The 57,671-nt window shown below is 54.8% G+C and carries 53 protein-coding genes and 3 pseudogenes (1 of these 56 running past the window's edge); 24 read left to right on the top strand and 32 right to left on the bottom strand.

Annotation, left to right across the window (positions count from 1 at the left end):
- The 8 genes from AC2FJV_RS11720 to AC2FJV_RS11685 all read right to left on the bottom strand — a co-directional run.
- A protein-coding gene (locus AC2FJV_RS11720; RefSeq protein ID WP_142636138.1) for a basic amino acid ABC transporter substrate-binding protein crosses the window boundary here: on the bottom strand, positions 1 to 146 show its beginning. The gene continues 604 nt to the left of window position 1, outside the view; the window shows 146 of its 750 coding nt (coding positions 1–146); its start codon is at positions 144 to 146; its stop codon lies beyond the left edge, outside the window.
- Between the two features lie 22 nt (positions 147 to 168).
- Positions 169 to 1,215: a LacI family DNA-binding transcriptional regulator gene (locus AC2FJV_RS11715; protein ID WP_271948740.1), complete on the bottom strand. Its 1,047-nt coding sequence runs from the start codon at positions 1,213 to 1,215 to the stop codon at positions 169 to 171.
- Positions 1,215 to 1,967, bottom strand: a complete 753-nt coding sequence (locus AC2FJV_RS11710) for a sugar phosphate isomerase/epimerase family protein (RefSeq protein ID WP_271948738.1) — start codon at positions 1,965 to 1,967, stop codon at positions 1,215 to 1,217. The genes AC2FJV_RS11715 and AC2FJV_RS11710 overlap by 1 nt, the downstream gene beginning before the upstream one ends.
- A gap of 84 nt (positions 1,968 to 2,051) precedes the next feature.
- A complete protein-coding gene (locus AC2FJV_RS11705) occupies positions 2,052 to 3,134 on the bottom strand; it encodes an ABC transporter ATP-binding protein (protein WP_496693719.1) in 1,083 nt (360 codons plus the stop codon).
- Positions 3,135 to 3,137: 3 nt separating this feature from the next.
- The gene (locus AC2FJV_RS11700) at positions 3,138 to 4,793 is read right to left on the bottom strand and encodes an alpha-amylase family glycosyl hydrolase (protein WP_496713798.1); all 1,656 of its coding nucleotides are present in this window, start codon (positions 4,791 to 4,793) and stop codon (positions 3,138 to 3,140) included.
- A gap of 9 nt (positions 4,794 to 4,802) precedes the next feature.
- Positions 4,803 to 5,951: a carbohydrate ABC transporter permease gene (locus tag AC2FJV_RS11695; RefSeq protein ID WP_282021728.1), complete on the bottom strand. Its 1,149-nt coding sequence runs from the start codon at positions 5,949 to 5,951 to the stop codon at positions 4,803 to 4,805.
- 3 nt (positions 5,952 to 5,954) lie between these two features.
- The gene (locus AC2FJV_RS11690) at positions 5,955 to 6,962 is read right to left on the bottom strand and encodes a carbohydrate ABC transporter permease (protein ID WP_282021727.1); all 1,008 of its coding nucleotides are present in this window, start codon (positions 6,960 to 6,962) and stop codon (positions 5,955 to 5,957) included.
- 66 nt (positions 6,963 to 7,028) lie between these two features.
- Positions 7,029 to 8,297 carry an ABC transporter substrate-binding protein gene (locus tag AC2FJV_RS11685; protein ID WP_282021726.1) on the bottom strand — a complete coding sequence of 423 codons (1,269 nt, stop codon included), beginning with the start codon at positions 8,295 to 8,297 and terminating at the stop codon, positions 7,029 to 7,031.
- A gap of 223 nt (positions 8,298 to 8,520) precedes the next feature.
- Between AC2FJV_RS11685 and AC2FJV_RS11680 the strand changes: the two genes are divergently transcribed.
- The 7 genes and pseudogenes from AC2FJV_RS11680 (at position 8,521) to AC2FJV_RS11650 (ending at position 14,404) form a co-directional block, all read left to right on the top strand.
- Positions 8,521 to 9,552 carry a LacI family DNA-binding transcriptional regulator gene (locus AC2FJV_RS11680; protein ID WP_282021725.1) on the top strand — a complete coding sequence of 344 codons (1,032 nt, stop codon included), beginning with the start codon at positions 8,521 to 8,523 and terminating at the stop codon, positions 9,550 to 9,552.
- Positions 9,553 to 9,554: 2 nt separating this feature from the next.
- Positions 9,555 to 10,859, top strand: a pseudogene (locus AC2FJV_RS11675) (GH1 family beta-glucosidase); the annotation flags it as partial.
- 39 nt (positions 10,860 to 10,898) lie between these two features.
- Positions 10,899 to 11,879, top strand: a complete 981-nt coding sequence (locus AC2FJV_RS11670; RefSeq protein ID WP_496689483.1) for a glucokinase — start codon at positions 10,899 to 10,901, stop codon at positions 11,877 to 11,879.
- A 36-nt stretch (positions 11,880 to 11,915) separates the two neighbouring features.
- Positions 11,916 to 12,842, top strand: a complete 927-nt coding sequence (locus AC2FJV_RS11665) for a carbohydrate kinase family protein (protein WP_496713797.1) — start codon at positions 11,916 to 11,918, stop codon at positions 12,840 to 12,842.
- 16 nt (positions 12,843 to 12,858) lie between these two features.
- Positions 12,859 to 13,524: a D-lyxose/D-mannose family sugar isomerase gene (locus tag AC2FJV_RS11660; protein ID WP_496713796.1), complete on the top strand. Its 666-nt coding sequence runs from the start codon at positions 12,859 to 12,861 to the stop codon at positions 13,522 to 13,524.
- Positions 13,525 to 13,651: 127 nt separating this feature from the next.
- A complete protein-coding gene (locus AC2FJV_RS11655) occupies positions 13,652 to 13,921 on the top strand; it encodes a hypothetical protein (RefSeq protein ID WP_496713795.1) in 270 nt (89 codons plus the stop codon).
- A 9-nt stretch (positions 13,922 to 13,930) separates the two neighbouring features.
- A complete protein-coding gene (locus AC2FJV_RS11650) occupies positions 13,931 to 14,404 on the top strand; it encodes a hypothetical protein (protein ID WP_496713794.1) in 474 nt (157 codons plus the stop codon).
- 3 nt (positions 14,405 to 14,407) lie between these two features.
- On the opposite strand, the gene AC2FJV_RS11645 is transcribed toward AC2FJV_RS11650, so the two are convergent.
- The 5 genes from AC2FJV_RS11645 to AC2FJV_RS11625 form a co-directional block, all read right to left on the bottom strand.
- On the bottom strand, positions 14,408 to 15,580 hold the full coding sequence (locus AC2FJV_RS11645; RefSeq protein ID WP_496713793.1) for an acetate/propionate family kinase: 1,173 nt from the start codon (positions 15,578 to 15,580) through the stop codon (positions 14,408 to 14,410).
- The gene (locus AC2FJV_RS11640) at positions 15,573 to 16,967 is read right to left on the bottom strand and encodes a bifunctional enoyl-CoA hydratase/phosphate acetyltransferase (protein WP_496713792.1); all 1,395 of its coding nucleotides are present in this window, start codon (positions 16,965 to 16,967) and stop codon (positions 15,573 to 15,575) included. Before AC2FJV_RS11640 ends, AC2FJV_RS11645 begins: the two co-directional genes overlap by 8 nt.
- Before the next feature lie 522 nt (positions 16,968 to 17,489).
- Positions 17,490 to 18,566, bottom strand: a complete 1,077-nt coding sequence (locus tag AC2FJV_RS11635) for a helix-turn-helix domain-containing protein (RefSeq protein ID WP_142636109.1) — start codon at positions 18,564 to 18,566, stop codon at positions 17,490 to 17,492.
- A gap of 54 nt (positions 18,567 to 18,620) precedes the next feature.
- Complete coding sequence (locus tag AC2FJV_RS11630) at positions 18,621 to 19,361, bottom strand: hypothetical protein (RefSeq protein WP_282027170.1); 741 nt, start codon at positions 19,359 to 19,361, stop codon at positions 18,621 to 18,623.
- Positions 19,358 to 19,906, bottom strand: coding sequence for an RNA polymerase sigma factor (locus AC2FJV_RS11625; protein ID WP_282021723.1), 549 nt, complete (start codon positions 19,904 to 19,906; stop codon positions 19,358 to 19,360). The genes AC2FJV_RS11630 and AC2FJV_RS11625 overlap by 4 nt, the downstream gene beginning before the upstream one ends.
- A gap of 285 nt (positions 19,907 to 20,191) precedes the next feature.
- Here AC2FJV_RS11625 and AC2FJV_RS11620 point away from each other — a divergent pair, with 285 nt between their 5' ends.
- Positions 20,192 to 20,335, top strand: coding sequence for a hypothetical protein (locus tag AC2FJV_RS11620; RefSeq protein WP_282027169.1), 144 nt, complete (start codon positions 20,192 to 20,194; stop codon positions 20,333 to 20,335).
- A 151-nt stretch (positions 20,336 to 20,486) separates the two neighbouring features.
- Here the strand turns inward: AC2FJV_RS11620 and AC2FJV_RS11615 are convergent, their stop codons facing one another.
- From AC2FJV_RS11615 to AC2FJV_RS11580, 8 genes are all read right to left on the bottom strand, one after another.
- Positions 20,487 to 21,998, bottom strand: a complete 1,512-nt coding sequence (locus AC2FJV_RS11615; RefSeq protein ID WP_496713791.1) for a M81 family metallopeptidase — start codon at positions 21,996 to 21,998, stop codon at positions 20,487 to 20,489.
- Positions 21,998 to 23,644, bottom strand: a complete 1,647-nt coding sequence (locus tag AC2FJV_RS11610; protein ID WP_281995040.1) for an amidohydrolase — start codon at positions 23,642 to 23,644, stop codon at positions 21,998 to 22,000. Before AC2FJV_RS11610 ends, AC2FJV_RS11615 begins: the two co-directional genes overlap by 1 nt.
- An 11-nt stretch (positions 23,645 to 23,655) precedes the next feature.
- Positions 23,656 to 24,579: an oligopeptide/dipeptide ABC transporter ATP-binding protein gene (locus tag AC2FJV_RS11605; RefSeq protein ID WP_496713790.1), complete on the bottom strand. Its 924-nt coding sequence runs from the start codon at positions 24,577 to 24,579 to the stop codon at positions 23,656 to 23,658.
- A complete protein-coding gene (locus AC2FJV_RS11600) occupies positions 24,576 to 25,556 on the bottom strand; it encodes an ABC transporter ATP-binding protein (RefSeq protein WP_496713789.1) in 981 nt (326 codons plus the stop codon). Before AC2FJV_RS11600 ends, AC2FJV_RS11605 begins: the two co-directional genes overlap by 4 nt.
- Positions 25,553 to 26,410, bottom strand: coding sequence for an ABC transporter permease (locus AC2FJV_RS11595; protein ID WP_496713788.1), 858 nt, complete (start codon positions 26,408 to 26,410; stop codon positions 25,553 to 25,555). Before AC2FJV_RS11595 ends, AC2FJV_RS11600 begins: the two co-directional genes overlap by 4 nt.
- Positions 26,411 to 26,422: 12 nt before the next feature.
- Complete coding sequence (locus AC2FJV_RS11590; protein WP_271948705.1) at positions 26,423 to 27,361, bottom strand: ABC transporter permease; 939 nt, start codon at positions 27,359 to 27,361, stop codon at positions 26,423 to 26,425.
- A gap of 88 nt (positions 27,362 to 27,449) precedes the next feature.
- A complete protein-coding gene (locus AC2FJV_RS11585; RefSeq protein ID WP_496713787.1) occupies positions 27,450 to 29,015 on the bottom strand; it encodes an ABC transporter substrate-binding protein in 1,566 nt (521 codons plus the stop codon).
- A gap of 21 nt (positions 29,016 to 29,036) precedes the next feature.
- Positions 29,037 to 31,013, bottom strand: a complete 1,977-nt coding sequence (locus tag AC2FJV_RS11580) for a CocE/NonD family hydrolase (RefSeq protein WP_496713786.1) — start codon at positions 31,011 to 31,013, stop codon at positions 29,037 to 29,039.
- 128 nt (positions 31,014 to 31,141) lie between these two features.
- Here AC2FJV_RS11580 and AC2FJV_RS11575 point away from each other — a divergent pair, with 128 nt between their 5' ends.
- Entirely contained in the window at positions 31,142 to 31,903 is a 762-nt protein-coding gene (locus AC2FJV_RS11575) for a helix-turn-helix transcriptional regulator (RefSeq protein WP_496689447.1), read from the top strand.
- A gap of 151 nt (positions 31,904 to 32,054) precedes the next feature.
- A complete protein-coding gene (locus AC2FJV_RS11570; RefSeq protein WP_496713785.1) occupies positions 32,055 to 32,204 on the top strand; it encodes a hypothetical protein in 150 nt (49 codons plus the stop codon).
- Between the two features lie 69 nt (positions 32,205 to 32,273).
- Here AC2FJV_RS11570 and AC2FJV_RS11565 read toward each other — a convergent pair whose 3' ends face one another.
- Together AC2FJV_RS11565 and AC2FJV_RS11560 are read right to left on the bottom strand one after the other, a co-directional pair.
- Positions 32,274 to 34,100, bottom strand: coding sequence for a BCCT family transporter (locus AC2FJV_RS11565; RefSeq protein WP_496689449.1), 1,827 nt, complete (start codon positions 34,098 to 34,100; stop codon positions 32,274 to 32,276).
- Positions 34,101 to 34,585: 485 nt separating this feature from the next.
- Entirely contained in the window at positions 34,586 to 34,741 is a 156-nt protein-coding gene (locus AC2FJV_RS11560) for a hypothetical protein (RefSeq protein ID WP_281995035.1), read from the bottom strand.
- Positions 34,742 to 34,828: 87 nt separating this feature from the next.
- On the opposite strand from AC2FJV_RS11560, the gene AC2FJV_RS11555 reads away from it, so the two are divergent.
- The 4 genes and pseudogenes from AC2FJV_RS11555 to AC2FJV_RS11540 form a co-directional block, all read left to right on the top strand.
- Positions 34,829 to 35,587 (top strand): IclR family transcriptional regulator, encoded by a 759-nt coding sequence (locus AC2FJV_RS11555; RefSeq protein WP_496689451.1) that lies wholly within the window; start codon positions 34,829 to 34,831, stop codon positions 35,585 to 35,587.
- An 81-nt stretch (positions 35,588 to 35,668) separates the two neighbouring features.
- On the top strand, positions 35,669 to 37,069 hold the full coding sequence (locus tag AC2FJV_RS11550) for a selenium-binding protein SBP56-related protein (RefSeq protein ID WP_281995033.1): 1,401 nt from the start codon (positions 35,669 to 35,671) through the stop codon (positions 37,067 to 37,069).
- A 3-nt stretch (positions 37,070 to 37,072) separates the two neighbouring features.
- Positions 37,073 to 37,741: a hypothetical protein gene (locus AC2FJV_RS11545; protein WP_496713784.1), complete on the top strand. Its 669-nt coding sequence runs from the start codon at positions 37,073 to 37,075 to the stop codon at positions 37,739 to 37,741.
- 405 nt (positions 37,742 to 38,146) lie between these two features.
- A pseudogene (locus AC2FJV_RS11540) lies at positions 38,147 to 38,362 on the top strand (DDE-type integrase/transposase/recombinase); the annotation flags it as partial.
- A gap of 41 nt (positions 38,363 to 38,403) precedes the next feature.
- On the opposite strand, the gene AC2FJV_RS11535 reads toward AC2FJV_RS11540, so the two are convergent.
- Positions 38,404 to 39,291, bottom strand: coding sequence for a LysR family transcriptional regulator (locus AC2FJV_RS11535; RefSeq protein WP_496713783.1), 888 nt, complete (start codon positions 39,289 to 39,291; stop codon positions 38,404 to 38,406).
- Between the two features lie 217 nt (positions 39,292 to 39,508).
- Between AC2FJV_RS11535 and AC2FJV_RS11530 the strand changes: the two genes are divergently transcribed.
- The 3 genes from AC2FJV_RS11530 to AC2FJV_RS11520 all read left to right on the top strand — a co-directional run bounded on the left by AC2FJV_RS11530 (position 39,509) and on the right by AC2FJV_RS11520 (position 41,448).
- The gene (locus AC2FJV_RS11530) at positions 39,509 to 40,192 is read left to right on the top strand and encodes an IS6 family transposase (RefSeq protein ID WP_281995032.1); all 684 of its coding nucleotides are present in this window, start codon (positions 39,509 to 39,511) and stop codon (positions 40,190 to 40,192) included.
- Between the two features lie 218 nt (positions 40,193 to 40,410).
- A complete protein-coding gene (locus tag AC2FJV_RS11525; RefSeq protein ID WP_496689456.1) occupies positions 40,411 to 41,208 on the top strand; it encodes a GNAT family N-acetyltransferase in 798 nt (265 codons plus the stop codon).
- Positions 41,209 to 41,298: 90 nt separating this feature from the next.
- A complete protein-coding gene (locus AC2FJV_RS11520) occupies positions 41,299 to 41,448 on the top strand; it encodes a DUF1214 domain-containing protein (RefSeq protein WP_496713782.1) in 150 nt (49 codons plus the stop codon).
- 154 nt (positions 41,449 to 41,602) lie between these two features.
- Here AC2FJV_RS11520 and AC2FJV_RS11515 read toward each other — a convergent pair whose 3' ends face one another.
- A complete protein-coding gene (locus AC2FJV_RS11515) occupies positions 41,603 to 44,251 on the bottom strand; it encodes an AsmA family protein (RefSeq protein WP_496713781.1) in 2,649 nt (882 codons plus the stop codon).
- Positions 44,252 to 44,673: 422 nt separating this feature from the next.
- Here AC2FJV_RS11515 and AC2FJV_RS11510 point away from each other — a divergent pair, with 422 nt between their 5' ends.
- The 4 genes from AC2FJV_RS11510 to AC2FJV_RS11495 all read left to right on the top strand — a co-directional run bounded on the left by AC2FJV_RS11510 (position 44,674) and on the right by AC2FJV_RS11495 (position 48,261).
- Complete coding sequence (locus tag AC2FJV_RS11510; RefSeq protein ID WP_496713780.1) at positions 44,674 to 44,940, top strand: potassium channel family protein; 267 nt, start codon at positions 44,674 to 44,676, stop codon at positions 44,938 to 44,940.
- 180 nt (positions 44,941 to 45,120) lie between these two features.
- Entirely contained in the window at positions 45,121 to 46,200 is a 1,080-nt protein-coding gene (locus AC2FJV_RS11505) for an AI-2E family transporter (RefSeq protein WP_496713779.1), read from the top strand.
- Complete coding sequence (locus AC2FJV_RS11500; protein ID WP_282121608.1) at positions 46,197 to 47,261, top strand: HlyD family secretion protein; 1,065 nt, start codon at positions 46,197 to 46,199, stop codon at positions 47,259 to 47,261. Before AC2FJV_RS11505 ends, AC2FJV_RS11500 begins: the two co-directional genes overlap by 4 nt.
- Positions 47,251 to 48,261, top strand: coding sequence for a DUF2955 domain-containing protein (locus tag AC2FJV_RS11495; protein ID WP_496713778.1), 1,011 nt, complete (start codon positions 47,251 to 47,253; stop codon positions 48,259 to 48,261). Before AC2FJV_RS11500 ends, AC2FJV_RS11495 begins: the two co-directional genes overlap by 11 nt.
- A gap of 74 nt (positions 48,262 to 48,335) precedes the next feature.
- Here AC2FJV_RS11495 and AC2FJV_RS11490 read toward each other — a convergent pair.
- A pseudogene (locus AC2FJV_RS11490) lies at positions 48,336 to 49,093 on the bottom strand (IS5 family transposase).
- Between the two features lie 466 nt (positions 49,094 to 49,559).
- Entirely contained in the window at positions 49,560 to 50,141 is a 582-nt protein-coding gene (locus AC2FJV_RS11485) for a TetR/AcrR family transcriptional regulator (protein ID WP_496713777.1), read from the bottom strand.
- Positions 50,142 to 50,252: 111 nt separating this feature from the next.
- On the opposite strand from AC2FJV_RS11485, the gene AC2FJV_RS11480 reads away from it, so the two are divergent.
- Positions 50,253 to 50,843 (top strand): YceI family protein, encoded by a 591-nt coding sequence (locus AC2FJV_RS11480; RefSeq protein WP_496713776.1) that lies wholly within the window; start codon positions 50,253 to 50,255, stop codon positions 50,841 to 50,843.
- 53 nt (positions 50,844 to 50,896) lie between these two features.
- Positions 50,897 to 51,448 carry a luciferase domain-containing protein gene (locus AC2FJV_RS11475; RefSeq protein ID WP_496713775.1) on the top strand — a complete coding sequence of 184 codons (552 nt, stop codon included), beginning with the start codon at positions 50,897 to 50,899 and terminating at the stop codon, positions 51,446 to 51,448.
- Positions 51,449 to 51,754: 306 nt separating this feature from the next.
- On the opposite strand, the gene AC2FJV_RS11470 is transcribed toward AC2FJV_RS11475, so the two are convergent.
- From AC2FJV_RS11470 to AC2FJV_RS11455, 4 genes are all read right to left on the bottom strand, one after another.
- A complete protein-coding gene (locus AC2FJV_RS11470; RefSeq protein ID WP_496713774.1) occupies positions 51,755 to 52,702 on the bottom strand; it encodes an ornithine cyclodeaminase family protein in 948 nt (315 codons plus the stop codon).
- A 316-nt stretch (positions 52,703 to 53,018) separates the two neighbouring features.
- A complete protein-coding gene (locus AC2FJV_RS11465) occupies positions 53,019 to 54,290 on the bottom strand; it encodes a sensor histidine kinase (RefSeq protein WP_496713773.1) in 1,272 nt (423 codons plus the stop codon).
- 56 nt (positions 54,291 to 54,346) lie between these two features.
- Entirely contained in the window at positions 54,347 to 55,006 is a 660-nt protein-coding gene (locus AC2FJV_RS11460) for a response regulator transcription factor (protein ID WP_142636050.1), read from the bottom strand.
- Between the two features lie 38 nt (positions 55,007 to 55,044).
- On the bottom strand, positions 55,045 to 55,572 hold the full coding sequence (locus AC2FJV_RS11455; protein ID WP_142636048.1) for a PepSY domain-containing protein: 528 nt from the start codon (positions 55,570 to 55,572) through the stop codon (positions 55,045 to 55,047).
- Positions 55,573 to 55,777: 205 nt separating this feature from the next.
- Here AC2FJV_RS11455 and AC2FJV_RS11450 point away from each other — a divergent pair, with 205 nt between their 5' ends.
- The gene (locus AC2FJV_RS11450; RefSeq protein WP_496713772.1) at positions 55,778 to 56,776 is read left to right on the top strand and encodes a hypothetical protein; all 999 of its coding nucleotides are present in this window, start codon (positions 55,778 to 55,780) and stop codon (positions 56,774 to 56,776) included.
- 158 nt (positions 56,777 to 56,934) lie between these two features.
- Here the strand turns inward: AC2FJV_RS11450 and AC2FJV_RS11445 are convergent, their stop codons facing one another.
- Positions 56,935 to 57,120: a hypothetical protein gene (locus tag AC2FJV_RS11445; RefSeq protein WP_142636042.1), complete on the bottom strand. Its 186-nt coding sequence runs from the start codon at positions 57,118 to 57,120 to the stop codon at positions 56,935 to 56,937.
- Positions 57,121 to 57,671 lie beyond the last annotated feature (551 nt).

Genomic DNA, 57,671 nt, shown 5'->3' with positions numbered 1-57,671 from the left:
TGACCCGTGGACTCATCGACCGTCTCCATGGGCGGATAGGTGGCATCTGTTCCGATCTTAAGTACGCGCCCTTCAAGATCCGCTGCAAACACAGCAGGCGCGGCAAGCGCGGTCAGGGCGGCGGCGGCAAATAGGTTTCTTAACATCTCCGGTTACTCCTTTGTTGGTTCAGGTGTTTAGCGCCGCTTCCGGCGCGACTGTGTCAGGTTGCCGCTCGATCAAAATGGCCCTGATCTTTTTTTGTGTTTCGGACGGGTCAACCCCGTCCAAAGCCTTGAGCATATACTCGCCCAGCAATCGACTGGTTTCCTCAATAGGGACGTAATAGGTGCTGGGCGGAGGGACAAAATAACGGCTAAGTTGCAGATCATCGGTCGAGATCACGGTCAGTTCGCGACCGACCTCAACACCCGCCGCATGGGCAGCAGAAAGCACACCCAGGGTCATGGCTTCGTTCGCGCAGATGATCGCGGTTGGCCTGTCGGATAGCCGCATCAAGGCTTCAAAGGCATTATACCCCGTTCGTGCGGTCGTAGGCCCGCTGAAGATCAGGGCCGGGTCAACGGTCAGACCGGACGCTCTGAACGCCTGGGCATAGCCCGTTCGGCGTTGCGTCGCATAAACCAGGTCATCCGGAGGGTTCACCAGGGCAATCCGGCGATGCCCCAAGGCTAGCAATCGTTGTGTTGCATCGTGACCTGCTGCCTGACTGTCGATATCGACATAGGCATGTGATCTGCCGCTGTCGCTCATACCCATGGTGACAAAGGGGAAACCATTCTGTTGCAGATAGGCAATGCGCGGATCGGCGTGGCGCGTACCCGAGAATATCACCCCGTCCGCCAATCCGTTCTGAACGATTTCCTTCAGCGTCGCCATCGTTCCCTGCAGGCCCGCCACGCTGTGAACGCCAAGTTCATAACGCGACCCTTTCAAAGCCCGCGAAATACCCGCGACAATGCGTGTGAATTCGACACCTTCCCATTCTTCATCTGAATCAGGTGACACGCTGACCAGAACGCCGATGCGATAGGACTTTTTTGTCCGCAGCTTCAGCCCGTCCAGATTGACCCGGTATCCAAGCTGTTCGGCGGCGGACTGAATCTGCTGCCGCGTTTCTTTCTTGACGGTTTCCGCACCACGCAGCGCGTTCGAGACGGTTCCGACAGAAAACCCCGTCTGCTTTGCAATCGACTTGATCGTCGCGCGCGCCACTATGTCACCTCAACGCTGCGCATTCGCATCAACAGGTCATGTCCCGTCTGCAATGTTTGCGCGTGATCGGCAGTTTCGTCATGTTCCACAAAAAGGTCAGCGCAGGGACTGTCAGCCAGAACACGCAGGACCAGAGGCCAGTCCACAACCCCCTGCCCCAGATTTCGCCAGCGCTCGTCGCCTTGTCCGGCCAATGGATCAACGTCTTTAGCATGGACGGAAACGATCCGGTCGGAATAACGGCTCAGCAGTGCAGCGGGGTCAGAAAGCGCCGAATACAGCCAACCGATATCCGGCTGCCATCCAATGGCCTCATGCGACAGGACCATATCCAATGGCGAGCCCTGCCCAAGATCGACAAGGTCAAAATCGTGGTTATGATAGGCAAGGCGCACACCGTCGGCAGACAGGGCATCAGCCCATTTCGCCAACCGGCCCGACACTGCCTTCCACCCCTCGGCGGTGCCGGGCCGAGCCTTGGGCGACAGCCAAGGCATGACCGCCACAGGGCATTCCAAAGCTTCAAGCATTCTAAGAATGTCATCAAGCCGTGTTTCAAATTCTTCCCAGTCAAAATGGGCCGATCGAACGGTGAAACCAGCCTGTCTAACCACATTGGTAACCTGCTTGGGGGTAAGATCGTGGAACCCGACCGTTTCAATATCGGTGAACCCGCAGGCACGCACCAAGTCAAGCTGGGCCGCCAAATCCCCAACCTGCCGGACTGTGTATAACTGCGCTGAAACTCGCATTTTCACGGTTCTACCACAAAATGAAACGTTTCAATCAAGTTGAAACAGCATCAGGGGTCTTGTCAAGAACCGTGTTGGAAAGGGTTATTTCCGCATGGAAACCCCCTGATGGAACAAATGAACCTTGTCAGGATTCGCTGAGACCATCACAGTCTTGCCCCGCATATTCTTCTGAACGCCCGGAAGCTTGGCAATAAGGGCATCCGTCCCATTCTCTACCGCGAAGTATAACAGCGTCACCTCGCCCAAAGCCTCGGTAAAGTCTACGACCCCTTCAAGGATTGGGTCGCTGTCCACGGACACAAAATCTTCCGGGCGGACGCCGATATTCACCTGCTTGCCTTCGTCTCCAGCCTCGGTTGGTACCGCTGATATCGCCGTGCCGCCACCGTCCAGCTTGACGACTGTCTGTGCGCCGGTGGCGGTAATGACCCCCGACATCAGGTTCATTGCTGGTGAACCGATGAATTGCGCGACAAACTCATTGTCGGGCGTCTCATATAGTTCCAACGGCGTCCCAACCTGAGCGATCCCTTTGTTGGCCAGCACGACGATCCGACTGGCCAATGTCATCGCTTCGACCTGATCATGGGTGACATAGATCATCGTGCTGTCCGGCATCGCCTCTTTCAGGCGGGCGATTTCGATCCGGGTGGCGACACGCAGCGCCGCGTCCAGGTTCGAAAGCGGTTCGTCGAACAGGTAAACCTTGGGGTCACGAACAATGGCGCGCCCGATTGCGACACGCTGACGCTGACCACCGGATAGCGCTTTGGGCAACCGGTCCAGATAAGGTTCAAGCTGTAGGATGCGGGCCGCCCGATCGACCGCGGCGCCAACTTCAGCCGCCGGCATTTTGGCTATCTTCAGCGCAAAGGCCATGTTTTCGCGAACGGTCATATGCGGGTACAGCGCATAGCTTTGGAACACCATCGCGATACCTCGCTGTGCTGGCGGCACATCGTTCATCACCTGCCCTTCAATCTCGAGCGTTCCGCCCGAGATCTTTTCCAACCCGGCGACCATGCGCAGCAAGGTGGATTTGCCACAGCCCGAAGGCCCGACGAAAACGATCAACTCGCCCCGCTCAATCTCAAGATTGATGTTCTTCAGAACATCCACATTGCCATAGGTTTTGGCGACATCTGTGAGGTTTAGTTCTGACATGGTTTATTCCTTCTCCCTCAACAGCAGGCAGAATTGTGCAGCACCCAGAGACACTGTCCCCGTTCCCGCGACGCCACCCAGCTCTTCTCCGATCACGCGCCAGTTCCCGCCTGGCAAGATTACTTCGGAACGTTCGGTACCGAGGTTAAATGCGCAGAACACCTCTTCCGCTTGATTTTCACGTGTGAAGGTCAGAACGGTCCCGATCTGCGTCATGTTCTTTTGCGCCCCCAACATCAAAGCCGGATGGGCATGGCGGAATGCAATCGCACGACGATAATGGTGAAGCATAGATTCGGGCTCGGCCTCTGATCGATCCACGGCACGCTCGGCCTGAGGGTCACTGACAGGCAACCAAGGCTTGCCGGTGCTAAAGCCCGATTGTTCATCCTGCGCAGCCCAAACCATCGGCGTCCGGCATCCGTCGCGGCCCTTGAACTCAGGCCAGAATTCGACGCCATACGGGTCTTGCAGATCGTCAAAGGCCACGTCCGCCTCGGGCAGGCCCAACTCTTCGCCTTGATACAAGCAGGCCGAGCCGCGCATGCACATCATCAAAACTGCATGCTGTCTGGCGGCTGCATCGTCCAGACGCCAGCGCGACGCGTGACGTTCCACGTCATGGTTCGAAAATGCCCAGCAAGGCCAGGCATCACCTGCTTTGTCCTCGAGCTGATCAAATACCTGCTGTGCATAGCTGGCAGTCAAAGCGCGCTTTTCAAGGAACTCAAACGCATAGCACATGTGCATGCGCTTATTACCGCTGGTGTATTCGCCCATTATCTCAAGCCCGCGCTGTGCGTCGCCCACCTCGCCCAGACAGGCGCGACCTTCATATTGATCGGTCAGGGCCCGCAGGCGTTCCAGAAAGGCAATGTTCTCGGGCTGGCTTTTGGAGAACAGGTGGTCCTGATGGTTATACGGGTTTACTATCGGCGCGATTGAGGCATTGCGCTGATCGACGGGCAGGGCAGGATTATCTCGCAACTGTTCGTCGTGGAAATAGAAGTTGATTGTATCCAGACGAAACCCATCGACACCCAGATCAAGCCAGAACCTGGCAACATCCAGCAAGGCGTCTTGCACATCCGGACAGTGAAAGTTCAGATCCGGCTGCGAGGTGAGGAAGTTGTGCAAATAATACTGCAAACGTCGCGAGTCCCACTGCCAGGCCGAGCCCCCGAAAATCGACAACCAGTTGTTCGGCGGCGTACCGTCCGGTTTTGGATCGGCCCAGACATACCAATCGGATTTGGCGTTTTCACGGCTGGCGCGGCTTTCGCTGAACCAAGGGTGCTGGTCTGACGTGTGCGACAGAACCAGATCAATCATCACCTTCAACCCCTGGGCATGGGCGTGATCCAGCAGGTCCCGAAAATCCTCCATCGTGCCGAACATCGGATCAACATCGCGATAGTCGCTGACGTCATATCCGAAATCCTTCATCGGAGATTTGAAGAAGGGCGAAATCCAGATCGCATCAACGCCCAGAGAGGCAATGTACCCCAATCGCTGGGTGATGCCTTTCAGGTCTCCGATCCCGTCACCATTGCTGTCCTGAAAGCTGCGCGGATAGATCTGATAGATGACGCCACCACGCCACCAGTCAGCGGCCACCTTGGTTGCATTGGAAAGTTCTGCTGTGTTCTGCACGTTCATCAGACGCCTCTATTTGACCGACCCGGCCAGCAGACCACGGACCAGGTATTTTTGCATCGCGAAGAAAACAGCCAACGGCACAGCGATCGAGACGAACGCCGCCGTGGCAAGGATTTCCCAGTTTCCACCCCGCGTTCCAAGCAGCTCGACAATCCGGTTTGTCATCACTGTGGTCTGGCCGGACGCATCGATCAGGAACACTTTGGCAACCAGCAGATCATTCCAAGTCCAGAGAAATTGGAAGATGGCAAAAGACGCCAATGCCGGAAAGCTGAGCGGCAGGATCAGTTTGGTAAAGATCTGGAACTCGGTCGCGCCATCAACGCGTGCGTTTTCGATCAGATCGCGCGGCAGCCCAGCCATGTAGTTGCGCAACAGGTAGATGGCCAATGGCATCCCGAACCCGGTATGGGCCATCCAGACTCCCAGATAACCTTTGCCTATCCCGATACTCAGGTGAAATTTCAGCAAGGGGATCAGTGCCAGTTGCAGCGGCACCACCAACAGGCCAACAACCGCAGCGATCAACAGCGCCCGACCGGGGAAATCCATCCAAGCCAAGGCATAGGCGGCAAAGGCGGCCACTAGGATCGGAATGATCGTCGCTGGTATCGTGACGGTCAGCGTGTTGAAAAACGCCCGTCCCATACTGTCCGTGCTGTCTTCTGCCAACAGAACCTTGTGGTAATTGGCCAAGGTGAACTCGGGAGGCAGTTCCGCCGTCACAAAGACGCGCGTGCCGCGACTGCCGGTGAACTCTTCGGTGTTTTCCATCCGGTATTTGCCGTCGGCATCCACCGTGATCGTGCCACCCTTGCGCAATTCCGCGGTATCGCCCGGTACAAAATCATCGATCGCACGAGAACTGATGCCCCATTTCGAGATCGCCGCCTGCGCGCCGGTTTCAAACAGGTTGCCTTCGATCATGTAAACGCCATTCTCCAGCACCTGAGTTTCAGGTGCTGCAGCGCGCAGGGTCAGGTTCTGCTCGGATGGGAACAACGACCGCCACCAGCCGCTTGTGGCAATCTGGTCAGCCGTGCGGAAGGATGAGATCAACAGCCCCAGCGTCGGCACCACCCAGAGCACGACCAGAAAAAGAACCGAGGCATGGACAGCCCAGCGAAGGGCGGGTTTGGTTCCTGCTATATCGCTCATGGCCTACTCCATCTCTTTGCGCGCATTGCGCACATTCCAGACAAGGATCGGTGCCACCAGCAGCATGATCACCATGGCCGAGGCCGAGCCCACGCCCCAGTCATTGGCGCGAAACAGCTTGTCATACATGTAATTGGCCAGAACCTGCGTTTCCCACTGGCCGTTGGTCATGGCAAACACGATGTCAAAGACCTTGAGCACGGTGATGGTGATCGTGGTCCAGACCACCAGGATGGTGGTTTTGATTTGCGGCACTTTGATACGGAAGAAAATCTGGAACGGATTGGCCCCATCCAGAATGGCAGCTTCGATGGTTTCCTCGGGAATACCGCGCAGGGCGGCCGACAGGATAACCATGGCAAAACCGGTCTGAATCCAGACCAGCACCACCATTAGAAAAAAGCTGTTCCAGAAAGGGATGGTCAACCATGTCTGCGGCTCTACTCCTCCGAAAAAGATGTAGAGCGCGTTCAGCATCCCGATCTGGTCCTGCTCAACCGGACGGGTGTCATAGACTAGCTTCCAGATCACCGAGGCCCCCACGAACGAGATGGCCATCGGCATGAAAATCAGAGACTTGGCGATGTTGCCCCAGCGGATGCGGTCGGTCAGCTGAGCCACCAATAGGCCAAACGCTGTCGACATTGCAGGCACCACGATCAGCCATAACATGTTGTTGCGCATGGCTTCCCAGAATTTGGGCTCTTGCGCCATCTGGACATAGTTATCCAAGCCCGCCCACTCGTACCCGCCGCCAGGAATGCGCTGCGTCAACGACAGGCGCAGCGTTTCCACCACCGGGTAAGCCAGATACAGGCTTAATGCAGCCAATGCGGGAAACAGGAACAGCCATGGGCGGATCATGCTCGCTCGGTTGATGTTGCGGCCTGCATTGGGACCGCGCGCCGGGAACAGAATTTTGTCCAGAAACTGATTAGACAGGTAGAAATAGCCCACACAGGCTGACACGCCGATTGCGATGGTCAGCAGGCCCTGAAATGCCGGATGCATGACGCTTCTCCCTTGTGACGGTTAGCTTGGGCAACCCGATGGTGCGGGTTGCCCAACCCCGGACGCTTAGTCCAGCGCATCCCAGGATGACTGAATTTCATCCGCCACTTCTTGGGCAGAGGCACCGCCTGCATAATCAACCATTCCGGTCCAGAATGTTCCGGCGCCTACGCCGCCCGGCATCAGGTCAGAACCGTCAAACCGGAACGTCGTTGCACCAAGAAGAATGTCGTTCATCTTTTTCAGCGTGGGATCCGAGAAGACCGAAGTATCTACCCCCTTATGCGGGGTCAGAAATCCGGTCAGCGCCATCCAGGTCTCATGCGCTTCAGGTGTTTGCAGATACTCGATCAGCGCATGTGCACCGGGACTGTCATTGGTGATTGCCCATAAAGTGCCCGCACCCAGAACCGGGCTGCCAAGGTCTTTGCTTTCATAGGCAGGGAAGTAGAAGAAATCCGCATCTTCCCCGACGATGGTGCCCTCTGGAAAGAATGCCGGAATGAATGAGGCCTGACGGTGCATGTAACACTGCGGAGGTGAGCTGAACATGCCTTTCGGGCTGTCGCGGAAATCCGTCGTTGCAACAGCACCGGCGCCCCCTGCGACATAGTCTTCATTGCGGGCAAAGGCCCCGAATTCCTCAATGGCCGCGACGACTTTTGGATCGTTGAACTTCAATTCATTGGCAACCCAAGCGTCGTAATCCGCGGGGGATTGTGTACGCAGCATCATATCCTCGACCCAGTCGGTCGCAGGCCAGCCAGTGGCCCCACCCGAACCCAGGCCAATACACCATGGCGTGCCGCCATCTGCCACAATCTGATCGGACAGAGCCTTCAGCTCTTCCATCGTGGTCGGCACCTCATATCCCGCATCCTCAAAATTCTCGGGCACAAACCACACAAGGGATTTCACATCGACCTTGTAGAAGAACCCATAAAGATGATCCTGACCGTCCGGCCCCGGATAGGTGCCGAGATCGACCCAGGATTGCCCGGCGGCATAGTTGTCGCGAATCCAGTCCCCTGACCCTTCTCCCAGTGGCGTCAGAAATCCGGATTTGGCCATATCCGCCGCCAACCCAGGTTGCGGGAAAACGGCAATATTCGGGGCCGATCCGGCCTCAGCATCAATACGGATTTGCGATTCAAAACTGTCCGAACCGACATAAGCGTATTCATGCCCGGTCGCCGCCGCAAACCCATCCAGAACCTTTTCGACATTCTCTTGGTCCGGCCCCAGCCACGGGCCGAATACGGTAACCTTGTCGGCCTGTGCGACGCCCCCGACCAGGGTAAATGCGGCAACGCCAGCATAAAGCGAGTGTTTCATGAATTTCTCCTCCCAACGATATCTCGCGCCTTAGGTTTCAAATTTCCAAAGCGCTTTGGCTGGAGTGAGTTTATGCGCTAACAGCCTCCACCTGTCAACGATTGCTTTGCGAAGGCCCATAAATATAAATATCAAACGAGATGTTCGTAAAATCTGTTGACCACCGGAGAAAATGCCCGCAAAAACAGGAATACGCAGTAATTTGTAGGCGCTTTGAACAAATATGAACCTAAAGCAGCTCTCTGAAATCCTTGGTTTGTCCCAAACAACCGTCAGCCGTGCGCTGAACGGATACCCTGAGGTCAGCGAAGCCACGCGCACAAGGGTTCAGACCGCCGCAACAAAACACGGGTACCGCCCGAACAGCCGGGCCAAGGGTCTGGCGACAGGTCGATCACACGTGATCGGGCACGTGATTCCCAGCTCATCCCAGCATGAAATGGTGAACCCAATCTTTGGCGATTTTGTCGCCGGGGCTGCTCGTAGATATGCTGAACACGGCTATGACATGATGTTCACTAGCGCCGACGACACATCTATTGAACGCGCCTATCGCGACCTGTTTCAGCGTGGTGCCGTGGACGGTGTCGTTCTGCAGGGCCCCAAGGTGAACGAGCAGCGGATTGAAGTCCTCAATCGCATGGGCGCGCCCTTCATTGTGCACGGACGATCCACTGGAATAGACGCACCCTATGACTGGGTTGATGTGAACAACAAAAGCTCGTTCAAGCGCGCCACCCAGTTTCTGATCGACCTGGGGCATCGACGGATCGCCCTTATCAACGGACTTGAAGATATGGATTTCGCCCAACGCCGCCGGGCCGGTTACCTGCAGGCCCTGAATCAAGCCGGTCTGTCACCGGACCCTGAATTGATGCGCAGCGCCGAGATGACAGAGGTATATGGCCACCACGAAGCGCGCGATATGGCTCAACTTAAGAACCCTCCGACCGCCATCCTGGTTTCGTCAATGATTTCGGCCATCGGAGTTCGGCGGGCATTGAACGAAGCAGGGCTGCAGATGGGCCGCGATGTTTCGGTGATCGCCCATGATGACGACCTGTCCTATCTGAAAAACGGGCAGGATGTACCGATCTTCACCGCCACGCGATCCTCGGTTCGGTTGGCCGGTGAAATAGCTGCCGAAATGCTGATCGAACGAATAAATGCGCCCGAAGACCCGGCCAAAACTAGATTGCTGGAGGCTGAGCTGGTAGTTGGCGGCTCGACCGGTCCCGCCCCCAACAGGTTCTGAATATGAAATACAACCGCACTGATTTCCCCAAAGATTTCCTCTTTGGCGTCGCAACCTCGGCCTATCAGATCGAAGGCCACGCACAGGGAGGGGCCGGGCAAACCCATTGGGATACCTTTGCCAGGACCCCCGGCAATGTTGTGCGAAATGAAAACGGGGATCTGGCCTGTGACCACCTGAACCGGTTCCCGCAGGATCTGGATCTGGTGCGCGATGGCGGCTTTGATTGCTACCGGTTTTCAACCAGCTGGGCGCGGGTTCTGCCCGAAGGCCGTGGTCAGGTGAATGAGGCCGGGCTGGATTACTATGATCGGCTGGCCGATGCGCTGCTGGAACGCGGTATCCGCCCCTGCGCCACGCTTTACCATTGGGAACTACCTTCGTTTCTGGCCGATCTGGGCGGCTGGCGCAATCGAGATATCGCCGGGTGGTTCGCCGATTTCACCGAGGTCATCATGGGCCGCATCGGCGATCGGATGTACAGCGTCGCCCCCATAAATGAGCCGTGGTGCGTCAGCTGGCTGAGCCATTTCGAAGGCCATCACGCCCCGGGTCTTCGCGACATCCGTGCAACCGCCCGCGCGATGCACCACGTCCTTCTGGCCCATGGCAGCGCCATCGACGCGATGCGGGGCCTTGGCATGTCCAACCTGGGCGCGGTTTTCAACCTGGAATGGGCCGAACCCGCAGATGACAGCCCCGAAGCGCGCCGCGCGGCTGATCTGTATGACGGCATCTACAACCGGTTCTTTCTGGGCGGCGTTTTCAACAAGGCCTATCCAGACAACGTTCTGGAGGGGTTAGAGCCCTACCTGCCCGCTGGCTGGCAGGATGATTTCGACATCATCGGTACGCCGGTCGATTGGTGTGGTCTGAACTACTATACCCGCAAGTTGATTGCGCCTTCGGAGACCACCTGGCCCAGTCTGCAGGAAATCGCCGGACCGCTGCCCAAAACTCAGATGGGGTGGGAGATCGAACCCGCCGCCCTGACCCGGTTTCTGACCCGCACCAAGCAGGATTACACCGGGGACCTGCCGATTCTGGTGACGGAAAATGGCATGGCCAGCCCCGAACGGCAGCAGGATAGCGACCGGATCGACTATCTGAACCAACATCTTTCGGCGGTACAGGACGCCTTGGCACAGGGCGTGCCGATCAAGGGCTACTTCATCTGGTCCCTGCTGGACAATTACGAATGGGCGCTGGGATATGAGAAGAGGTTTGGCCTTGTGGATGTGGACTTTCAGACGATGGAGCGCACACCCAAGGCGTCCTATACCGCAGTACAAAACGCCCTGACGGGAAGCACAGTGTCCTTACCGCTGGCGCAACCGGCTGGGGCCATGCACGACCATTGGAACCTCGTGGCCGATATCGGCGGCACCAATACGCGGCTTGGCGTTATCACCAATGGTGAACTGACGGACCTGCGCAAATACCCCACCGGCAAACTGCCCGAATTGCTTGAGGCTTTTCATAGCCTGCGCGACGAGATCGGAACCGACCCACGGGCCGTGGTTGCCGCCGGGGCAGGACCTGTCCGCAACGGTACAATCAGGCTGACCAACGCCCAACTTGATCTGTCAGAGGATGATATCGCCCGGGCAACGGGCGCCCGACATACCTTTGTGATCAACGACTTCACTGCCGCTGCGTGGTCTGTTGCCGAAATTTCCCATGACAATGTTGAAGTCTTGCAAGGGGCCAAGCATCCGCCGACCGGCACTCGTCTGGTCGTCGGGCCTGGAACCGGGCTAGGTGTCGGATCGCTGCTATATTCGAATGGCCGCTATCACACGGTGTCCGGCGAAGGCGGCCATATCGGCCTCTCGCCCCGAAGTCAGGACGAGGTCGAAATATTCAACGCCGCGCGGCAGGTGGCCCCCGAGTGTTTTTTTGACGACACCCTGACACTTGAGGCGGAAATGTTCCTCAGCGGTACGGGTTTGCCGATCCTTTATCAGGCCATCGAACTGGCAGGGGGTCGGGCAAAGGCCGAGCCCCGAACCGCGCGCGATATCCTTCAGGATGCACGCGACGGAACCGATGCCCATGCCGTCAAGGCCGCGCATATGTTCACCACACATCTAGGCGCGGTCATGGGCGATCTGGCGGTCGTCATGATGCCTGCCGGTGGCGTGTTCCTTGTGGGCGGCGTGGCCGAAAAGAACCGCTGGCTGTTCAAGGACGCCTTCCGAGACGCCTTTAATGCCGGAGGCCGGTTCAGCGAGTTGCGTCGATCCATGAACCTGTATGTCTCGGAACAGGATGAATTTGGCATTGTTGGCGCTAACAATTTCTGTAAAAATGCGCTAAGGCGGTAGTCTGACCGCACGTTTCAGAAACAGAAAGGTCCCGGCATGATCCTATGCTGTGGTGAAGCCCTGATCGATATGATCGAGACGCCCACGATCTCCGGCGAACTGGGGTTTGTGCCCCATTCTGGCGGTGCGATTTTCAACACGGCTATTGCCCTGGGTCGATTGGATACGCCGGTGGGTCTGCTGACCGGGCTTTCCTCTGACATGTTCGGGCAACAGCTTATGGCCGCCCTCAAGGCCAGCCATGTTGACTCCGACCGGGTAATCCACTCGGACCGCCCGACTACATTGGCATTTGTACAGCTCAAGGATGGGCAGGCAGCCTACAGTTTCGTCGATGAAAACTCGGCCGGACGGATGTTAACGCCAGAGGATATGCCAACCCATCTGCCCTCGGTCTCGGCGCTGTATCTGGGCGGGATCAGTCTGGCATGCGAGCCTTGCGCAGATGCCTATGCGGCGGTGCTTGACCGCTTTGGATCAGAGCGCGCCGTCATGTTGGACCCAAACATTCGCCCGGATTTCATCCGGGATCAGACCCGGTATCGCACCCGGCTGAACCGCATGATTGCGCAAGCGGATATCGTCAAGGTCTCGGACGAAGATCTGAACTGGATCATTCCGGGCCCAGAAAGCCTTGCTGAGAAAGTTCCGCTGTTGCTGCAGGCGGGACCTTCGGTGGTGATCGTCACCCGGGGCAGCGAAGGCGCGATCGGGTATCTTGCAGACGGGTCCGACGTTTCTGTTCCCGTAAAAAAGGTCGAGGTCGTCGACACCGTTGGCGCCGGTGACACTTTCAACGCAGGCGTCTTGTCCGCCCTAGATCAATCAGGCTACTTAACAAAATCCGAATTGCGCACATTGCCAGCAAACGCCCTGCGCGTAGCCCTTTCGAAAGGGGCGGAAGTCGCCGCTGTAACTGTCGCGCGCGCCGGGGCAAACCCGCCCTGGGCCCATGAACTCTGACCCAACGAAGAAGCCGATGAAACGTTCCGAAATCAACGAAATCAAATCCGAGGCCGAGGCCTTTATCCGTTCCTTTGGCGCGGTGCTGCCGCCCTTTGCGGATTGGTCGCCCGAGAAAATGCGCAGCGAACAGGCCGCCGGTATCCGTGAACGCGGGCTTGGGTGGGACATAACCGACTATGGCCAGGGTCGGTTTGACGAACTTGGCCTGTTCCTGTTCACCCTACGCAATGGCGATGTCAGCGATCTGAACAAGGGGCAAGGCATGCTCTATGCCGAGAAACTGCTGGTGTCGCGGGACAAGCAGCTTTCGCCGATGCACCGGCACATCGTCAAAGCCGAGGATATCATCAACCGGGGCGGTGGCGATCTGGTGATGGAAATCTACGCCTCAGACCCTCAGGGCGGCATTGACCGCGATACCCCTGTGACCGTGCCTAGCGACAACTGCCCTGTGACGCTTCAACCTGGCGAACTGCTGCGGATAAAGCCCGGTCAAAGCGTGACCTTGATGCCGGGTATCTGGCACGCGTTCTGGGCGGAAAAAGGCGATTGTTTGATTGGCGAAGTGTCTACCGTCAATGACGACCGAACCGACAACGTCTTCGAACAGCCGATCCCTCGCTTTGCGACAATCGAGGAAGACGCCATCCCGGATTTCCTGCTGGTTGCGGATTATTGACATTGGCGCATAGGCGCGCTGGCACCGGCTTTGAACCCGATAAGCCCCTTTTACTAAATCGGAAAATCAGTCTACGATGGGCAATACCGGTACGCTGATTGTGATCCGTCGGGAAGGAGCCTGAGCAATGGTGACAAAAGCCGAGCTTGAAGCAGAGATCGCAGACCTGCGACGGCAACTTGCCGCGCAGCCAAAGGCAAAAAACGGTTCGTCTGATAAGGGAACTGACACCCCGCCGGAGGAAACCATCGCCGATCGGCTTACAGATAACCTCGAATCCTGGTCCACTCAGTTTGACGATATACTTGAGGAATTCGAAGATCTGCCGCACAGAAAATCAATTCTGTTTGCCGCTGGTATTTTTGCCCTAGGCTACATGCTTGGCCGGTCACGCTAGGAGGCGCCCATGAGCCGCATATCCCGTAATGTCTCAGTCATTTTGCGTGCTGAACGCTTGATCGCACGCACACAGCTTGCGATCACCGTGAAACGGGCCGGGTTTTACATAGCCGCCGGAGTGGCGGTGGGCCTGGCGATCATCATGCTGAATCTCGCCGGATTTTTCTGGCTTTCCGCGATCCTGTCGAAACCCGTTGCTGCGATACTTGTGGCGGGGACCAATCTGGTACTTGCTTTGATTCTGGTTCTGCTCGCCAATTCGATAAACCAACACGGCGATGCCTCGGCCGCAGTCGAACTTCGGGATATGGCGCTGCAAGACATTGAATCCGAAATCAGGGATTCCCTGGCCGAGGTCCAAAACACCGTAGCCGGAATTCGCCGCGACCCGGTTGGCGTACTGGCGCCCGAAGCCATCACGGCCTTGCTGAGCATGCTGCTGAAATACGCCCGGCGCCGGAAAGAAACGCCGAACGAATAAGACCTACTCCAGAAAATTCACCGCAGCCTGCGCGATCACCATCTCCTCATTTGTGGGGATCGTCAGAATCCGGACACGGCTGAAATCCGTGGACAGGACTGTTCCACCATCGGCATTCCTGGCGTGATCCATTTCGATCCCGATCCATCGCATTCCATCACAAACCATCTGCCGGATCTGGGCCGCGTTCTCACCAACGCCACCGGTGAAGACAAGCGCATCAATCCCTTCAAGTGCGGCGGACAGGGCGCCAAGCTCTCGCCGAATACGGAAGACGTAATAGTCGATTGCCTTTCGGGCTTCGGGCGTATCAGCGGCCAACAACGTGCGCATATCCGATGATATCCCCGACAGGCCCAGCAGGCCGGATTTTCTGTACAACATTTCGGCAATCTCTTCTGCGGTCATTCCGTCCTGCTGCAGCATATACAGCACGACACCTGGATCCAGCTGACCGCAGCGCGTGCCCATCGGCAACCCGTCAAGCGCCGAGAACCCCATGGTCGAAGCCACAGCGCGCCCACCTGAAACCGCGCACATGGATGCCCCGTTTCCAAGATGGGCGATAACCACACGGCCATCATACAGACCCGGTGCCGTTTCTTTCAGCTTGTTCGAAATGTAGTCATAGCTCAGCCCATGGAACCCATAGCGGCGAACGCCTTTGTCATAGTAGCTTTTCGGCAAGGCAAAGGTGTCGTTTACCCACGGATGGGTGCGATGAAACGCCGTGTCAAAACAGGCAACCTGAGTTGTTCCGGGGAAGGCAGCGCTGGCTGCGCGAATACCCGCAAGACTGTAGGGCTGATGCAAAGGAGCAAAGGGAATAAACCCTTCTAAAGTGTTGATGACGGTGTCATCCACGCGCACAGGCTCGGAATAGACCGTGCCCCCATGCACTACGCGATGACCTATCGCGCACACATGAATGTCAGGAAGATATTCCCGCGCCATTTCAAGAAATGCGTGGATTGCTTCATCATGGCTTTTGGTGCTCGACAGGGGACGATCTACTGATCTGCCGCCTGCCGACTGGGCCAATAGGCGTGGTGCATCACCTAAACGTTCTATTTGTCCGCGCCACCGCATGCTGGGACGGTTGTCATCAACCAGTTCGTACAGCGCGAATTTCAGTGATGAGGACCCGGCGTTCAGTGCCAGAACATGGTCAGCCATGGAGTTTGCCTTTACTTGCATATGCATGAAGCGCCGCCACCGCGCAGGACGCCAAACGCGAGTCGTCATCATCCGAACGCGAGGTCAGGATAATCGGTGCAGCAGCCCCGACCACGATCCCTGCCGCCTCGGCATGAGAGATGAATGTCAGCTGTTTCGCCACCATATTGCCTGCTTCTATGTTTGGGGCGACAAGAATGTCCGCAGCACCAGCCACCTCGGACGTAATCCCTTTGGTGCGTGCCGCATTCAGATCGACCGCGTTGTCCATAGCCAAGGGGCCGTCAACCAACCCTCCTGTGATCTGACCCCGTTCGGCCATCTTCGACAGCAAGGCGGCATCAACTGACGACGCCATGCGCGGGTTGATCGTCTCAATGGCTGAAAGCACGCCTACCTTTGGGGTCTCAATCCCGATGGAATGTGCCAGATGGATCGCATTCTGAACAATATCAGCCTTGGTTTCGAGGTCAGGGGCAATATTCACGGCCGCGTCAGTGACCATGATCGGACGCGACATCCCTGGAACATCCATAACGAATATATGTGACAGCCTTCGCCCGGTTCTCAACCCGTTTTCGCGGCGCAGAACCGCGCGCAACAGGTCATCGGTGTGCAAATGCCCCTTCATCAGTGTTTGCGCCCTGCCCTCAACCACCAGGTCAACCGCGCGATGGGCGGCGGCTTGGTGGCCATAGGCCTCGATAATTTCAAATCCGGACAGATCGGCACCCAGTGCCTCGGCTGCGGCAGCGATTTTGCCGGGATCACCCACAAGGATCGGCGTGATAATGCTGTTGCTATACCCCAGCAAAGCACCCCCCAATGAGTTTGGCTCTTCAGGTGCAACAACAGCAGTTGGCATCGGGTCAAGGGGTCTGGCTTTCGCCAGTAACGCTTCGAAATGGCGGTGGCGTTGAACGATAAGTCCCGGCACCTCGATCGAATCGAATTCCATATGCTTTGCGGGCGGCGTGACTCGGACATCTCCGCTCAGGACCAGGGTGCTGTCGCCAACACGCCGAACCTCGGCGGTGCAGATAACATCACCATCGTCGGATTTTTCTGTAACCCGAACAACTGCGGTCAACTCATCTCCGGCCAGAACGATCGCGTGAAACCGTAGATTGGCCGCTCGGGTCTGGGTTCCCGCACCCGGCAAAATATTCCCCAAGACGGCAGCCACCAGACCGGCGGTCCAAAGCGCAGGGGCCACCGCCTCGGGGTGGCCGTCGCCGTCACCATCATAGGCCGCCAGATGCAGAGGATTGTGATCCCCCGATGCCGAGGCGAAGGCGTAAAGATCGTCAACCGTGCACAATCGTGTCAGCTGGGCTTCGTCTCCGACCTCGAGCTGTGAAAAGGTTCGGTTTTCCTGGATCTTCATTTGGTCAGGCCTTTTTTCAGACGGTGCATCGGCATGCCTCGGAATTGGCGGCGGGTCGCGGAGCGGGGCATTCTCGGTCACTATTCGACCTGTGCCAAATCCTCCAGATCGGATGGCGGATCCATACCTTCGCCAATAACACGTTCACCTACCTCTAGCCGATCCTCTGCTGACGGCAATAGGCCGGACAATGTTTCAGCAGCCCAATTTAAAATGATGGTTTGTTCGACAACAGCACTGCCCGGACCCTTCGAAGGAGTACTGCTCCTGAGGTGGCTTGCCATCCACACCGTCAACCAAGAATAGTTTTCACAAATTGCGAGTTAAACTTTTGATTTAAGAACCACTTTTGACATATATACGACCCGGCCAAACACTTTGCCGCCCTCAGACCTGTTCCCACTAGCCAGTAATGCGGGGGCAAAAATGGGACGGGCATTCACATCTGCACAGGCAAAAACCTGCGGAAGCTGGTATTCAATGCGGCAGACCGGGCATTTTGGTCTGATGGCCCTGTTTGGACTACAGCGCCGCTGTCCAAACTCTGTAACGTCCCTGCCCTGTCACCTCGCGGATCAAGCCCCTCCGACTGAAACGGTCAATGTTGCGCTGAACCGCAGCGCGTGAGGCTTTAGTCAGCTCTTCCGCCAATGGGGCCGAAACCATTGGCCAGGCCGTAAACACGTCGATCAGTCTTGGTGGTGTGCGCCCGCTCAACTCTGCAGTGGTCTCTCTGGCGCGCTGCTCCCAGGCGCTGACCCGGTCCAGGTGCAGCAAGGCGGACAATACCGCCTGCCCTGTTCCCCTGATCCAGGCAGCAAGCTTTTCTGATGGTTCACCAACACCTCTCAACGCACCCGGACCCGACAGAACCAAGGGCATGAACACAGCCCCGCCCCGCCCCATCTTGGCCGCATGACGGGCGGCAATGATTGCAGCCTCGGTATCCTGTCCGATGCCTTGAGACAGGGCCCGCCAGGCATGAAAACCGATGGCGGCCTGCGTCACCGGGTGCAGCCCCTCGGAATTGCGCATGACTTCGGCAAGATCGGCGATGGCTTCGGGGACTTCGTCAATCCCCTGCGCAATACGATCTAAAAAGGCTGTCAGGCCGGTCTCCCACCCGCCATCCGATGGCGCGGCGCCGGATGTTAGCCGCCGTACGGCCCAACCCGCGCGGTACAGGGCCTGCACATCATCCCCGGTTGCACCAATCCGAAGCCCGGTCCAAAGCGCCAGCCGATCAACGCTGATCCGGTCTCCGGTCCACCATCCCAAATCGGATACATCCATCAGCGCCAGCCGGTGTGTCCACCCATCCGGGCCGGCGCGCAAACGTTCGTCCAAGGCGCCGAAACTAACTGCCAGGTCGGCCAGTTCCAACGACAGATCTGCCTGCGCCGCACGCCAGTCCCTGGGATCAAACAAAAGACTGCGGTCGACCCTTGGACCGGGCGGCAGGAAATCCTCGACAGCCTCTTCGTCAGGTGGCAGGAACCACAGATCATCCTCATCAGCGTCGTCATCATCATAGATGCTGCGCGGGCCGAGGGGGTCCTCGTCCTCATCCGGATCGGGAATGACGGGTGTGGTGGTCATGTCCTCTATATTTCTGGTATTTCCGCAGGTTCACAAGGCGTTTTTGACGCGACCTCAGCTTGCAAAGGTCGCGGTTAGAATATCCAGCTTACTTTCCAGGTCAGTCTGATCGCTGTCACCAATCAACATATAGCCATAACCGTCTTTGGACCAGGTCGCCGTCGCCAACCCGCTGAGCACTGCCTCTTTCAAATCCTTGCTTGGCGCGCCTTCACCCTGACGAATGACACAGAAGGCAAAAGGCTGGCCCTGTTCATTCGCAAAGACCACTTGAACCAACGGTTTGCCCCTGAAGGACAACACCTGCGCACGCTTCAATTCCATCCCCGGCAACGCCTCAAGAGTGTCACGTCTCAAGGACAGACCCAGCTGTGCCTCGGCCTGATCAAACTGAGTTGTCAACGCCTGTTCCGAGCTGTCCATCCCCGCGATCGTGTCCGCCGCATATAGTGATTGATAGATCGCCGCCTGCTCAGCCCACCCCATGGGCTGAGGCCTGGTTACCCAATATGTGGCCGACACAGAAATCACCGCGACAGATGCAGCTACTGCCAACAGGCGCAGAGGACCGCCACTGGTTTTTATCTCGGCATTTGGGTCAGGCAAAACCACCTGGGGCATCTCGGCCGGGACATGTTCAAACACCGCTTGTACCACCGGTGCGAATGGATCAAGCTCCATCAGGCGCGCCTCAAGCTCGGGTTCGGCCGCAACCGCAGCTTCTATCGCCTGAGCCTCGGCTTCATTCGCTTTGCCTTCCAGGTACGCTTTGAGAACTTCATCGGAAAACTTCATTTGCGACTCCGTCGAACGGCATCTGCCGCCTCATGCTGCATCACGACTTTCAGTTTTTGTCGCGCATTGGACAGCCTGCTCATGATCGTTCCTATTGGCACCTCCAGCAATGCTGCGGCCTCGCGGTAGCTATAGCCTTCGACATAGACCAGCATCACCGTTTCTCGCTGTGCTTCTGGCAACTGCATCACTTGGGTAAACACTTCGGCGGCGAATATATTCGTTTCCGAGTCCGGTCCGGATGCAATCAGCTCTGACTCTGGGGTCAACGACAGTGCCTGCGCTTTTCGGACCGAGCGGGCACGCAGCTCATTCAACCAGATTGAACGGCAGATCGTCATCAACCAACTGTCCAACCGCTCAAATGACGTGACCTGGTGGTGGCGTTCAAGCGCACGCAGGCAAGTAGCCTGCAACAGATCATCGGCCACTTCGGAAGCACCCGACAGGGCAAGCCCAAACCGCCAGACGCGCCTCGAATGCGTCTGGATCGCGCCGCGCACGGCCTGCTCGGAACTCAATTCACCGACCATAGTTTGCTTCACGACCTCTATCATTTTCACGAACCAGGTTCGCTGGGTCAGGCCTGACATACCCTGCGCGGGAAAGAAATGGAACTTATGTTGAAAAGGAAAGTACCATGCGGTCTTTGAAATTGCCCGTGATCTGATCGGAAATCCGCAGGCTCTGATCGAAACATCCTCACTAGGAACGGAGTCTACATCCAGACAGCCGGATCAAGGAGATGGGTTTAGGTCGCGAAGATACACGTACATAAAAAGTTCGACATGCAGGCTTCGGTCGATTTGATGCTTGCGATCAAGGACACGATGAAACCCCTCGTCGATCAGGGCATGTTCATGGATGAAGTCCTGGCGCAAAATCCGTTATCCGTCTTTGAGAAGTTCGCCTGGTTTCACATTCCAACCGAGCGGATGACGATGATTATCTATTGTCTGCTGGCAGAGAGCTGAAATTCTCTTGGCCGAAATCACCTCCTAGAATTTGGCCGTCGAGAATAAGGGCACAATGCGAGGCAGTTAACTGCCTCGCTCAAAACCCCACACAGCCCGCAAAAGGCGCGCTTCACAGATGATAATGGACCCGCAAGATCAGCGGAATTCGCTAGCCTGTGCCAGTTGAGGCAACGGTAGCGCAGCGAGTGTTAACCAGCCTTCTGGAGATACAAGTGTAGGGGATTTCTTCCAGGTTGCAGAGAAAGGCACCTGGCGAAGAAACGGAACAGATATTTCCTGCAATAGGTTCGAAGTCCGCTCGGAAATGTACGGTGCTTTTTACACAGATAACCGCGTAGTTCTTTGGGTCTAGTCCGATATGAGTAAAATGTGCGCGATCAAGACATTGGTTCCGTATACTTGTGACAACAAGGTCAATACTTGCCTCGTGCCCAACCAAACGTAGGGCAGCTGTCTCGCCCAGCGTAGCTATCCCACCGCCATACATTTTTCCGGTATAGCGACAAAGGCCATCACCCAAAGCCAGAACTTCAAACTCTGCTTTGACTGGAACGTGCCCAGCCAAGTTGGACTTTGCACCGACCGCAAGTTTTACCCGTGCACCTTCTCCTGCCTCATGGGCTTGTTTTGCACTTTCAGGGTCATGGAACAGACCCATTAAGACACTCTTTGTCCCGCCCTCAATCAGTGCTGCCAGCAGGCCAGTAGTATCTGATGTCCCGCCCGCACCAGCGTTGTCCTGGACATCTGCGACAACAATGGGTTTTCCCCGCCTCTCGCGACATATCGAAACCGTTTCCTCTAGAGACAACATTGAACAATCAAGATCGGCTTCGCGAGATACGAACAAATGCACGACTTCTTCCGCGGCAGCAGCAGCTTTCTGGGCTGTGGCCGCGTAGGCAAGACATGATGGGCCTGTGTCTGAGAAGTCCGCAGCGGTGAAGCCAAGGGCGATTTCTGCCAGAATTTCCTGCTTCTCAAATCTTTTCGGCAATTGATAGATCTCGCTGAATGGCTTGGAGCCCGTATGTTGCGCATGCAGAGGGATGAGGTAAGGCACCGGTTGGAAAGCCTTGTAGAGCGTTTCGCCCGCTAGCAACCGCTGCAGGACAGGAACGCATCGTGCGCCCGTTTCCGCCATATCCAAGTGGGGATAGGTTCTAAAAACAGACAAATAGTCTGCATTGTCGACCATCTCAGCCGAGATGTTGGCGTGAAGGTCCAAACTTGCGACCACTGGCACTTCGAAGCCCACAACTTCACGTACACGACGCAGAAGCTCTCCCTCACCGTCAGCGAAGCTTTCGGTGACCATTGCCCCATGGAGATCGAGATAAACGCCATCAATATCGCCCACATCCCGGATGCGATCCAACAACATCTCGCAAATTGTTTCGAATGCGTGATCGGTTACATGTGCAGACGGCTCGGCAGAACACCACAGGGTTGGTGCGACTTCAAATCCTGCTGCCGCTGCTGCTTTCGCAAAACCGGCGATAGGTAGGTTCATGCCAAACGTTTCCGATATCACCTGTGCACCGTGCAACATGCCGGGCCAGGAATCGGCCATCTCAAACTCGTGCAGACCGGCCTGCGTCACACCAAAGCAATTAGTTTCATGCTGAAAACCCGCGATCGCAATACGCTTGGTCGCCATCAAGTGTGCTCGATTTCTTGTTCGGCATGGGGTGCAGAAAAAACACTTTGGCCATTGCGGATCGTTTCAAGCACCCGCGTATCTGTCAAGCGGTCCGGATCGTGCAGTGGATTACGCGAAAGGACAACAAAGTCAGCAACTTTACCCGGTTCGACAGAACCGCGCTGCTCGTCCTTGAAGACTTGCCAAGCAGCGTCGATGGTCTGAGCGCGCAAGGCTGACAGAACGCTGATCTTCTGATCTTCACCGAGCACGCGACCAGAAACGGATTTTCGATTTACCGCACAGTGGGCCAGATGGATCGGACGCGTCGGCGTGACCGAGGCATCATTGTGGATTGTATATCGCAAGCCAAACCGTTCAGCAGACGCCGCAGGGGATATCCGCTCGGAGCGCTGCGGCCCCAAGAACGTATCGTAGTGGCGATCACCCCAAAAATGTATATGAGCCGGAAAAAAGCTGACGGTAAGTCCAAGCTGGACCATACGCTCCAACTGATCATCCCGCAGAGCCTGTCCGTGGATAATGGTGTGGCGATGATCTGGGCGGGGATGCGCAATAAGCGCCTTTTCCACCGCATCTATGAACATCTCGGCACCGGCATCACCATTGCAGTGGCAATGCATTTGCAAGCCCTTGCTATGGAGTTTTCTGACGTCGGCATCTAGCTGTTCTTGTGAGGTGTAAACCATCCCACAAGGGTGACAGGGATCGGATGGCTTGAAATACGGGGTAGACAAAAACGCGGTCTGCAACTGAAAAGCCCCGTCCGTGAACAATTTGCGCGGACCCAGTGTGAAATGCGGGTTGCCGGGCCAGTTCGTACCGATCCAATGCTCGGACAATTCGGGTTCCAGACTTCCGACAGGTAAGAGCTCAATGTCTATTCCAGGATCCAGATCCGCGGGCTGGCTGGCAAAGTGTTCCAACATGGTTTGCGACGCCCAGGCGTTTTGGGCATAGGTCACACCATAGGATAGGTATTCGTCACGACAGGCCTCAAAGCCTTGCCAGAACCTTTCGCGGTCAATCAGGAAATCAGTATCGCCCATCTCGCCCATGGCCGATAATCCTTCGATCAATCCCGTCAGGGCTCCGGTTTCAGGATCACGGCCAAAGCGGCCGCCTTCTGGATCAGGTGTTTGACAGTTTAACCCGCGCCTCTGAAGGGCAACAGAATTGGCTACGCCACAGTGCCCCGACGCATGAATAACCCAGATTGGATGACGCTGTGATACATCGTCCAGCTCAGCCCGCGTAGGCATGCGGCCTTCGCGAATGGCAGTATTATCAAACAACACCCCCATGACCCATTCACCCTCGGGCGTCTCGCCAGCCTTTTCCCGAATCCTGTTCAACGCCTGCGCCATGTGCTTGCAGTCCCCTAAAGGGGGCGACGATAAGTCGACACGGAACAGCCGTATGAACCCTGGATCCGGGAAATGCCCATGCGGGTCGATAAACGCCGGCATCAGTGTACGACCTTGAAGGTTATACTCATGTGAGTCAGCCGGCATGCGTGCGCGCAGATCTGCTTCAGCACCGACGGCCTGAATTCTTTTGCCCTCGGTCAGAACAGCCTCGGGAGAGGAGTTCTGTGCATCCATAGTCAGGATTGTGCCGTTAAAATATAGTGTGCTTGGCATTGGGTTTCCTACTACGACAGCGGGGCCAGACAACGCAGCCCGTGGCCGCCATTTACTTCCCATTCCGGAGTCTGGGTGCAGATATCCTTGGCAAAGGGACAACGCTCGCGGAACTCACAACCGGACGAGCGTTTGAGCAAACTGGGGGGCTCACCTTTAAGAGCGATCCGTTCCAACCGCGCATCCGGGTCCGGCTCTGGGTTGGCACTCAGCAGGCAGCGGGTATAGGGATGGCGCGGCTCGTTAAAGATGGCCTCGGTTGTACCTTCTTCAACCAATCGGCCCAAATACATGATGCCCATTCTGTCAGCCACATGGCGTACGACGCTAAGGTTATGCGTGATAATCACCATCGCAAGCCCCAGCCTTTCGCGCAGGTCGTTGAGCAGGTTCAGCAGCTCGCCCTGAACCGACACATCGAGACCTGCAGTGGGCTCATCCGCAAGGATCAATTTGGGTTCCAGTGCCAGTGCACGTGCCACACCCACACGCCGAGCTTGGCCACCAGATAGCTGATAAGGATAGCGGTCCGCGAAATGCGTGGGCAAGTTGACCATTTCCAACAGGCGCTTGGCTTCGGCGTCCATGTCACGGTCCTTCATGCCCTGAATGCGGTAAGGCTCGGTAATCAGACTGCGGATGGTCAGACGCGGCGACAGGCTTCCTACCGGGTCTTGAAACATCATTGCCATGTCTTTGCGCAACGGGCGCATGACACTTTCGGGTGCGCCCCGAATTTCCTGACCTTCGAAGGTGACCGAGCCATCTTGCGCAGGTGCTAGCCCGGCAATGGCGCGAATGACCGTGGTTTTACCAGACCCACTTTCACCTACCAGCGCGTAAGTCTCTCCGGGTTCTACGGTAAAGCTGACACCCGCCAGTACATTGACCGGGCCATAGCTGGTATTGAGGTCCACAACGTTCAGCAAGCTCATGATGCGACCTCCTGATGGTTCAGCCAGCACGCAGCGTGATGGCCTTCTTTCAATTGATCCAGTGGCGGCACTTCGGTGGCGCAGCGCGCCATGGCCTGATCACAACGATCCCTGAAAATGCAGCCCCCCGGCAGGTTAGCCAAGTCGGGCACTTCACCGGGAATCGTTGGCAATACACGGGCACGCTCTTTGATGTGACCAGGGTCGCATTCGATCAGTCGGCGTGTGTAAGGGTGTTTAGGATTGTGGAAAATCTCCCGCACGTCCCCGCTTTCAACAACTGCGCCAGCATACATCACAACAACCCGGTCGCAGAGTTCTGCGATCACGCCCAAATGGTGCGAGATGAACAGGATGGCACAGTGAAACTCGCGCTGCAGCTCTTGCAGGCGCTCAATGATCTGCACCTCCAGTGTCGCATCCAGTGCAGTTGTCGGCTCATCCGCAATCAAAAGATCAGGTTCGGACATCAACGCCATCGCGATGGCGATCCGCTGGCGCATCCCGCCCGAAAACTCATGCGGATATTGTTTCAGGCGCGCTTCGGGATCGGGAATGCCAACAGCGCCCAGCATTTTGGCCGCATGGGCCAGTTTGTCGGCCTTTGATTGTTTGGAGCGGTGCTGAATATCCAGCATCTGCTGTCCGATGGTCAGAACCGGATTGTGCGTTTGCATCGGGTCCTGAAAGACAATTGAAATGTCCGCCCCGCGCAGGTCACGCATCTGCCGTTCGGACGCCTGCAGTAGATCCTGCCCCTTGAACCGAACCTCTCCTTCGCGGAACCGCGTATTGGGTGCGGTCAAGCGCAGGATAGATGAGATAAGGGTGGATTTGCCGCAACCGGATTCCCCGACAATACCAACGATTTCACCCTTGTTGACGTTGAAGGTGATATCCCTCAGGGCTTTAAGGTCACCGCGGCCTGTTTCATAGTCGACGCTAAGGTGGTCGATTTCCAAAAGTGTGTCGGTCATCGCTGTTTCCTCAGTTTCGGGTCAACCACATCGCGCAGGCTTTCGCCCAGGAAGGTGAAGCCCAGCGTTGCCAGGATGATCGGCAGGCCCCCGCCCACCACCAGCCAAGGCGTCTGACGGATCAGGGAGTACCCATCCTTGAGCAAAGCCCCCCAGCTAGGGGTTGGAGGTTTCACACCCAGCCCCAAAAAGGACAGACCAGCCTCAAGCGCGATGACCGTGGGGATATCCATGGCCGCCAGCACCGCCAGAACGCCAATGATGTTGGGCAGCATATGCACACCCAGAATGCGCGCCATGCTGGCCCCCATCGACCGCTCGGCGAGAATGAACTCAGAATTGCGCAGCGTCAGTGTCTGGGTTCGCGCCACGCGTCCGTAAGTTGGGATCGAAGTCGCCATGACCACGAAAACCACCGTCTGCAGGCTGGGTCCGATCAGGGCCACAACGGCAAGCGCGAACATCACTGTCGGGAAGGAGCGGATGGTATCGAAAAACAGCATCAGAATGTTATCGAGCCATTTCGGCCCGTACCCAGCAATCATGCCCAGTGTTAGACCAATCGCCATTGCGCCAAAAACAGCAGGCAATGCCACCTTGAGCGCGACTTGCCCCCCAGCGATGACCCGCGAAAACGTATCGCGCCCTAATTGATCTGTACCCAGCAAGTGTGCGGCGGACGGTCCCTGCAAGCGGGATTTGATATCCATCGCAATCGGATCATAGGGCACGATCCAATAAGCGAAGATGGCGCAGAATACGATGACACCGACGATGATTAAACCCATAAGACCAAGCGGGTCGCGCGCGACTCCGACGATGATCTGACCAAGTTCGGAACGAGATTTTTCCATAACGCCCCCTCCTCAATGAGCCGTGCGTGCACGTGGGTCGAGCAACGCATTGATCAGATCTGCCAATGCCGTCGACACCACGAACAACGCTGTTGATACTAGGACAGAGCCCATCACAATCGGGTAGTTTCGGGTCGTAATGCTGTCGATGACCAGTTTGCCCAAACCAGGTCGGGCAAAGACGATTTCAGCGAAAACCGCCGAGCTGAGAAGAAAACCCATCCCAACACCGATTACGGTAACCACGGGCAAAATGGCGATCCGCAGCGCGTACACCATGACCACGCGACGTTCGGCGATACCAAAGGCTCGGGCCGTGCGGACATGGCTTTCACCCATAACCTCCAGCATCGACGCGCGTACCAACCGGGCAATATAGCCAACCCAACTGAGCCCGATGGCAAAGGCGGGCAGGACCAAATGGTCAAGACGGTCAAGGAAGCCTTCCCCGGCACCGATCGCGGGAAACCACTGTAGATGCACTGCAAAAACCAAAAGAGCCAAGAGCGCGACAACAAAGGCCGGAGCGGCCACAAAACTGACAGATATCGCGGCGGCAACTCGGTCGATCAACGTATTGGGATGCGCAGCCGCATAGGCGCCGAGTGCGATGCCCAGCGTAGCTGACCACAGGATCGACGCGAAAATCAGTTCCAATGTGAATGGTAGTTGCTGGAACACGATGTCAGTCACGGAACGACCCGAAAAGACATCGGTTCCTAAGTCACCCTGCAAGAGGTTTCCGTAAAAAATCAAAAGCTGTTTCCAGATTGGCTGGTCCAGCCCCAACGCTACTGTGAGTTGGGCCTGAAGCTCGGGCGTGGCGCGTGGGCCGAGCATGATTTGGACCGGATCGCCTGGCACGGCGCGGATCATCAGGAACATGACGGTGACCGCCACGAACAGGATAAGCAGCGACAGCCCGAAGCGACGGGTTGCGAATTTCAGCATGGCCAACTGGCTCCTTTTGGCTTGATGGCGTTGGTGTTGGTACGGCGAGCGTTATGCACCCGCCGCACCCCCGGTCGACCTGGGGAGATCAGGTCGCCTTGCCAAAATAGCGAAGCAGGGACAGGCCATCTGGCCGCAGCGCTGGAATGACGCGTGCGCTGTGAATAACCGGTGTCGCCTCGTGAGTGATAAAGCGATAAGCACCGCTTTCTTCCATCAGATCCTGCGCACGCTGATACATTTCAGCTCGCTTTGCGATGTCCGTTTCAGCAGCCGCAGATTCATGGATTTCGTTAAATTTCGGGCTGTTAAACCGTTCCCAGTTCCATTTCCCGATCTGTTCTGGTGTGAACCACGACGTCGCATAATACGGATCAGGCGTCATCGAGAAACGGTTCAGAACAAGCTGTAGGTTCTCATTGTCACCAGACGCCCAGAATGCCCCTGATTCCAGAACGTTAACCTCAACCGTGATTCCGATCTGTGCCAGCGTCGCCTGAATAATCTGTGCAGTTGTTGTAAAGGTCGTCTTGTTCAACGTATCGAGGGTTAGCGTGACATTGGTTTCACCGGATTCCGCGAGCAACTGCGCGGCTTTCTCGAAGTTCGCCTCAGGTGGTACAAGCGAAGATGGCCGATGGCCAGCAAGGCCCGGTGCGATGATGCCGGTAGCCGGTTCAGCAGCACCAAAATATGCGGCCTCCAGAATGCTGGGTACGTCCACCGCGTGCTGAATCGCCTGCCGCAGTTTTTGATTTTGCAGCTTTGGATGCTCAACGTTCATGCCCATCCAGACATAGTAGAGCGAGGGCTTCTCAACCAACGATCCACCATTGGGAACACCAGCGCGATAACGCTCGACCGAGCCCAGCGACACGCGGGTTACATCCAGTTCACCTGCCTCAAAAGCGATCTCGGCGGTGTTTTCATCATCGATCGGATAGATCTCGACGGTGTCCCAAGTGGGCGCGTCCCCTTTCCAGTCGGGGTTGCGCTTAAGAACAGTCTTTTCCTTGGGCGACCAGCTGTCGCGTAGGTAAGGACCGGATTCGGCAACCGGATCAGCACCGATCCGGCCACCGGCGGCTTCGACCGCTGCCTTCGAGACGATGTTGCCAGTAATATAAGGCAAGGCAATCGACCAGATCGGGGCAAACGGGCTGTTCAGAACGATTGTCCCTTCTCGGTCTCCTGTCACTTCAACATGGCTGAATGGCCCTAGGTCGGGCTTATTCGGACTGTCGGTCGTGTCGTCCACGATCCGTTCCATGCTGAATTTGACGTCTTCAGCAGTCATCGCGCCAAATCCGTTGGTGAATCCAATATCGTCACGCAATGCGAACTTGATATGGGTCGGGTCAACCTGCTCGATCATAGTTGCCGCATCCATCTGCCAGCCCCATTCCTCGCCCGGCTTGTACTGGATCAGCTTGTTGTAGATGGAGGCATGCACTTCTTCTTCAACGACACCAACGGAATGTGCTGGATCCATGTTCTGTGCATCACCATAAGCCCGCACCCGCAGAACACCGTCATCTGCTGCAAACGCGCGGTTCGCCCACCCCATCGGAAGCGCTGTAGCGGCCCCAAGCGCTGTTGCGCCTTTCAGAAACCTCCGGCGACCAACATTGGCCTTTGTCCATTCGATCTTCATAGTATCCTCCCTTAGATTAAGTCAGAGAAGTCCGCGTGGAACGGTTTCGGACCATTCCCTTGTTAGGACTTCGATTTCATTTGCGCCTTCAGTGGCGCGTAGTTTGCTGTAGAGATAGAAATTCTCGGTGTCACAGGTCATGCGGCACTCGGTCGTGATGGCGACCTGCCATTCTTCGCGCTCGAACGAAAAACTCCAAGCGGTCTCGAAATACGCGGTTGTCGGATCATCGGGGTGAATGCGGTAAAGCATGCGTACGTCGCTACCAACAATCAGATCGTGGTAGGGATCGCGCGTTTTACCATAGTCATCAAACGTCTCCAGAACCACGCAACCGCTTTCCGTCACCGTGCGTTCTGATTGCGCTGAAGGTAAACGCAACTGCTCAGCTGCCAGAACCGGATACGCCTGCGCCGGGCCGGGTTCAGAGGCTTGAATTTCATGCGCAACTTCGCGCACCGGCAGATGAAGAGCACAATCCAGCAAGTGTAAAGTTACCGTGGCCGATTGAGGTGCTGGCCAGACAATCGGCCAATAAGACGTCGACAACGCCAGTCGCAAAACGTGGCCCTCGCGCAAATGGTGCGCACATTCGTTCAGCGTGATTTCAGCCTCGTAGAGCTCACCTGGTTGCAGGACCTGCGGCGTCTCATGACTGTGGTAGTGACACAGGTTCAACGGACGATAGCTGATCCGCTGTGACACACCTTCGGGTGAAACATCACACAGCCGCGCGACAAGCTGGGCAACAGGCTGATCCACTGAAAACTGAAACTTTAGCTTTGCCCGACCCAGCAGCTCGAGCGGTGCTTGCAGCTGCGAGCTGTCAAAACAGACCGATAAGGCATCATCACCGGCCTGATCCCCTGCAAGTTCATTGTCGATACGCATGCCCGCGCAAAAATACCCGCTGTCTTCACCAACATAGCAAGGCGATGCGACAGCGACCGCACCAACCACCGGGTCCCGCGAAAACCCTCCAGGAACCAGATGCCAGACCCGTTCTGAGACATGAGGTGACGGCCATGCCGTCTCTGCAATCCAACGACCTTTCCGAGGACCGTTTTGCGCAGTCGGATTGAAGTGTTCCTGCATGTAAGTCCGATAGGCAGGCAAATCCTCGGCGCCGTTTTGTTGTCCCTTCAGCCAGCGGTCAAACCATCCAACGACTTCGGAATGAAAATCTGCGGGATCAAGCTTTGAGATGTGCGGATAGCGGTGTTCCCACGGCCCAATGATAGCTTTGGTTGGCGCCGTCAGGTTGGCTGCCAAAGCCGGAGGCGAATTGACGTAAGCATCTGCCCAGCCTGTAATCGCCAAGACAGGGGTTTGGATCGCGGTCCAATCCTCGCAAACTGAGCCGTGCTTCCAATATGGGTCGCGCGTCTGATGTCGCAGCCAATCTGCAGAAGAGAATGGGACGTTTTGCAGTCGGGCAAGCCAGTCCTGTCGCCAATCTGCTCGAAGCTCTGGATCTGCTGGGCGCGTCAGATAGGCAAACATCTGACTGCCCCAATTCATGTTGTCACTCAGCAGGCACCCACCCATGAAATGGATGTCATCGGCATATCGATCCACAGTCGAAGCGACACTGACGATGGCTTTCAGTGCAGGTGGTTGCCTGAAGGCCAGCTGCAGACCATTAAACCCGCCCCAAGATATCCCAATCATCCCGACATTGCCGTCACACCAATCCTGCGCGGCAATCCAGGCTATGACTTGCTCACCATCATGCAGTTCCTGTTCCGAGTATTCGTCGTCGAATTGCCCTTCGCTGTCCCCGGTGCCAGCTATGTCGACCCGAATACAGGCATAGCCCGCCTTTGCAAAAACCGTGTGTGTTGTTTCGTCTCTGGGCGCGGTGCCGTCACGTTTGCGATATGGCAGATATTCCAGAATGGCCGGTGTGGGGCCTGTCTCGGGCAACCAGAGGCGCGCCGCAAGCCGTCGCCCATCGGCGAGTGTGATCCATGTGTTTTCGATTGTTTCGATTGGCATCTGAAGCTTGTCTGTTACGATCTGATGCTGAAGAAGAAACCGATTTGCAGATAAATCAAATTGTGCAATCTTATGCGAGTTGACGCAGCTTGCAGTGATATAGCGTCAATACGCGAAAGGTTTTTCTTGTGCCCGAGTATTTTTCTGCCAACTTACGATCGTTGTGCGCAGAGCATGGAAACATTTCGCAGATTTGCCGCGAAATCGGCGTCAATAGACAGCAATTCAATCGCTATTTGAATGGCTCCAGCCTGCCCTCTGCCCATAACATGCGCCGCATTGCACGTCATTTCGACCTGACCGAAGCACAGCTTTTCGAGGAAACTGCAAGCTTCGAACGAATGCTAAGAGGCGTCCTGCCACAAGTTGGGAAAACGCCCACAGATGCGTTTTTGGAACCCTTCCGGGGGCAACAGAAGAACCTGAGGCGCTACATAGGTTTTTATCATTCCTATTTCTGCACGCCATCTTGGGAAGGAAAAATCTTCTGTTCATTGATCCGCATTCAGGAAGTTGAAGGGCTAATCACGATCCGGTCCCGTGAAATTGCCACGTCTCCAGACAAGAGCATGCATCAGATTTCGCGCTACGCTGGCTTTGTAACTATGCGCGGGAACAGGATATTCGTGACCGAACACGAGCTCGCGCGCGAAGGCAGCGTTTCCAATACAATCTTGTACTCGGCGCATCGCCAGCAACTGAAGTATTTGCGAGGGATGACCATGGGCGTTGCTTGGCGCCCATACCCCCATCCATACGCAGCCAAAACAATCTGGAAACGTCTGCACGAACGCGTAACTGCGCGCGAGGCGATCGCAGCTTGTGGCATTTACCCAATTCAAAGTAATAGGATTGATCCAACTGTCAGAAAGCACCTGACCGAGGTCTGAATCGCCGGATTCACATAAGCGGCAGCACCGTTCTTTAGGTGCCGACTCCAATTCCGATAGCAATTTTTCGTCCAAACTGTACGAGATCAATTCGTACCAGTTCTTCGAGACAGCACTGACAATGCCGCAAGTCTAGCTCGTGCAACGGGTAATGTTCGTCTCTGATTGCAGCGAAGAGGCGGATTATGGCCCAGGCATCACCACCGATCTGGAATACCATGTGCGCGCAGTAGCATTTGTGCTGCCTCTGCAAATATGCTGCCTGTCTGACGTCTGGCACGAAACACTGGTCAGAACTTAACCCACCGCTGCACGAAAACGCCGCCCCCGATCAAAGGGGCGGCGCAAGGTTCGTAACGCTATAGGTTGATTACTCGGCAGCCTGTGTGCTTGCGTCAGCATGCTTGTCACGCTGTCCGTCGCGGTAAAGCGCTTTGGTCAGCGAGACCATCATCAGGGCCATCACCATGGTAAATGGCAATGCACCGATGATCATCGCGTTGCGCAACGCATCCATCGGGTTGTTTTCCCCTGCAGCAAGGATCAGCGCGCCGATCACAGCCGTCAGGATCACCCCCCAGATGATGCGGTGCTTGATGCCGGTCTCCTGGCTGCCGCCGGACATGATGGTGTTCATCACCAGAATGCCCGAGTCAGCTGAGGTCACCAGGAAGGTCATGATCAGGATCACGCACATGACGTTCAGCATGGACAGTAGCCCTCCGTCGATCATGTAGGACAGGGTCACGAACAGCTTGTTGGTGTTCGAGGCACCAATGATCGCGCCTTCTGCGGCACCGGCCAGCTCCAGATCAATCGCGGTGCCACCCAGTACTGTCATCCAGGCGAAGCACACCAGTGCCGGTGCGAAGACACAGCCCAGAATGAACTCACGCACGGAGCGACCTTTGGAGATACGCGCCAGGAACAGGCCCACAAACGGCGAGAACGCAATCCACCAGGCCCAGTAGAACGTGGTCCAGCCAGACTGCCAGCCGAATTGACGGCCCTGCTCGCCCGCTGCATAAGCTGCGGCCAAAGTTGCTTCGTCCAACTCCGCAGCTGCGCCTTCCAGACCGCTCTTGAAGCCGTCAAAGCTGCCCCAGGCATTGGTAGCGCCACCCATCAGGGCGTCCGCATGCGCCTGCGCTTCGGCCGGAAGAGCCGCCGCAAAGGCTTCGGTCGACAACGGACCATATGCACCAAAGCTCAGCGAAAGGAAGTGCAGAAGGTAGTCAACCAGGGCCGTACCATATGTGGTCATGGCAAAGACGAAGGACCCGAAGATCACGAACGTGCCCAACAGGATGATCGACAGGACAAGGTTCAGGTTCGAGAGGTATTTAACACCGCGTCCCACACCCGAAACCGCCGAAATAATCGACAGACCCATGATGACGACCAGACCTGCAATCAGTCCAACTTTGCTTGGCGTCGGAACATCTCCGCCAAAGTCCATGATCCATTCCATGCCGGTGATGGCATAGAAACCGTCGATGAACTGGCTGACGCCAAAACCGATGGTCACGGACACACCCAGGATCGTTGCAACAACGCCCAGAACGTCGACCACATGGCCAAGGAATCCGTTCATCAAACGACCGAACAGCGGGGTCAGAGCCGCACGGATGGTCAGAGGCATGTCACGGGTATAGGCGTAATAGGCCAGCGACAGGCCAGTCACCACATAGATTGCCCAGGCGTGGAAGCCATAGTGCAGGAAGGTATACCGATAGGCCGACTGAACGGATTCGGGATCGTTGCCAGCAACTGCACCGGACACGACCTCGGGGTTTGATCCCCACAGGCCCAGCGGTTCAGCCGTAGCAAAAACCATCAAACCAACACCAAGACCGGCACCAAACATCATCGAGAACCACGAGAAGTTCGAGAACTCGGGCTTTTCGCCAGGTGTTCCCATCACCCGCTTCCCTGTCGACGGCAGGATCGCCACAATCACCAGAAAGATGGCAAACAGGCCGACAATAACAATGTAGAAGCTGTTGAAGATTTCCAGCAGCTTGCCATTCCAGCTACCGAGGGTGCTGTTGGCATTGGCCGGGAAGACAAGCGCCCACAGTACAAGGGCAACCATGATGCCCTTGCTGATCAGCGCAATCGGTACGCTGTAATTCTCATAGAAACCGGCATCCGCCGTTTCTATCTCTAGATCCGTAAATGGTTCAGGTAATGACATAAGGTTCCTCCCAGTTGTCACTTTTTCATTATTTTTCCGCACAGGTTAGTTGGCTTTTTACCATGAACCCGACGGGCCTTTGGTTCGAACACACGTGCCGATTTTCTCATGCAGCGTGGCGGTTAGCGCTACGTCTCCGGTAGCGGCACATTCAAGGATTACCGACGGTTCACATCTGGCAGCCGAGCATTGCTCGCCGACTGAAACGACGCGATCAGGTTCAGAAGTGGTCACGTCTGGCTCCAAATTCGGCAATTCCGATTCAGAGCAGAATGCAGCTACAGGGCGATATCAGTCAAACTCAATTAGCTTTAATTAACTTCAGTAAAGATGAAGTCGGTAACTTTCCTTGCCAGAATTCAACAACCGCATGGATCTACTTAGGTGCATGCATAGGGCAGACACTAATGATCTGAACCGCGCCAACAGGTCGTAATCTTTGAATAGCGTTGGGCCTATCCCGCCCTATCCGACGCGAAACCGGTTCAGTCAATTTCGGCCTCGGCCGGGTTGGTAATAGCTACAGTCCCCGTCGCATAGATCTCTATCAGGGCTTCGCCAGCCTGTGATCCATCTAGCTCCACCTCAATGATCTCAAGGAATTTTTCGGTCTCAATCGCAGCCACCGCCATTGTCCGCATATAGATTTCCCAAAGATTATACTTGCGTTTGGACGAAAGATTCCCATCATTCGATATACAGTCTCGTATTGTGAGAATTTCATTAACATGCACCTAGAACGTCTGATCCAGATACTTGAAATCATCGCAGTCGTCGGACGCCCTGTTTCGGTGGCAGAGGTTCAACGTGCAACCGATCTGCCCAAGCCCACATGTTACCGGCTCATTCAGTCACTTGTTGAACAAAATCTCCTCGACGAACCCTCTGATGACGGAAAATACATCATTGGCGAGCGGATGATCAGGATTGCCTTGCTTGGAAAGTCCGATGCCGATGTCCGACGCTGTGCAGCCCCCCTTATGCGCCTCGCAGCGACAAATTTTAATGAAACGGTTTTTCTTGCGCGCTTTCGCGACAACAAAGTTGAAATCATCCACGTAGAAACACCCGATGATCCCGCTCGTGCCTTCATTCATCCGGGCTTGGGCGTACGTCCCATGCATGCCTGCTCGTGCTCGAAAGCCATTGCCGCCTTTGCGGAACCGGAATTTCGCGAAAGCATCATGTCAGGGAGCCTGAAGGCGTATACTGAACACACCAAGACGACCGAAGATGAGCTACGCCGCGAATTCGAGATAATTAGCGAACGCGGCTTTGCCGATTGTGATCAGGAAATCGACATCGGAATTGCCAGCGTTGCGGCACCGGTATCGATCGGCAACATCGGAGCTACTTTCAGTATTGGTGCGGTTGGCCCCATTCGCCGGTTCCGCACCGAATACCGCATGAAGATCGGCGAGAAATTGAAAGGTTTGTCCAAGAAGGTCAGTGGCGCAATCCAGCTGTGCAACGTGACGGATACATAACGAAACGAACAACTACCGGCCCTTTTGGCCAAAAGGATGACACTGAGAATAGGAAAAATTCAACAAACCGGAGGAAACCAAATGAACCTGAGACCAGATCCAACGTTTCACGCCTCGCCTAAGCTTGCCATGCAGGCACCGGTGGAAAACTACGCCTTCACTGTTATGCTCAGCCCGGACGGATCGCAATCTGATGGCATCGCGGTCATTGACCTCAAACCGGACTCCGACACCTATGGCCAGATCGTACATCAGGTCATTGTCCCCAACAAAGGCGACGAATTTCACCATTTCGGCTGGAACGCCTGTTCGTCATCTCTGTCTCCTCTGACCGGACACGCCTTTCTGGAACGACGTTATCTGATCGTACCTGGAATCCGATCCTCACGTATTTACATCATCGACGTGAAAGACCCGTTGAAGGCCAAGATCCACAAGACGATCGAACCCGAAGAACTATTTGCAAAAACCGGGTATTCGCGCCCGCACACCATCCACTGCGGTCCCGAAGGGATCTATGTTTCCTGCCTTGGAGGTGGCGGCGAAGACGGTACAGACGGACCTCCGGGCATCTTCATTATGGATTGCGAGACGTTCGAAATTATCGGGCAATACGAGATGGATCGCGGCAAGCAGGACAAGCACTATGATTTCTGGTGGAATCTGCCGCAGGACTACATGGTTAGTTCCGAATGGGGTTTGCCGCCGCAGTTTGAAAACGGCGTGGTGCCCGAGGACCTGTTGTCGAACAAGTATGGTCATTCGATCCACTTCTGGGACTTGCGCGCGCGCAAGAATATCCAGACGATGGATTTCGGCGACAATTACCAGATGGCACTGGAAATTCGCCCTGCGCATGACCCGACAAAATCTTATGGTTTCTGTGGTGTCGTGGTGGACACCACCAACCTGCAAGGCGCAATTTTCACATGGTGGCGCGGTGACGACGGCAAATGGCAGTCCAAGAAAACGATCACCATCGATCCGCGCCCCGAAAAGCCCGAGAACCTGCCGCCACTGTTGCAAGGGTTCGAGGCCGTGCCGCCGCTGGTCACCGATATCGACCTGAGCCTAGACGACAAATACCTCTATGTTGCGTGCTGGGGGCTGGGCGAGATGCATCAATACGATGTCAGCGACCCGATGAACCCGAAGCTGACCGGAAAAGTCGAGCTGGGCGGCATCGCCCGCGGCACCAAGCACTCCAACGGCAAGGATTTTGCCTATGGCCCGCAAATGGTAGAAATCAGCCGCGACGGCAAGCGCGTCTACTGGACCAACTCGCTTTACTCCACCTGGGACAACCAGTTCTATCCCGACGACGAAGGCGGACAAATGGTGATGGCCGATGTGGGCGAAAACGGGGGGCTGACGCTGAACAATGACTTTTATGTCGACTTCCCCAAAGGTCTGCGCAGTCACCAAATTCGCCTGGAAGGCGGTGACTGTTCGACCGATAGCTTCTGCTATCCGTCCGTCTAAGAAATGGGCGACATAACAACAATGACAGCCCTTTGGTGGGCTGTCATTTTTTCTGGACTCTACCACGGTATCAACCCCGGCATGGGTTGGCCGCTGGCCGTTTCGGCGGCGTTGATGGAGCGAAAGCACAGCGCCCTGCCAAAAGCGCTGGCAATGCTGGCCACGGGGCATTTCCTCGCGATGATTGGCATCTTATTGCCGCTCTCACTGATGATGTTCCTTGTTCAGTGGGAAGTTCAAATCCGCGTGGTCGCCGGGTTTTTGGTCATCGCCATGGGCCTCTATCTGCTGATCAACCGAAGACATCCGAAAATTCTGGCGCGCGTGCACCCTGCACGGTTGGCGCTCTGGTCATTCCTCGCTGCGATGGCGCATGGGGCTGGTTTGATGCTGGTACCGATTTTTCTGGGCATCTGTGCGATTGGAGCGGACGAAACCGGTCATGCCGCAGCACAAACACTTATGAGCAGCAACGTGACGACTGCGTTTCTTGTTGCAGCAGTACACACGTTGTCGATGACAATTGCTGGCGGCACCATCGCAGTTGTGATCTACCTTTGGCTGGGGCTCAGGTTCCTCTCAAAGACATGGTTCAATCTTGATGTCGTCTGGGCACTCAGCCTCATCGCCGTCGGAGCATTCGGACTCTATGCAGCACTTTTTGGCCATTGAAATCGGTTACCCGACCAAATGGCACCTGTTCACGAGCTGGCAGAAACCAGCAATCCCGGCAGTTAATCTTTCAACGCATCTAGTGGCACCTGAAGCACCGCGTTGCCGATTTAGTCAGGTGGAGTTTCTCCTGCAGGCTCTGCCGCAAACTTTTCAACTTGATTACCTGGAATAACCCCGACCGGCATGATGCGTGAGACAATCTGCAAAGCGGACGCTCAACACGCTCGTTCAAAGAATGTCATTTTCCAAAGCACATCGTTGTTCACGCAATCTACTTTTACTCACGATACTCAGTGTCTTAACGCGATCTGGAGCAAATATTGGCAGAGCGGGGCGTTGCGGTTGATCATGTGACAATCAGAAGATTGGGTGGTGAAATTCTCGCCCCAGGTCAAGATTGAGATGCACAAATGCAAGCGCCCTAGTGCAGTTTCATGGCGCATGGACAAAACCCATCTCAAAGTGCGCGGCCATTGGATGTATCGGTATCGAGCGGTTGATCGCGACGGCGAAACCCTTGATTTTATGCCGTTTGAAAGCCGCGACACCGCGGCGGCCAAGCAATTCTTCGCGGAGGCATTGGCCAACAAAGGCATTCCGTTGCAGATCGTGGTCGACAAAACCGTCCCTCTCGCTGCAAATCTGTTTTCATCCCAAGATCAAACATCTTCTTTAAACTGCTTACGCAACCAGTCCACAAAGATCTCGACCTCTGGTCGTACAGATTTTTTGGAAACAGGTTGCATTAGGAAATGTGCATCCGGATGTGGCAGCGGTTTGCCGGCAAATCGAACGCCCGAGGCGAGCCCATTTTCGGTATTGACCAGTCGCGAGAACACTAGGGCATAGCCACCGCCACTCGCGACAAGTTGCAGCGCCGAAATGGTTGTGTCTACCAGGTATTGCGGGGCGTCTTGCGGCTTGGTGCAGTCATATGCGCTCAAGTATCGTTCCCAATGGCCTTCATGGCCCAATATGTGAACAAATGGACCAGACAGCAGATCCTGCACTTGCTTTGCACTGTTCTTCCGGCCTTTGGCGCATATCGGGACGATCGTTTCATCAGAGAGCTTATCGGAGAGTGCGTCGGTCCAGTTGCCACGACCCAAGCGTAGCTCTACGTCGATCTCTTCTAAATTGGTGGTCTCTGTCCAGATATTTGTCACAAGGCGAAGATTTATCGTCGGGTGGTCTTTCTTGAACGACGGAAGACGGGGCGCAAGCCAAAGTGAAGCGGTCGATATCGGCGCCTTGATCGTAACTGTCTTCGTCGCCATCGACCCGAAAAGGTTTGCCGAGGCCATATCGATATCAGCAAGCGCCTGCCGGACAGTTGAGCAATAAGCCTGACCAATCTCTGTGAGAGACAGATGTCTTGCGCGCCTCACAAATAACTTGTGCTGCAACTGCTGTTCCAATGATCGGATGTGCAGGCTGACGGCAGCCTGCGTCAGCCCCAATTCGACGCTTGCACTGGTAAAATTCAGATGTCGGGCCGCGGCTTCAAAGCTACGCAGCCAGGTTAGACTTATCTGGTTGGACGGCATTTACCACCAAGAAAAATTTGCGTTAGCTCGGTTTATTTATCATTTTTCTTTTATCAGCAAGTTCTCAAATAGGGTCTGGTTTTGTTCATTCACTCGACCAGGAGATAAGGACATGACTGAAAAACAGGATGTGTCGCAAACTCTGGGGTCTAGTTGACGAGCATGCATGATCTGAGGTTTTTACTAGTCGAATAATTTTCGAACAGGTTATTTGAGCATGATCTCGTTAAAGGGCTGTCATTTCCCCAAGGATGCAGTTTTGTACGCTGTTTTCTTCTATCTGCGGTACACGGTGTCCTATCGTGACTTGGAAGAGATCATGGCTGAGCGCGGTGTCCGAGTTGACCATGCCACTTTGAATAGGTGGGTGGTGAAATACTCGCCTATCGTCGCAGCTCGTGCGCTGTCAAAGAAGCGTCCAACGCCGAGTTCATGGCGCATGGACGAAACCTATATTCGTGTTCGCGGCAACTGGATGTACCTCTATCGGGCCATCGACAAAGCTGGGAATACTCTTGATTTCATGTTGTCTGAGCGCAGGAACCGTCCAGCAGCAGCAAGGTTCTTTGCCAAAGCGCTGTCTTCAAATGGAATCCCGAGCAAGATCGTCATCGACAAAAGCGGCGCCAACGCGGCTGGCATTCGAGTGGTGAACAAAATCCTTAATCGGTTTGGCTGCCCAGCCAAAATCCAAACGGTCAGGTCCAAGTATTTGAATAACCTAATCGAACAGGATCATCGGTTTATCAAGTGTCGTGTACGGCATATGTGTGGGTTCAAATCGTTCAGATCCGCATCAGCTACTTTGGACGGCATCGAGGTCGCCAAAATGATCCGGAAGCGGCAATTCCCCAGCACTACCACGTCGGGCTTTCGGCTGTTTGCCGAGATCGCAGAATAGGTGTGTCCGGTAGTTGACTGCCTATGGTCGTTGCAAAAGTTTGCGACACATCCAGTTCACAATGAGGAACGAACGGCGGCCCTGCGGACATAGCTGCAATTCGCCCTTTCCCAAAATCCTCTTTGTGTCGCAGTCTTGCGCGTGACGTCCGCTTGACGACACGACCCCTATCAAACGATCATCTCAGAACTGTCATGTGGTACTTCAAGGGAGATCTCATGGAAGTATTCGGAAGTGAAGCACAGCGACGCATGTCAACCATGGGCGAGCATCTTATGCAGCTGTTGGGTGATGACCCTCGGTTTTGTAGCCATGGGCGTGGTATACAGATTGCCAACGAGTATAGCGGGGCGTTGGATGATGCCGTCGCAATGGCCCGAATTCTTGGCATCACGGCGATAGAAAGCATACCGCGTGAGGAGGTGGCGACGGCGCGAGAACGAATTGAAAGCGAGGGTTTAAAAACCGACACGATTGCTTGCTATCTTGGCGGTCTGAACTGTGTCGAAGCCGCTCGCCAAGTGGTCGCAACTCATGCTTTGCCCGAGGATTTAACCATACGAGTGATTGATCGCAGCTCTCCACCAGAATGGCTTGAAGCTTTCGCGGAAGTCGCGTTGAGCCATGGTGTTCTACCGCCAATAGGGCCGGTGATGCGCGGATTGTCTCGTCCCGGGTTTGCTATGGTCGTCGTTGATCGATCAGGTGCTCCAGTCGCAACTGCGGGTTCAGTTCTGTGTCATCCCTCCAGCAGTCGGCTGCATAGTCGCGCACAATGGGGGCAACTCTCGACCAAACCTGAACGCATGGGCGAGGGCATTGCAAAAGTCTTGGGGGCGATAGCACTAATACACTCGCATGAAAAGCTTGGCGCCACAGGGTTCAAGACAGGCATCGCTCCGGGTAACATTCCCTCTGCACGGCTTTGCGAAAGACTTGGCTTGGAGGACAGTGGAAACGACATAGTCGCGATCATTGACCCTCACGTATACTCAGAAGATCGGTTAACCAAGTGACCCATCCGGCTGTCTGTGGTCGCATTGTGTAAGCAATATTACCAAGAGCCTGAGTTGGTCTCTTGAAAAAGCTGTCTGAAGTGAGCGCATATGGGACCAAAAGCCCCAGAAGGTTGGGAGAACAACTGGGCGCAAACCATGCCAGGGCAAAGCTTCAACGTGATGATGCGCCTCTACGGACCGCTCGAGCCTTGGTTCGTCAAAACCTGGCGTCCTGGTGATCTGAAATTGGTAGAATAAAGCGACGGCCACGACTATCGGGCGACGCTACTTGTTGGCGTCGCCTGGCATTTTCTTTGGTGTCCACTTTGGTCTCAAAGCGGAAATCCATTTTCGGGAGCACTGCCATCTTTCTTTAATTCTAGATTTATTCCTGAACCAACTGCCTCCACTACTACTGCAGTTGCAAAATATCCGGGACGCAGAGTTTTCTTTTGGCAGGCATTTTGTCTGCACCATCTGATCGTTTCAGTCGCTTCGGGCCGTCCTTGACCTTGATTTTCGGCTTAGCTAGCGGGCCTTTTAGAGTCACTGGCCAGGGGCTTTTCGAAAGAGGTTCGCCAATCTTGCGGGGCTGTAGATCTAAATCCAAGACCTTGCCAGCCACATCGACCCCGCCAAAAACGACAACTTGGACATGATCCGTTTCCAAGGTGGTTTGTTTCGTCGAAATACTTCCATTGGAGATACTAATCGGCGCGCGCAAGCACACGATCGGAGCAACCTTTTGTTTTTCTTTGGTAAACACCCAAGGTAGCACACCCAGCCCCGCCAAATCCAAAAGCTGGGTCTCGATCGAGCCATCACGTAATGAAACTGTGGCGTTGCCGTTCATGCTGTTGACAAAGTGCTTGGGTGAATCGGTTCCTCCTGACACCGAAAAATCTGCATAAATCGTACCGCTTGCACCTTTTTTGAAGTTCAGTCCGTGAAGAATGTCATCCAGCTGCCAGCCGCCTGCCTTGCCGGTCAACGTGAGCAGGTGCGCGTCGTTCGATAGATCCATTTGCCCGCTGACGTCGAAATGAGCGCCTCCGTATTCAAATTTCAAAGGCCCAGCTTTAAGCTCATTTTTGTTAAGCGTCAGTTCGCTCTGCAATCTGCTAATGCCTTTGGCACCCTCTATGTGCCGAAGGTCAATGTCGACATCCATATCCATACCGGACAAGAGAACTGAACGCCCAATTGGTTTAAGCGTCACATCTCTCAAAGGGCCAGCGTCATCTGCTTCTTGATTGGCGTCTTCCTCGTCGGGCTCCGAACCGCCTAGCTTCCGCAACTGTGCAGCGGCCTGAATGATCGTTCGAATATGATCTATCTTTATCAGGTCACTCTCTATGGAACCCTTCAGCACAGGATCACTTGTTGCATCATCAAGATCGGCGACAATTTCCAGGACAGATTCAGAAATCTCGACATTGGCACTCGCGTTCCAATCGGAGCCTTCGCTAGCGAGGTCAATCTCAAGGCGAGCCTGTCCGGTTTCCACGCGTTCAAGCGATAGTGCATCCAAAAGGTCTGCACCTGATGGGACTTCAACATCGATTGCCAAATCCAGGTCCTCAAATTTGAGTACATTCTTGACAGTGCCATGTACTTCGAGGTTCCAGACTTCTGTTTCACTTGTCTTTCCATCTAAATTCGTCAGCGATAGCTGATTGATGTCGCCATTCAAATGAAAGTCGCCGGAAAATCTGCCGAGTTGGTCGTCCGGTCCTAACAGTTCTGGTGAGATCAAACTGCTTGCCGGAATATCCATTAGACCTTCTGCTGATATTCCTTGTAACTGCAGCGCGTCATCGACCGAACCGTCCAAAATGATAAACGGATCAGCCGGGTCCCCAATTCTCAAGTTGATGCTTCCGACCCTTAAGCTGCCTTCTGGTGTTCTGGAAAGTTCGGAGAACTTGATCGGAGGCGGGCCCTCGCCAGACGTGTCCAATGTGAATCCGTTGGTCTTAATGACCATTTGCCGCTGCGGAATCTGCCCGGGGACGCTGTCGATAACCATGTCGACCGAGATAAGTTTAAGATCATACCGCGATGCGGCGGGGGCTGGTTCAGCATCTTCAGGATACAACCGAATGCGGGTTGTCAACGATACGTCTTCCGGATTTCCCAATTCTCCGATTTGTCCTGTCAGCGAGAGGCTTTGCCCGCCATCCAACTCCGTCAAAACACTTAGATCATCAATCCGAGCAACGCCGTCGACCGATTTGAATGTTGCACCAATACTTCCTGAACCTTCCAGGACACGGTCAAGCTTCAGGATATCGAGAAGCTGGCCAAGTTCTACAACCTCTAGGGTCGTCTTCACTTGCAGCCCGTCTTCTATGGGGGATTCCTCTGCGGTAATCGAAATCTGTTCGAAGTTCACCGCTACCTGAAACGGGTCTTCCGCAGGGAATGTCGCGTTCAGATCAAACCTCTCTCCGTTTAGCGAACCGGCCCCAACTGCGGTCGCAACGTCGGTTTCCGTATCGCGTTTTAGAAGCAGCTCAGAAAGCTGCAGATCCAGCTCAAGCCCGTTTAGATCGTTTTGGTAAAAAACGGTGATATCGGTCAGGTCAATTTTATGGTCCGTTAGAACTCCAGCCAAAGGCATTTTAGGAGACTTAGCAGCTTGCCCGGCTTCTACATCTGATTGGGAAAGGGACTGCCAGTTTCCGACGCCGTCTTTGCCTGTGATCAGGTTCAGGTGAACGCCCGAGAGAGAAAGGTTGCTCAGCGATAGATTACTGTTCCAGAGGTCGCGCGTGGAAATTTCGAACTCAAGTTCGTCGATTGCTGCCAGATTCTCGTTCGCTCTCCGCGAACCGGGTAGTACCAGCCCCGCCGCTGACACCTGCAAGTGCCGGCCAAGGCCCAGACGCACTTCATCCTCTATGATGACGTCCTGACCAAGTTTCTTGGAGATCAGGTTTTCAACGAAGGTGGTCCTTACAGAAGAAAACAACGTAGAAGACAGGAAAAGCCAAGCTGCTAACACAGCCACAAACGCGACAGCGCAACAAACCAATACACCTTTTGCAACGTATCGCACGCTTTTCTCCTAATGTTCCGATTCATACGTTGGGCAACCTAAACCATTTATTTGTTAGGTTAATGGATTATATGGTCGGTAAATTTCCCGACCTCTGAATGATCTTGACCGTACAGCTGATAACTCTCGCTGATTTGGTCGGACAGCTAAATCACGGGTAGATGACAAAATAACTTTTGTACCGCTGACCCAGCTTCCAATCAGCTGGCTTGAAGTGAGTTTGACCGACCAGAACTGGACACGTTGCAGGGGTTGCGACTTCAGCGGCTCGACGCATCCCCAAGCTATTGGCAGCCAGATTTCCTCAATTTCCCACATTTATCTAATTACTGTTATATGTGAATTCTTCAAACGACGAGGATAGGATGAACTCACTAACTAGAATAACACGTGGGATAGGCGTCGCTTTCAAAGACGGTAGAGTGAAAGGCATTCTTGCCTTCACAGTTGGAATGATTTTATGGGCCTCGGTCTTTTACCACTTTGTCGAAGGTTGGAGTTGGCTCGACTCAATCTACTTTTCTGTCGTGACCATTTCGACCGTGGGGTTTGGTGACTTCTCACCTGAAACCGCGGCAGGGAAGATCTTCACAATGATTTACATCGTCGTGGGCCTCGGTGTCTTCGTGACCGCGGCGACCACAGTGGCGGATACAATCTTGTCCCAGGACGACAAAAAAGCGGACTAATAGACTGCACTCAAATGAGCCAAACCGAGTTCCTGCACAGGCATTGGCCCGTCTGTGCATCTCAAGCTGCGGCCTGGATTCATTTGCGTCTTCAAGCTGATAGATGATCACTAAAACTAAAAAAAATATACATATTATGTTTTTTGAGTATAACATTCAAAAAACATATGGAGGGATGGAATGGAAAAGACACAGGACGCAAAGATTGTCGATCTAGCGATACGATTGCTCTTTCTCGGACTATTTCTCTACAGCGCTTTGGTCATGGTGGCCCCGCTTGCGAGCGTGGTTATCTGGGCAACGATCCTTTGTGTGGCGCTTTACCCGGCATTTGATTGGCTTCAGTCCAAGCTTGGAGGTCGGAAAAAACTTGCCACGACGATCTTGGTTTTGTTGGGCCTTGTTCTGACCCTCGGGCCAGTCGCTACCGCGGTGTCTGGTGCCGCAGAACTTGGGTCTGAATTCGCGGAACAAGCAGACAAAGGTGAGTTGAAAGTCCCACCTGCGCCCGAGGGTCTCAAGGAATTGCCCTTGGTGGGAGACAAAATAGCCGATGTTTGGGGGATGTTTGAGCGCAATCTTGACGGCGCGCTTACGAAATATGGCGCGCAAATCCTTGAGATCACCAAGTCGCTGTTTGGAAAGGTGTTGGGCATCGGCATCGGGCTTCTTGGCTTAGCTCTGTCCGTATTGATAATGGGGGCGTTGTTCAGCCCCGGGCCAAATATGGTCCAAGGTCTTCAGCGCTTTGCCAACCGTGTTTTCGCTCCGCGCGGTGGAGAATTCGTAACACTGGCAGGCGCAACAATTCGGAACGTAACAAAAGGCGTGATTGGCGTAGCTGCCATTCAAGCGGTCTGCGTTTGGATACTGTTGGCTTTGTTTGGGATTTCTTCGGCCGCCACGTTGGCATTCATCTGCCTGATACTCTCGATTATCCAAATCGGGCCCGGATTGGTTCTAATACCGGTAATTATCTACGCTTGGAGTTCCATGTCCGGCGGGACTGCTTTGATCTTCACCATATTGGCCGTTCCCGTCATGATAATGGACAGTTTTCTAAGACCCGTGTTCATTTCAAAAGGCCTTGAGACTCCCATGTTGGTCATCCTCATCGGTGTTCTCGGAGGTATGATGGCGTACGGTCTGATCGGTGTCTTTATGGGGCCGGTTCTCTTCGCTGTCTTCTATGAGCTGTTCAAGGTTTGGATTGATACCTCGCCCGAAGCCGAGGGCGCTGCTGAAGGTGCGGCGAAATGAGGAAGACAATATGGACAACCCTGGCTGTCATTCTGATTTTTCTTGTTTGGTACCTGGTCGCTGATCGGAAAACGCCATTTACTGGGAACGCCAGAGTAAAAGCCGTGGCGACCCAAATCGTCCCGCAGGTGACTGGCACCGTGACTGAAGTCTTGGTCGAAAATGGTCAGATTGTCTCGGCCGGAGATATCCTTGTCCGGATCGACCCGCGACCCTACGAGATTCAGCGCGACAAAGCGGAAGCTGACCTCGAAGCAGCCACTCAAGAAGTGGGCGCATCTTCGGCAGAGGTGAGAGCGGCACAGGCCAAACTAGCAAGGGCGCAAAGCGATCTGGATACGATGCGCATTCAAACGGAACGCGTGTTCGCGCTCGAAAAGAAAGGGTTGATTGCCGTCACAAAGGCCGATGATGCGCGAGGGCAACTGGCAGAGTCTGAGGCAAACTATGAGAACGCAAAAGCGGATCTGGAAAAAGCAAAACAGAGGCTTGGTGACGACGGGATTGAAAACCCGAAAATCCAGCGCGCGTTGGCCGCCTTGGCAGATGCAGAGCTTAACCTTGAATGGACTGTACTACGTGCTCCGGCGACAGGTGTCATCTCTAACTTGCTGATAGCCCCCGGAACATATGCGCGATCAGGCCAGGATCTATTGACGTTTCTGGACGCGACTGACGTCTGGATCGAGGCCTATTTTTCCGAAAACAACCTAGGAAGAGCCTCGATAGGGTCTCCGGTTGACGTAGTGTTGGACATGCATCCAGGTCAGATTATTCCGGGTGTCATTGAGAGCTTTAGTGCGGCTGTTTCCTTAAGTGGCGGTGATGTGCCCGGACAATTGGCGAGCCCGCCAAGCACCAAAGGTTTTTTGCGGGAGCCTGAGAGATTCCCAGTCAGGATCGTTTTGCCCGGCTATGAAGCAGGAAGCACCGAAGATGACCTTCGCTTTCAGCTGAACGGTCAGGCCGATGTGATCATGTACCTAAGCGACAACTCGTTGCTGAACCTCGTAGGTCGCACCTACATCCGCGTGGTTTCAATTCTGTCCTATGCGTACTGAGGACCAACGCTCTGTCACCCGGCTTGCGCTGGGTGTTACCGGCGTCTTTTCATTGGGCCTATTTCTTGGGTGGCCGCTTGCCGTCGTCGGGGCGGTGTTCGCCGCCCTTTTTCTGCAAGCACCTGCCGCATTGCCTTTGACAGCATTTGCGAAGCTCTTTGTCTTCTCTATTGGGTTGATGTTCATTTCGTTCCTGGTGTCGTCGATCTTCTCACCATATCCGCTTGTATTTCTGATGCTGGTGGCGATTGGAATAATCCTGTCTTTCATGTGGTCAGTTTCCGGCGCCGGAGTATTACCCGGTGTCATAGCTCTCATGGGGGCATTGATGATCCCAAACTTGGTTCTGCAATCACAGGACCTGGCTTTGGTGCTCGTGTATTGGATACCGTTGAACCTGCTGTTCGCAGGCTTCATATCGACACTGATGTTCGTATTGATACCCGCTGAACCTCAAACGGCGGCTCAAAAAAAAGCTGCAGCGCCGCCAAGCTTCGACCCACATCGTCGCATAGTCAGGATGTCGCTTGTCACAGTCCCGTTTGCTATGGCATTTTTTGTTTCCGGCGCGTCTGCATTGCTGGTTCTGTTCTTTGTCGCGCTGCTGAGCCAGCAACTTGCGGCAATGCCCGCTGCAGGCAAAACAGTTGCAAAAGCAATGCTGACGGCAAACCTTCTTGGGGCGGCAGTATCCATCATTTGTTATGAAATAAACGTAATAGCTCCGGTTATTCTCACCCCCATTTTGCTGTGTTTTTTCTTTTGCCTGACACTCGGAGCACTCGGTAAATCTCAAGCCCCGCTCGCCACCGCTGCCGGCTCTGCTATTACAACGGCTCTCATAGTATATGGCGGGTCGGTTGCGCCGTTTTCAGACGAGGCTGACGTCAAGAGCATCATTCGAGTTTTACAAGTTGCCAGCGCCGCATTTTTTGTAATCATCGCATATGTCGTGGTAGATGAATTCTGGCCGGAAAAAGAGCGCCAGGCGGCTCAATGAAGTTAGTTGCAACAAGGCCTGGCGCTGAAACCGACAGAGTTCTCAACTTGACCAATTCTACTTAGGGTCAGGATTCATAACCAGTACATAACGGTTGCCTCGAGTGCGAAGGCTGAGAGGAAGACCTTGGGACTACCGTCATAACGTGTCGCCACGCGCCTCCAATCCTTGAGCCTGCCGAACATGATCTCGATCCGGTTGCGGCGTTTGTATTTGCGCTTATCGTATTTGACCGGTGTCTTGCGTTGCTTACGGCCTGGGATGCAGGCGCGTATCCTTTTGTCTTTTAACGCTTCACGGAACCAGTCGGCGTCATAGCCGCGATCCCCGAGCAGCCAATACACGTTCAGTATGCTGCTGAGCAGAGCCCGAGCATCGATGTAATCGCTGACCTGCCCGGCGGTAACGAACAGGTTGAGCGGGCGACCTTGGCTATCACAGATAGCTTGCAGCTTGGTATTCATGCCGCCTTTGGTTCTGCCAATCAGGCGGCCACGCCCCCCTTTTTGACGCCCAAGCTGGACGCCGTGCGATGGGCTTTTAGATATGTGGCGTCGATCATAACCATCTTCTTTTCACCGTGCTCGGCAGCTAGACCAGCCATCATCCGTGCGAAGATGCCTTTCTCGCTCCAACGCTTCCACCGGCTGTAGAGCGTCTTTTGAGGTCCGGATTCCCAGGGCACATCTCGCCAACGCAACCCATTGCGATTAATGAAGATAATCCCGCTCAACACCCTTCTATCATCGACCCGTTGCCTGCCGTGCTACTTCGGGAAGAAAGGGGAAAGCTTGGCCATATGCTCGTCTGTCAGCCAATAAAGGTCGCTCATGTCATCGCTCCATATTTGGAGTTGTGAATCACGCAGCGCAGCAAAAATCAATGCATCCTGAGCCTAACATAGATCCAAGCGAAAGCTTCCTTCGCACCAAAAGTCAATTCATGGCAAGCGTTGTTGAATGGCCGCTAACCGAGACTGTGAATGCTTTTTATGCGAGAGTAGCGAACGGCGGGTAGGCTCGCATCAACGAAACTGCAAATTCCTGTCTTGAAGGTCCGCTTCGGGCTGCTAGCGGCCTATCGTGCTTGCTGCGGAGAATGGCAACACTGAGCCCAAGGTGTTCATGTTGCAATAGGAATGAGCGGCAGCGACAAATCAGGGTACAGACATCAACGTTGTGAGTAGCGGTTCGTTTTGACCATGCGACGTGCTGATGTCACGCAGCGAACATAGCCTCACCGCGATCTTGGAGATCGTTAGGCTTCTTGGTCGCTTTGTCTGCAAATTCAGGCGATGTTCAATGTCCCGAATTGGTTTTCGCTATACTGCAAAGCAGATCAACATGTTGATCCAACCAATCTTCGTCCAGTGCCTCGTGACGTATGAGTTTGCGGAAATAAGGTGCAGCCACTGCTAGTTCTATAAGCTGGTCAACCGGAACGTCGGCGGTGATCTCACCGCGGCCTATTGCGGCTGCAAATACTGCTTCAACACTTGCAAACCTGTCTTTCATAAATTCAGTGATCACCAACCGCGCTTCTGCATCGGTGGACGCAGCAGCGACAACTTGAGGCGCGATTTGACCCCATGGTGTGTCATTCAAAGCTCCCATCAGTACTCCGAGTAACCAGCGCAGATCAGATCGCAGCGGGCCATCGGTTTTGGGTGGTATGTTCGGCGGTGTTGCGATGCGCCTGAATGCTGCATCACGCAGACTGCGCGCATCTGGCCAGTGCCTGTAAAGTGTGCTGCGCGAAATGCCCGTTGCCTTCGAAACTGCGCCATGAGTTACGTGCAGCACGCCCTCATCCACTAGTATCTTTTGCGCGGCATCAAGCGCGGTCTGTCGTGTGGCGATCAGCCTAGGATCTTCTTTCAATCGTCCCTCCTATAGAACATCTTGTTGCATAGTAGAACATTTTGTTCTAAAAGTATGGTCGGTCAAAACCTAAATCCCACAAACACGTCTTTTCAAAACGGGAGCGTATCAATGTTCAAAGTGGCAGCAACCCCGCTGGTGGTACTCTTATCGATGGGCGCGACAACCGCATTGTCCGAGAGTGGTACCTACGAGCTGGATCCTGGACACAGCCAGGTATTGTTCAGCTACAACCACATCGGGTTCTCAGAAACATATGGAATGTTCTCAGGTTTTAGCGGTGAGATAGAGTTCAACGAAGATGATCCGTCTGCGTCATCTGTCACAGTGTCTATGCCTGTAAAATCTATGATCACGGGCTGGGATGCCCGTTTGCAACACTTCATGTCCGATGACTTTTTTAGCGCGAGTGACGGTGACGTGGTCACATTCGCCTCAACCAGCATTGAAGTGACCGGGGACAATTCCGCGAATATTTCTGGCGACCTGACCATGAATGGCGTCACCAAACCTGTTGTTCTGGAAACAACGCTTAACAAGTCGGCGCCATACCCGTTTGGCCCAAAAGAGGGCACGCCAACCTTGGGGCTGGCAGCCACGGCGACTATCGTGCGGTCTGAATTCGGACTTGGGGCGTTTGCACCTGCGGTGAGCGACGAAATAGAGCTCTTGATCAATATCGAAGCGTTAAAGGCTGAATGATGTGTGCAAGTGCGCTGATACTGCGTTCAGCACTCAATCTTTTTGATTGGCAGATGGTCAACACGATGAATGTGCACCTGAGAACATTGGCGGTTGCTGTGACGGTAGTGGTATTGATGTGCTCAATGGCGTCCGCGCAAGAGCGCTCCTTGCCGGAGCGCACCTCGCCCCGTCCCGAAACGACAAGCGGCGTACCGCATACTCAGATTGGTGTCGAAATTAATGCCGATTTGGCCCAGTTATTGCTGGAGCGAGTTGCGCAATTCCCAGGGGTCACACTTGGCCCAACACGCATATCATTACCTGGCGCGCTTGGCTTTCAGCTTGATCCTGACATGTTGTTGTCTCAACCGAACTCTATCGTCGGTGGGTTTGAGTTTGCGCATATGCATCCTGATGGCAGCTTGCACGCTTCGCTGCACCCCGCAATGGCCCGACGGGCAATTGAGGCTGGTTGGGCCGTAGGACACCCTTGGGCTGATCAACGCCCCGGATGGAGCGGCTTTGTGATGATTTATACACCGACCACACCAGAAGAGTTGGATGTCGTCATCGATCTGGTCGAAAGTTCGTACACCTTCATCACCGGCAACACCTTGGGTTAAACCTGTTTTGCCCGAAAGTGTGCGGTGGTGCCTGCTTCCTTAAAGAGTGCTGTTTCAGCCGCCTTGCTTTTCACGGTCAATTTCTTTCTTACATTCTTGCCGTGGCGAAGCGCTCGGAGCGCGCGTTCAAACCTTCAGCACCAATAGTAACTCCCGTCCCGCGCAGTTGAATTTGCAAAGCTCAGTGGCGAATGCCCGCTTTGGGCTGCGACCAACCAATTGAACTGATCGCAGAGAATGGCGTATCTGCGCCCAAAGCGACCATTCCGGTATCTAATGACAAAGTGGGTGTTCATGTCTTTGGGCTCACTTCACGGGTTTTTCGGTGAACCGGCGAACTGCGAGGACCGAAGCAGCATAATCCCCCAGTGAAATCCCTCTGAAAGCAAAAGCCGCCGGTTTATTGCGTGCTCGGACGTCGACTTTGCCAGCGACCAATTCCGTCAAGTCGCCAGCAATTTGCTCGTATGGCAACATCGGCTTGTCGCTTTCCAGCTCCTGCAAACGGTCGTCGACAATTACCGTTTTAATACCAGTCAAGTGCGCCGGCACCCACGGGATGCACGCATCAGTTATGGTTGCGAAGGCAGTCGGCTTCAGCCATCGGGCATCCAAGAAGGGTTCAATGGAGTAGTCCAACGTTATCGAAGTCACTATCAGATCGGCATCACTCAAAGCGTCCTTGGCATCGGCGCATGTTTCAGCTTCGAGGCCCATGCCCAGAGCATAACGACAAAGCTTGTCGGCATTCTCTTTACCACGCCCGAACACGCGGATTCGTTTCAAGGGAAACTGTTCTGAAAACGCAGCTAGATGGGAGTGAGCTTGCACGCCCGCACCCACAAAAGCCACCGTCTCGGCATGAGGGTCAGCAAGCCGTCGCGCTGCCACCACTGACAGAGCCGCAGTTCTGATTGCCGTAATCCAATTCGCTCCCAAGACCGCGCGAAGTAGTCCGGTTTGCGCATCCATAACCATGATGGCACCGTTTATCGCGGGAAGACCCCTCGCCGGGTTTTCCGGACACACTGTAACCTGCTTGGTCACGATGAATCCATCATCTCCCATTGCCAAAGTAGACATTGCGTAGCGCCCATCGCCGGGCAAGATGACTGTCTTAGGAGAAGTGTGAAGCTTTCCTTCTGCCTTGGCTATTAAAGCAGCCTCGATGGCATCGGCAACTTCCGAAGGTTGGATGCCTAAACCCCCGAGGTCGTCGTCAGACAGGTAAATTAAGGTGTTCTCAGAAGTCACAGAGTCCCTCACTTAAGCAATTTGGCTTTTTAACTGAATACATTGTCTTCGGCAGTTCTTCCTATCGGTTTACCTTCACAGAAGTATTTTGGCTGTAACTTTTGATCGCCCGATCCAATGCGCAAAAAAAATGCGCCTTCATTTTTCTGAAAATGTGAACCTAGCCGAACGCCTGATTTGTCCATTAGGCCGACTTTGTGCGGTCTGAACCAACCCGATGACCTACTGAGATCGTCAGACGACAGGTTCGGGCCCATTGGTAGTTAAAGTTGCGAATTGTTCGAACGACACTTTGCAGATCAGATTCCGGGCGACTTCAGGTCGGGATCACAATCCGACACACCAACCCACCCAGCGATTCAGAGCGGTCCAGATCTAGTCTGGCATCGTAGGCTTTCAGTAAGTCGACCGCGATCGCCAGCCCAAGCCCGCTGCCAACGACCGAGGTGTCCAGTCGTCCGCCGGATCGCAAGGCTTCGCGGTGGGCGTCTTCTGGAATTCCGGGACCGTCATCCTCGATACTGATTTCGATACATTTCTGCTTACGTTTCGCGGTCAGCCGTACCGCGCTTCGACACCATTTGACTGCGTTGTCCAGAAGATTGCCCAAAATCTCTTCTATGTCCTGCGTATCCATGCGCACCCAAAGACCCGGATCGCCATCGATCTGCAGTGATTTACCTTCGCGGTCCGCCATGGCCGAGAAAAGCCGCGCCAGGCGCTCGATGGAGTTAGACAGATCGGTCCGCGAATGGGTCAGGTCCGCAGCGTTCAAAGCCCGCAGCCTGGCCAGAGATCGACCAAGTTGAGCATCGATCCTGTCCAGCGCCTCTTGTGCGGTATCTGTCACCGCTCCGGTGTCGGACAATGTCACAAGTTCATTGCGCAATATGGCTGTAGGAGTTTTCAATGCGTGTGCCAGATCTGCGGCCTGGCGGCGCGAACCCGAGACGATCTCGCGGTTCCGACGCAACAGCTGGTTCAGGTCCTCGACCAATGGCGAGACCTCTTCGGGGTAATCTGTTGGCCTAAGGTCTTCATCCTGATCCCAGCGATGGGCCACATCCGTACGCAGCTTTCGCAATGGTCCCAGAACAACTGAAATCAGAAACAACGAGCCGGCTAAACCGATCAGGCCAACTAGGCCAAACACCGGCAGCAGGCTTTTCTGCGCCGCGCGCCGCTCGGCCACGAGCTGAGCCTGACTTTCGGCGACGCTGACGCCCCATACCGTGCCATCTTCATAAGTGATCTTCTGAAAAGCACTGCGCAGCACTTCATTCTCCGGACCGCTTGTGTCCCAGAGTGTGGGGATGTCAGGAATACCGGGAGGTTCCGCGATGACCTCATCAAACAGCGAGCGAGAGGTGAAGACCACACCGTCGGCGCTGCTGACCTGCCAGTACCGTCCGGAATAGGGGGTGCCATAAGCCGGGTCAAATATCAGATCCCGTAGGGCATCCGGGTTTTCGGTTGTGACATTCAGCCCAACAACCAGCTGTGTGTGACGATCCAGCAGCGCAGAGTCGAACCGGTTGGACACCCGTGCATCAATGTATGAGAAAACCGCCAGTGTACCTACGCCCACAGACACTGCCCCAGATGCAATTCCCCCCAGCAATGCCCGTTGTCGCAGCGATAACATCAGGCCGAATCGATCATATATCCACGACCCCGAACCGTTGTGATCAGGTCAGTGCCAAGCTTCTTGCGCAGACGGGTAACAAATACGGCGATGGTGTTCGAATCCCGGTCTCCATCGTATTCATAGATATGCTCTGAAAGTTCTGATCGTGAAATCATCCGACCAGAATTATGCGCCAGATAAGTCAGCACCGCGATTTCTTGAGCAGTCAGGTCAACCGGCACGCCATCGGCTGTCACCCGGCCGTTACGGGTATCCAGAATGACGTTTCCCATTTCAATCACGGGATTCAGCTGTCCACTTTGCCGTCGCAGGATGGCGCGAACACGCGCGGCCAGTTCGGGCATGTGGAACGGTTTGGTCATATAGTCATCTGCGCCCGCATCCAGGCCGTCGACCCTTTCGCTCCAGCCATCGCGGGCAGTCAGAATCAGCACCGGTGTTTTGACACCCTCGTTGCGCCATTCGCGCAGAATCGAAATGCCGTCGCGCTCTGGAAGGCCGAGGTCAAGGATGATCATGTCATATGGTTCGGTCGCACCCAGATGCAGGGCGTCGAGCCCACTATTGGCGACATCCACAACGCGGCCTTCTGCGTTCAGGAGTTTTTTGATCTGTTCGCAGAGGTGCGGTTCGTCTTCTGCCAGCAATACTCTCATACTTAGGGACTATAGGCGAGCGAATGGAAGTATAACCATTACTTTTTGCCCCCGCCGTTACCTCCGCCATTACCACCGGAGTTACCACCGCCGTTACCGCCGCCGTTGCCACCGGAATTACCACCACCGTTACCACCGGAATTACCGCCACCATTGCCACCGGAGTTACCGCCGCTATTGCCTTTGTTTGCAGATTTCCCCTGCGAAGTGCCCTTGCCGGATTTACCCGGCGCAGCGCGGGCAGCTTCAGAAATCTGGCGGCCAACGACGGATCGGTTGGAGACAACAACACCCGTCTGAGCGTTGACGATGACACTGACGATTTTACCATCCGGTTTCTTGACGAGAATACGGTAATATAGCCTGTCAGCCTGAAAGGCGCGCGCGTCAACTGGCGTTCCACCAAAAGCCTTTTCAACGCCTTTGATTACTTTTTTCAAACGAATGGCACTGCCTGAGGTTGTCGCCTTGCGCAACTCGGATTGCGTCAACTCACGTGCAGAAGCCTGTCCCTCTCCGGGGTGGAGAAAGGCAAGTAGACAGGCAATGGCAATAAGCTTTTTCATCCTTGTCACTCATTACTGCGAAAACGCCGGCTCAATCTACCGATTTCTATGTGAACCTACGGTGAACAGCCAGTTACGCGTGGGTTCAACGATGATGGGTTTAGATCAGGGGTGTCGGACTCTGTTTTCGACACCCAGTTTTTGCGTCTGCTCGCCGCTGATTACCGTGACAGACAAGAATCGCACCTGACGAACGAGGACCAATATGAACACCAAACCGATCAACCTGCTAAAAGCCTCTGCTATTGCCATCGCCCTGCTGGGCTCGACCGCGATTGTCGGAGCTGTCGCGTTTCCTGATGCTGCTTATGCCAAAGGGGGAAACGGCGGCGGTAACGGAAACGGCGGCGGCAATGGCAACGGCGGTGGAAACGGCAATGGTGGTGGAAACGGTAATGGCGGATCTGGTGCGTCCATTAGCGATAGTGATAAAGCGGCCGGAAAATCTAACCGGAAATCTTCCAACGCGGGTAAGTCAAAGTCATCGGGAAAAAACAAGTTTTCCTTGAAAGACCTGTTTGGGGGCAAAAAGACCAAAGCCAAATCCACAGCCGTAAAGACCGTACGCAAAAGTCAACCAGTGGATCAGGTGACCAAAGCAATTCGCCCCGCCCCGAAACCGAAAGGGTACAAGATGGCGGATCTGCTGGGCGTGCACCCATCTGAACTAGGCGCACTGAACGCCGCCAACGCTAATGAGAATGCTCTCAAGAACGCCTCTCCTAATTCCCGTGTGGGCCGCATCGCCGCATTTCTTGACGCGGTTCTGGCCGGAGATGAATTGCGTGAGGAGCTTGCGGAAACACAGGCACAGCTGGATGGCATGACCCCGCCGGACCGCCCGGTCTCTGAGATCGAAGAGGACCTTGATGCGGCTCTGACAGATGTTCAGGAGAAGCAGGATCGCGTGAACGAGCTTGAGGACGCTCTTGCCGATGCCGGGGGCACAGATCCGGATATAGAAGCAGAGCTTAAGGACGCCAATAACGAACTTCAGGGAGCCCTCGATACGGCCGAAGACCTAGGCGCCGAACGGCAGGCTGCGGTCGACTACAACGATACGGTGGCAGAAGTCGATGCGCTGACTGAGGCTGTAGAAAATCAACCGCAGACCGAGCGTGAAGCGTTGGAGGCTGCCGCCAACAAGCCTGTGACGGATGAGGTCGAAGCTGCCGTAAAAACTCTGCTTGGTCTTGATAGCTGATTGCTGATTGTCCAATCAATCATCAGGTCAAATAGACCCGAGCCAGCAGGCATAACAACATCACAAATAAAAAAACCCGCTCCGATCCGGAGCGGGTTTCACTACATCCCAGACAACACCACGTGACTTGGGATATACGCAGACGTTCTGTTGAGAGATCAGACGCCCCGTTTTGCCTCTTCTAGTCGCTTATTGTTGATAATTTCAGACAGTGCATTTTCGATAGGAGGGAAGCGACCGTTGCTCGAATTCGTGATGTTTGACATTTCACCGCCTGAGACGGTGCGCGAGGATTGCATTGCTGTAGGAATGCTAGGCGCACCCTCATTGGCAGTATTGATCATGCTGTTCCCCTTCAGTGCATCCGGGCACGCATTGATCGGCCCTGAGTAAGGAAGTATGAACGATAACGGTTGAACACTCTGAGAATACATTGTTCACGTTCGGTTAATGTTGTTGCGTATGAGTGGACAAATTGGGAGGGGGCATTGACCGCCGTATAAGGAAATGCTTCCATTTTGATTTTATTTCCCGATGGCGGCTTTGTCCCGCATGGCCACTGTCCAAAGCTCCACACCACTGCATCTTGGATTAAAAGTCCGCTTCCGATGCTATTGCCGCCGTTTGTAGGGCTTGTTGATGCAAGCGCGGCGAAGGTCTGCCGTGTGGCCTTACTGCCAAGTAGCCTGTGGCACGTCGATTGAAGGCCATCGTTCTGGATGAACGTTGTCAACAAGATTGGGCGGCAGCTTTATTGGGATTCACGCGGCAATTTACTGGGAATACGCAGAGCAGGCAGAAAAAGCCCTGAAAAGGGCTGAGCAGCCTCATCTGACTGGTTCAATTTGATTGTTAGTGCATCATTGGCCTGTGATCCATTGAGATGATGGTTTCG

The sequence above is a fragment of the Ruegeria sp. CDSA241 genome, assembly GCF_059611265.1.
The sequence above is the reverse complement of the archived record's forward strand: the minus strand, read 5'-3'. Positions and strand labels throughout refer to the sequence as shown.

Coding starts and splice junctions, on each gene's coding strand:
- AC2FJV_RS11645 (WP_496713793.1), bottom strand. CDS start 15,580: ATGGCTGACCATGTTCTGGCACTGAACGCCGGGTCCTCATCACTGAAA.
- AC2FJV_RS11495 (WP_496713778.1), top strand. CDS start 47,251: ATGCGTACTGAGGACCAACGCTCTGTCACCCGGCTTGCGCTGGGTGTT.
- AC2FJV_RS11475 (WP_496713775.1), top strand. CDS start 50,897: ATGGTCAACACGATGAATGTGCACCTGAGAACATTGGCGGTTGCTGTG.
- AC2FJV_RS11615 (WP_496713791.1), bottom strand. CDS start 21,998: ATGGCGACCAAGCGTATTGCGATCGCGGGTTTTCAGCATGAAACTAAT.
- AC2FJV_RS11695 (WP_282021728.1), bottom strand. CDS start 5,951: ATGAGCGATATAGCAGGAACCAAACCCGCCCTTCGCTGGGCTGTCCAT.
- AC2FJV_RS11560 (WP_281995035.1), bottom strand. CDS start 34,741: ATGCGGACAATGGCGGTGGCTGCGATTGAGACCGAAAAATTCCTTGAG.
- AC2FJV_RS11570 (WP_496713785.1), top strand. CDS start 32,055: ATGTTCGTCTCTGATTGCAGCGAAGAGGCGGATTATGGCCCAGGCATC.
- AC2FJV_RS11550 (WP_281995033.1), top strand. CDS start 35,669: ATGAACCTGAGACCAGATCCAACGTTTCACGCCTCGCCTAAGCTTGCC.
- AC2FJV_RS11680 (WP_282021725.1), top strand. CDS start 8,521: ATGAACCTAAAGCAGCTCTCTGAAATCCTTGGTTTGTCCCAAACAACC.
- AC2FJV_RS11620 (WP_282027169.1), top strand. CDS start 20,192: ATGAAACCCCTCGTCGATCAGGGCATGTTCATGGATGAAGTCCTGGCG.
- AC2FJV_RS11605 (WP_496713790.1), bottom strand. CDS start 24,579: ATGAGCTTGCTGAACGTTGTGGACCTCAATACCAGCTATGGCCCGGTC.
- AC2FJV_RS11460 (WP_142636050.1), bottom strand. CDS start 55,006: ATGAGAGTATTGCTGGCAGAAGACGAACCGCACCTCTGCGAACAGATC.
- AC2FJV_RS11660 (WP_496713796.1), top strand. CDS start 12,859: ATGAAACGTTCCGAAATCAACGAAATCAAATCCGAGGCCGAGGCCTTT.
- AC2FJV_RS11480 (WP_496713776.1), top strand. CDS start 50,253: ATGTTCAAAGTGGCAGCAACCCCGCTGGTGGTACTCTTATCGATGGGC.
- AC2FJV_RS11455 (WP_142636048.1), bottom strand. CDS start 55,572: ATGAAAAAGCTTATTGCCATTGCCTGTCTACTTGCCTTTCTCCACCCC.
- AC2FJV_RS11670 (WP_496689483.1), top strand. CDS start 10,899: ATGCACGACCATTGGAACCTCGTGGCCGATATCGGCGGCACCAATACG.
- AC2FJV_RS11565 (WP_496689449.1), bottom strand. CDS start 34,100: ATGTCATTACCTGAACCATTTACGGATCTAGAGATAGAAACGGCGGAT.
- AC2FJV_RS11700 (WP_496713798.1), bottom strand. CDS start 4,793: ATGAACGTGCAGAACACAGCAGAACTTTCCAATGCAACCAAGGTGGCC.
- AC2FJV_RS11595 (WP_496713788.1), bottom strand. CDS start 26,410: ATGGAAAAATCTCGTTCCGAACTTGGTCAGATCATCGTCGGAGTCGCG.
- AC2FJV_RS11710 (WP_271948738.1), bottom strand. CDS start 1,967: ATGCGAGTTTCAGCGCAGTTATACACAGTCCGGCAGGTTGGGGATTTG.
- AC2FJV_RS11665 (WP_496713797.1), top strand. CDS start 11,916: ATGATCCTATGCTGTGGTGAAGCCCTGATCGATATGATCGAGACGCCC.
- AC2FJV_RS11685 (WP_282021726.1), bottom strand. CDS start 8,297: ATGAAACACTCGCTTTATGCTGGCGTTGCCGCATTTACCCTGGTCGGG.
- AC2FJV_RS11525 (WP_496689456.1), top strand. CDS start 40,411: ATGGAAGTATTCGGAAGTGAAGCACAGCGACGCATGTCAACCATGGGC.
- AC2FJV_RS11445 (WP_142636042.1), bottom strand. CDS start 57,120: ATGATCAATACTGCCAATGAGGGTGCGCCTAGCATTCCTACAGCAATG.
- AC2FJV_RS11545 (WP_496713784.1), top strand. CDS start 37,073: ATGGGCGACATAACAACAATGACAGCCCTTTGGTGGGCTGTCATTTTT.
- AC2FJV_RS11610 (WP_281995040.1), bottom strand. CDS start 23,644: ATGCCAAGCACACTATATTTTAACGGCACAATCCTGACTATGGATGCA.
- AC2FJV_RS11530 (WP_281995032.1), top strand. CDS start 39,509: ATGATCTCGTTAAAGGGCTGTCATTTCCCCAAGGATGCAGTTTTGTAC.
- AC2FJV_RS11590 (WP_271948705.1), bottom strand. CDS start 27,361: ATGCTGAAATTCGCAACCCGTCGCTTCGGGCTGTCGCTGCTTATCCTG.
- AC2FJV_RS11635 (WP_142636109.1), bottom strand. CDS start 18,566: ATGACCACCACACCCGTCATTCCCGATCCGGATGAGGACGAGGACCCC.
- AC2FJV_RS11690 (WP_282021727.1), bottom strand. CDS start 6,962: ATGCATCCGGCATTTCAGGGCCTGCTGACCATCGCAATCGGCGTGTCA.
- AC2FJV_RS11705 (WP_496693719.1), bottom strand. CDS start 3,134: ATGTCAGAACTAAACCTCACAGATGTCGCCAAAACCTATGGCAATGTG.
- AC2FJV_RS11450 (WP_496713772.1), top strand. CDS start 55,778: ATGAACACCAAACCGATCAACCTGCTAAAAGCCTCTGCTATTGCCATC.
- AC2FJV_RS11650 (WP_496713794.1), top strand. CDS start 13,931: ATGAGCCGCATATCCCGTAATGTCTCAGTCATTTTGCGTGCTGAACGC.
- AC2FJV_RS11640 (WP_496713792.1), bottom strand. CDS start 16,967: ATGAAGATCCAGGAAAACCGAACCTTTTCACAGCTCGAGGTCGGAGAC.
- AC2FJV_RS11600 (WP_496713789.1), bottom strand. CDS start 25,556: ATGACCGACACACTTTTGGAAATCGACCACCTTAGCGTCGACTATGAA.
- AC2FJV_RS11630 (WP_282027170.1), bottom strand. CDS start 19,361: ATGAAGTTTTCCGATGAAGTTCTCAAAGCGTACCTGGAAGGCAAAGCG.
- AC2FJV_RS11585 (WP_496713787.1), bottom strand. CDS start 29,015: ATGAAGATCGAATGGACAAAGGCCAATGTTGGTCGCCGGAGGTTTCTG.
- AC2FJV_RS11535 (WP_496713783.1), bottom strand. CDS start 39,291: ATGCCGTCCAACCAGATAAGTCTAACCTGGCTGCGTAGCTTTGAAGCC.
- AC2FJV_RS11520 (WP_496713782.1), top strand. CDS start 41,299: ATGGGACCAAAAGCCCCAGAAGGTTGGGAGAACAACTGGGCGCAAACC.
- AC2FJV_RS11500 (WP_282121608.1), top strand. CDS start 46,197: ATGAGGAAGACAATATGGACAACCCTGGCTGTCATTCTGATTTTTCTT.
- AC2FJV_RS11555 (WP_496689451.1), top strand. CDS start 34,829: ATGCACCTAGAACGTCTGATCCAGATACTTGAAATCATCGCAGTCGTC.
- AC2FJV_RS11505 (WP_496713779.1), top strand. CDS start 45,121: ATGGAAAAGACACAGGACGCAAAGATTGTCGATCTAGCGATACGATTG.
- AC2FJV_RS11580 (WP_496713786.1), bottom strand. CDS start 31,013: ATGCCAATCGAAACAATCGAAAACACATGGATCACACTCGCCGATGGG.
- AC2FJV_RS11655 (WP_496713795.1), top strand. CDS start 13,652: ATGGTGACAAAAGCCGAGCTTGAAGCAGAGATCGCAGACCTGCGACGG.